This is a genomic window from Alteribacillus bidgolensis (assembly GCF_002886255.1).
Taxonomy (GTDB): Bacteria; Bacillota; Bacilli; order Bacillales; family Marinococcaceae; genus Alteribacillus; species Alteribacillus bidgolensis.
Genome location: NZ_KZ614149.1, coordinates 1 through 57,671 on the forward strand (window position 1 = coordinate 1; position 57,671 = coordinate 57,671).

At 37.7% G+C, this 57,671-nt stretch carries 56 protein-coding genes, 3 pseudogenes and 1 riboswitch (1 of these 60 running past the window's edge); of the genes and pseudogenes, 30 read left to right on the forward strand and 29 right to left on the reverse strand.

Translation table 11 applies throughout. The features are described 5' to 3' along the window. The 5 genes from CEF16_RS00005 to CEF16_RS00025 all read right to left on the reverse strand — a co-directional run. Positions 1-239, reverse strand: a 239-nt coding sequence (locus CEF16_RS00005) for a tripartite tricarboxylate transporter permease (protein WP_211295837.1), incomplete at its 3' end; no start/stop codon positions are given. A 15-nt stretch (positions 240-254) separates the two neighbouring features. Further along, entirely contained in the window at positions 255-713 is a 459-nt protein-coding gene (locus CEF16_RS00010; protein WP_091586015.1) for a tripartite tricarboxylate transporter TctB family protein, read from the reverse strand. A gap of 104 nt (positions 714-817) precedes the next feature. Further along, a complete protein-coding gene (locus CEF16_RS00015; RefSeq protein ID WP_091586017.1) occupies positions 818-1,837 on the reverse strand; it encodes a tripartite tricarboxylate transporter substrate binding protein in 1,020 nt (339 codons plus the stop codon). 238 nt (positions 1,838-2,075) lie between these two features. Then, positions 2,076-2,780 carry a response regulator gene (locus CEF16_RS00020; RefSeq protein WP_091586019.1) on the reverse strand — a complete coding sequence of 235 codons (705 nt, stop codon included), beginning with the start codon at positions 2,778-2,780 and terminating at the stop codon, positions 2,076-2,078. 17 nt (positions 2,781-2,797) lie between these two features. Then, positions 2,798-4,378: an ATP-binding protein gene (locus CEF16_RS00025; RefSeq protein ID WP_091586021.1), complete on the reverse strand. Its 1,581-nt coding sequence runs from the start codon at positions 4,376-4,378 to the stop codon at positions 2,798-2,800. A 196-nt stretch (positions 4,379-4,574) separates the two neighbouring features. Between CEF16_RS00025 and CEF16_RS00030 the strand changes: the two genes are divergently transcribed. The 4 genes from CEF16_RS00030 (at position 4,575) to CEF16_RS00045 (ending at position 11,534) form a co-directional block, all read left to right on the forward strand. Then, on the forward strand, positions 4,575-6,746 hold the full coding sequence (locus CEF16_RS00030) for a DNA topoisomerase III (protein ID WP_091586023.1): 2,172 nt from the start codon (positions 4,575-4,577) through the stop codon (positions 6,744-6,746). Between the two features lie 212 nt (positions 6,747-6,958). After that, a complete protein-coding gene (gene cshA / locus CEF16_RS00035) occupies positions 6,959-8,401 on the forward strand; it encodes a degradosome RNA helicase CshA (protein WP_425427929.1) in 1,443 nt (480 codons plus the stop codon). 256 nt (positions 8,402-8,657) lie between these two features. Further along, positions 8,658-10,550, forward strand: coding sequence for an ABC-F family ATP-binding cassette domain-containing protein (locus CEF16_RS00040; RefSeq protein ID WP_091586025.1), 1,893 nt, complete (start codon positions 8,658-8,660; stop codon positions 10,548-10,550). A gap of 198 nt (positions 10,551-10,748) precedes the next feature. Beyond that, on the forward strand, positions 10,749-11,534 hold the full coding sequence (locus CEF16_RS00045; protein WP_091586027.1) for a TerC family protein: 786 nt from the start codon (positions 10,749-10,751) through the stop codon (positions 11,532-11,534). A gap of 132 nt (positions 11,535-11,666) precedes the next feature. Here the strand turns inward: CEF16_RS00045 and CEF16_RS00050 are convergent, their stop codons facing one another. Next, on the reverse strand, positions 11,667-12,308 hold the full coding sequence (locus CEF16_RS00050; RefSeq protein WP_170031408.1) for a superoxide dismutase family protein: 642 nt from the start codon (positions 12,306-12,308) through the stop codon (positions 11,667-11,669). A gap of 147 nt (positions 12,309-12,455) precedes the next feature. On the opposite strand from CEF16_RS00050, the gene CEF16_RS00055 reads away from it, so the two are divergent. Next, positions 12,456-12,656: a hypothetical protein gene (locus tag CEF16_RS00055; protein WP_091586031.1), complete on the forward strand. Its 201-nt coding sequence runs from the start codon at positions 12,456-12,458 to the stop codon at positions 12,654-12,656. A gap of 133 nt (positions 12,657-12,789) precedes the next feature. On the opposite strand, the gene CEF16_RS25170 is transcribed toward CEF16_RS00055, so the two are convergent. Beyond that, complete coding sequence (locus CEF16_RS25170; protein ID WP_091586033.1) at positions 12,790-12,996, reverse strand: STAS domain-containing protein; 207 nt, start codon at positions 12,994-12,996, stop codon at positions 12,790-12,792. Further along, a complete protein-coding gene (locus CEF16_RS00065) occupies positions 12,950-13,537 on the reverse strand; it encodes an STAS domain-containing protein (protein ID WP_091586035.1) in 588 nt (195 codons plus the stop codon). The genes CEF16_RS25170 and CEF16_RS00065 overlap by 47 nt, the downstream gene beginning before the upstream one ends. A gap of 230 nt (positions 13,538-13,767) precedes the next feature. On the opposite strand from CEF16_RS00065, the gene CEF16_RS00070 reads away from it, so the two are divergent. Further along, entirely contained in the window at positions 13,768-14,103 is a 336-nt protein-coding gene (locus tag CEF16_RS00070; RefSeq protein ID WP_281259128.1) for a winged helix-turn-helix transcriptional regulator, read from the forward strand. A gap of 47 nt (positions 14,104-14,150) precedes the next feature. Here CEF16_RS00070 and CEF16_RS00075 read toward each other — a convergent pair whose 3' ends face one another. Then, positions 14,151-14,630, reverse strand: coding sequence for a hypothetical protein (locus tag CEF16_RS00075; protein ID WP_091586037.1), 480 nt, complete (start codon positions 14,628-14,630; stop codon positions 14,151-14,153). Positions 14,631-14,864: 234 nt separating this feature from the next. On the opposite strand from CEF16_RS00075, the gene CEF16_RS00080 reads away from it, so the two are divergent. From CEF16_RS00080 to CEF16_RS00100, 5 genes are all read left to right on the forward strand, one after another. Beyond that, positions 14,865-15,425: a 3-dehydroquinate synthase II domain-containing protein gene (locus CEF16_RS00080; RefSeq protein WP_091586039.1), complete on the forward strand. Its 561-nt coding sequence runs from the start codon at positions 14,865-14,867 to the stop codon at positions 15,423-15,425. Positions 15,426-15,881: 456 nt separating this feature from the next. Next, positions 15,882-17,765 carry a cation:proton antiporter gene (locus tag CEF16_RS00085; protein ID WP_091586040.1) on the forward strand — a complete coding sequence of 628 codons (1,884 nt, stop codon included), beginning with the start codon at positions 15,882-15,884 and terminating at the stop codon, positions 17,763-17,765. Between the two features lie 264 nt (positions 17,766-18,029). Continuing rightward, positions 18,030-18,920 (forward strand): diacylglycerol/lipid kinase family protein, encoded by an 891-nt coding sequence (locus CEF16_RS00090; RefSeq protein WP_091586042.1) that lies wholly within the window; start codon positions 18,030-18,032, stop codon positions 18,918-18,920. A gap of 129 nt (positions 18,921-19,049) precedes the next feature. Beyond that, a riboswitch (cyclic di-GMP riboswitch) is annotated at positions 19,050-19,140 on the forward strand. 32 nt (positions 19,141-19,172) lie between these two features. Next, on the forward strand, positions 19,173-19,304 hold the full coding sequence (locus CEF16_RS00095; RefSeq protein ID WP_425427930.1) for an anti-repressor SinI family protein: 132 nt from the start codon (positions 19,173-19,175) through the stop codon (positions 19,302-19,304). Between the two features lie 376 nt (positions 19,305-19,680). Continuing rightward, positions 19,681-20,007: a helix-turn-helix domain-containing protein gene (locus CEF16_RS00100; RefSeq protein WP_091586044.1), complete on the forward strand. Its 327-nt coding sequence runs from the start codon at positions 19,681-19,683 to the stop codon at positions 20,005-20,007. A gap of 166 nt (positions 20,008-20,173) precedes the next feature. Here the strand turns inward: CEF16_RS00100 and CEF16_RS23110 are convergent, their stop codons facing one another. After that, complete coding sequence (locus CEF16_RS23110) at positions 20,174-20,302, reverse strand: anti-repressor SinI family protein (RefSeq protein ID WP_245917727.1); 129 nt, start codon at positions 20,300-20,302, stop codon at positions 20,174-20,176. 17 nt (positions 20,303-20,319) lie between these two features. After that, positions 20,320-20,697 (reverse strand): helix-turn-helix domain-containing protein, encoded by a 378-nt coding sequence (locus tag CEF16_RS00105; RefSeq protein ID WP_091586045.1) that lies wholly within the window; start codon positions 20,695-20,697, stop codon positions 20,320-20,322. Between the two features lie 310 nt (positions 20,698-21,007). On the opposite strand from CEF16_RS00105, the gene CEF16_RS00110 reads away from it, so the two are divergent. The 7 genes from CEF16_RS00110 (at position 21,008) to CEF16_RS00145 (ending at position 25,775) form a co-directional block, all read left to right on the forward strand. Continuing rightward, complete coding sequence (locus CEF16_RS00110) at positions 21,008-21,559, forward strand: signal peptidase I (protein WP_170031427.1); 552 nt, start codon at positions 21,008-21,010, stop codon at positions 21,557-21,559. A gap of 153 nt (positions 21,560-21,712) precedes the next feature. Further along, the gene (locus CEF16_RS00115) at positions 21,713-22,354 is read left to right on the forward strand and encodes a TasA family protein (RefSeq protein ID WP_091586048.1); all 642 of its coding nucleotides are present in this window, start codon (positions 21,713-21,715) and stop codon (positions 22,352-22,354) included. 100 nt (positions 22,355-22,454) lie between these two features. Further along, entirely contained in the window at positions 22,455-23,324 is an 870-nt protein-coding gene (locus CEF16_RS00120; RefSeq protein ID WP_139185969.1) for a hypothetical protein, read from the forward strand. Continuing rightward, positions 23,321-23,854: a signal peptidase I gene (locus CEF16_RS00125; RefSeq protein WP_091586052.1), complete on the forward strand. Its 534-nt coding sequence runs from the start codon at positions 23,321-23,323 to the stop codon at positions 23,852-23,854. Before CEF16_RS00120 ends, CEF16_RS00125 begins: the two co-directional genes overlap by 4 nt. A gap of 45 nt (positions 23,855-23,899) precedes the next feature. Beyond that, the gene (locus tag CEF16_RS23115; RefSeq protein WP_091586054.1) at positions 23,900-24,823 is read left to right on the forward strand and encodes an LPXTG cell wall anchor domain-containing protein; all 924 of its coding nucleotides are present in this window, start codon (positions 23,900-23,902) and stop codon (positions 24,821-24,823) included. A 25-nt stretch (positions 24,824-24,848) separates the two neighbouring features. Beyond that, positions 24,849-25,511, forward strand: coding sequence for a class D sortase (locus tag CEF16_RS00140; protein WP_091586056.1), 663 nt, complete (start codon positions 24,849-24,851; stop codon positions 25,509-25,511). Between the two features lie 15 nt (positions 25,512-25,526). Beyond that, positions 25,527-25,775, forward strand: coding sequence for a hypothetical protein (locus tag CEF16_RS00145; RefSeq protein ID WP_091586058.1), 249 nt, complete (start codon positions 25,527-25,529; stop codon positions 25,773-25,775). 138 nt (positions 25,776-25,913) lie between these two features. Here the strand turns inward: CEF16_RS00145 and brnQ are convergent, their stop codons facing one another. Then, positions 25,914-27,221 carry a branched-chain amino acid transport system II carrier protein gene (brnQ, locus tag CEF16_RS00150; protein ID WP_091586060.1) on the reverse strand — a complete coding sequence of 436 codons (1,308 nt, stop codon included), beginning with the start codon at positions 27,219-27,221 and terminating at the stop codon, positions 25,914-25,916. 318 nt (positions 27,222-27,539) lie between these two features. Between brnQ and nhaC the strand changes: the two genes are divergently transcribed. Both nhaC and CEF16_RS00160 read left to right on the forward strand, forming a co-directional pair. Continuing rightward, positions 27,540-28,931, forward strand: a complete 1,392-nt coding sequence (gene nhaC, locus CEF16_RS00155) for a Na+/H+ antiporter NhaC (RefSeq protein ID WP_091586062.1) — start codon at positions 27,540-27,542, stop codon at positions 28,929-28,931. A gap of 145 nt (positions 28,932-29,076) precedes the next feature. Continuing rightward, complete coding sequence (locus tag CEF16_RS00160) at positions 29,077-29,490, forward strand: hypothetical protein (RefSeq protein WP_091586064.1); 414 nt, start codon at positions 29,077-29,079, stop codon at positions 29,488-29,490. Positions 29,491-29,546: 56 nt separating this feature from the next. On the opposite strand, the gene CEF16_RS00165 is transcribed toward CEF16_RS00160, so the two are convergent. Both CEF16_RS00165 and CEF16_RS23480 read right to left on the reverse strand, forming a co-directional pair. Further along, positions 29,547-30,272: a DMT family transporter gene (locus tag CEF16_RS00165; protein ID WP_091586066.1), complete on the reverse strand. Its 726-nt coding sequence runs from the start codon at positions 30,270-30,272 to the stop codon at positions 29,547-29,549. Between the two features lie 675 nt (positions 30,273-30,947). Continuing rightward, positions 30,948-31,121, reverse strand: a complete 174-nt coding sequence (locus CEF16_RS23480; RefSeq protein WP_170031430.1) for an SE1832 family protein — start codon at positions 31,119-31,121, stop codon at positions 30,948-30,950. 314 nt (positions 31,122-31,435) lie between these two features. On the opposite strand from CEF16_RS23480, the gene CEF16_RS00170 reads away from it, so the two are divergent. Together CEF16_RS00170 and CEF16_RS00175 are read left to right on the forward strand one after the other, a co-directional pair. Continuing rightward, on the forward strand, positions 31,436-32,275 hold the full coding sequence (locus CEF16_RS00170; RefSeq protein ID WP_091586068.1) for an ABC transporter ATP-binding protein: 840 nt from the start codon (positions 31,436-31,438) through the stop codon (positions 32,273-32,275). A gap of 2 nt (positions 32,276-32,277) precedes the next feature. Beyond that, positions 32,278-33,057, forward strand: coding sequence for a hypothetical protein (locus tag CEF16_RS00175; protein ID WP_091586070.1), 780 nt, complete (start codon positions 32,278-32,280; stop codon positions 33,055-33,057). Positions 33,058-33,282: 225 nt separating this feature from the next. On the opposite strand, the gene CEF16_RS00180 is transcribed toward CEF16_RS00175, so the two are convergent. Together CEF16_RS00180 and CEF16_RS00185 are read right to left on the reverse strand one after the other, a co-directional pair. Beyond that, the gene (locus CEF16_RS00180) at positions 33,283-35,319 is read right to left on the reverse strand and encodes an iron ABC transporter permease (protein WP_091586072.1); all 2,037 of its coding nucleotides are present in this window, start codon (positions 35,317-35,319) and stop codon (positions 33,283-33,285) included. Positions 35,320-35,326: 7 nt separating this feature from the next. After that, a complete protein-coding gene (locus CEF16_RS00185; RefSeq protein WP_091586074.1) occupies positions 35,327-36,325 on the reverse strand; it encodes an ABC transporter substrate-binding protein in 999 nt (332 codons plus the stop codon). A gap of 493 nt (positions 36,326-36,818) precedes the next feature. Between CEF16_RS00185 and CEF16_RS00190 the strand changes: the two genes are divergently transcribed. Further along, positions 36,819-37,502, forward strand: coding sequence for an MBL fold metallo-hydrolase (locus tag CEF16_RS00190; protein ID WP_245917954.1), 684 nt, complete (start codon positions 36,819-36,821; stop codon positions 37,500-37,502). Here CEF16_RS00190 and CEF16_RS00195 read toward each other — a convergent pair. Continuing rightward, positions 37,499-37,930, reverse strand: a complete 432-nt coding sequence (locus CEF16_RS00195; protein WP_091586078.1) for a hypothetical protein — start codon at positions 37,928-37,930, stop codon at positions 37,499-37,501. The genes CEF16_RS00190 and CEF16_RS00195 overlap by 4 nt on opposite strands. Positions 37,931-38,028: 98 nt before the next feature. On the opposite strand from CEF16_RS00195, the gene CEF16_RS00200 reads away from it, so the two are divergent. Next, positions 38,029-38,952 (forward strand): ketopantoate reductase family protein, encoded by a 924-nt coding sequence (locus CEF16_RS00200; protein WP_091586080.1) that lies wholly within the window; start codon positions 38,029-38,031, stop codon positions 38,950-38,952. Positions 38,953-39,053: 101 nt separating this feature from the next. Here the strand turns inward: CEF16_RS00200 and CEF16_RS00205 are convergent, their stop codons facing one another. After that, positions 39,054-39,989 (reverse strand): peptidoglycan-binding protein, encoded by a 936-nt coding sequence (locus CEF16_RS00205; protein WP_170031432.1) that lies wholly within the window; start codon positions 39,987-39,989, stop codon positions 39,054-39,056. Positions 39,990-40,663: 674 nt separating this feature from the next. Next, positions 40,664-40,891 (reverse strand): hypothetical protein, encoded by a 228-nt coding sequence (locus tag CEF16_RS00210; protein ID WP_091586082.1) that lies wholly within the window; start codon positions 40,889-40,891, stop codon positions 40,664-40,666. 537 nt (positions 40,892-41,428) lie between these two features. Here CEF16_RS00210 and CEF16_RS23120 point away from each other — a divergent pair. Next, the gene (locus tag CEF16_RS23120; protein WP_139185971.1) at positions 41,429-41,662 is read left to right on the forward strand and encodes a hypothetical protein; all 234 of its coding nucleotides are present in this window, start codon (positions 41,429-41,431) and stop codon (positions 41,660-41,662) included. Between the two features lie 189 nt (positions 41,663-41,851). Here CEF16_RS23120 and ytvI read toward each other — a convergent pair whose 3' ends face one another. After that, positions 41,852-42,970, reverse strand: coding sequence for a sporulation integral membrane protein YtvI (gene ytvI, locus CEF16_RS00215; RefSeq protein WP_091586084.1), 1,119 nt, complete (start codon positions 42,968-42,970; stop codon positions 41,852-41,854). Between the two features lie 253 nt (positions 42,971-43,223). Between ytvI and CEF16_RS00220 the strand changes: the two are divergent. Both CEF16_RS00220 and CEF16_RS00225 read left to right on the forward strand, forming a co-directional pair. Further along, a pseudogene (locus CEF16_RS00220) lies at positions 43,224-44,811 on the forward strand (long-chain fatty acid--CoA ligase). An 18-nt stretch (positions 44,812-44,829) separates the two neighbouring features. Continuing rightward, positions 44,830-46,395, forward strand: coding sequence for a fatty acid--CoA ligase (locus CEF16_RS00225; protein ID WP_091586086.1), 1,566 nt, complete (start codon positions 44,830-44,832; stop codon positions 46,393-46,395). Between the two features lie 190 nt (positions 46,396-46,585). Here CEF16_RS00225 and CEF16_RS00230 read toward each other — a convergent pair whose 3' ends face one another. The 6 genes from CEF16_RS00230 to CEF16_RS00255 all read right to left on the reverse strand — a co-directional run bounded on the left by CEF16_RS00230 (position 46,586) and on the right by CEF16_RS00255 (position 52,147). Continuing rightward, a complete protein-coding gene (locus CEF16_RS00230) occupies positions 46,586-47,023 on the reverse strand; it encodes a DUF6884 domain-containing protein (protein ID WP_091586088.1) in 438 nt (145 codons plus the stop codon). A gap of 107 nt (positions 47,024-47,130) precedes the next feature. Next, entirely contained in the window at positions 47,131-48,066 is a 936-nt protein-coding gene (locus CEF16_RS00235; RefSeq protein WP_091586090.1) for a PD-(D/E)XK nuclease family protein, read from the reverse strand. A gap of 198 nt (positions 48,067-48,264) precedes the next feature. Further along, positions 48,265-49,275, reverse strand: a complete 1,011-nt coding sequence (locus CEF16_RS00240; RefSeq protein ID WP_091586092.1) for an ABC transporter ATP-binding protein — start codon at positions 49,273-49,275, stop codon at positions 48,265-48,267. Further along, the gene (locus CEF16_RS00245; protein WP_091586094.1) at positions 49,247-50,281 is read right to left on the reverse strand and encodes an ABC transporter ATP-binding protein; all 1,035 of its coding nucleotides are present in this window, start codon (positions 50,279-50,281) and stop codon (positions 49,247-49,249) included. Before CEF16_RS00245 ends, CEF16_RS00240 begins: the two co-directional genes overlap by 29 nt. A 36-nt stretch (positions 50,282-50,317) precedes the next feature. Continuing rightward, a complete protein-coding gene (gene nikB / locus CEF16_RS00250; RefSeq protein ID WP_091586096.1) occupies positions 50,318-51,238 on the reverse strand; it encodes a nickel ABC transporter permease in 921 nt (306 codons plus the stop codon). A gap of 18 nt (positions 51,239-51,256) precedes the next feature. Then, the gene (locus CEF16_RS00255) at positions 51,257-52,147 is read right to left on the reverse strand and encodes an ABC transporter permease (RefSeq protein ID WP_091586098.1); all 891 of its coding nucleotides are present in this window, start codon (positions 52,145-52,147) and stop codon (positions 51,257-51,259) included. 276 nt (positions 52,148-52,423) lie between these two features. Between CEF16_RS00255 and CEF16_RS00260 the strand changes: the two genes are divergently transcribed. Next, positions 52,424-54,058 (forward strand): glutathione ABC transporter substrate-binding protein, encoded by a 1,635-nt coding sequence (locus CEF16_RS00260; RefSeq protein ID WP_091586099.1) that lies wholly within the window; start codon positions 52,424-52,426, stop codon positions 54,056-54,058. A 100-nt stretch (positions 54,059-54,158) separates the two neighbouring features. Here CEF16_RS00260 and treR read toward each other — a convergent pair whose 3' ends face one another. Both treR and CEF16_RS00270 read right to left on the reverse strand, forming a co-directional pair. Continuing rightward, on the reverse strand, positions 54,159-54,872 hold the full coding sequence (treR, locus tag CEF16_RS00265) for a trehalose operon repressor (RefSeq protein WP_091586100.1): 714 nt from the start codon (positions 54,870-54,872) through the stop codon (positions 54,159-54,161). 24 nt (positions 54,873-54,896) lie between these two features. Further along, positions 54,897-56,021: pseudogene (locus tag CEF16_RS00270) on the reverse strand (alpha-amylase family glycosyl hydrolase); the annotation flags it as partial. 526 nt (positions 56,022-56,547) lie between these two features. Between CEF16_RS00270 and CEF16_RS00275 the strand changes: the two are divergent. Then, positions 56,548-56,757, forward strand: a complete 210-nt coding sequence (locus CEF16_RS00275) for a hypothetical protein (RefSeq protein WP_091586104.1) — start codon at positions 56,548-56,550, stop codon at positions 56,755-56,757. Further along, positions 56,758-57,220, forward strand: a pseudogene (locus CEF16_RS00280) (BCCT family transporter); the annotation flags it as partial. Here the strand turns inward: CEF16_RS00280 and mreBH are convergent. Next, positions 57,217-57,671, reverse strand: partial view of a rod-share determining protein MreBH gene (gene mreBH, locus CEF16_RS00285; RefSeq protein ID WP_091586106.1) — the 3' portion only. The gene runs 553 nt beyond the window's last position; the window shows 455 of its 1,008 coding nt (coding positions 554-1,008); the start codon falls outside the window, past its right edge; the stop codon is at positions 57,217-57,219. The pseudogene CEF16_RS00280 and the gene mreBH overlap by 4 nt on opposite strands.

The following is a 57,671-nucleotide window of genomic DNA, read 5'->3' on the forward strand; positions in this document are numbered from 1 at the left end:
ATGGAAGAAGTTGATCCGCCAAATACAGCGCCGTAGTAGACTCCAGCCATTAAAACTAAAGCGACAGTTGGATCCATATTATAGGTTAATGGAATCATGATGGCAATGGCACTGATCGGGCCAAGGCCTGGCATCATTCCGATTAATGTACCAGCAAGAACGCCAAGAAAAACAAATAAAATCCCTTCTATACTAAAAGCTAGTTGAACTCCACTTAATATTCCCTCTATAGAACCCATACATATTCCTCCTTTCTAAAACGGAATAATTCCTGATGGTAAACTGATTCCAAGCAGCATCGTGAATACACTGTAAAGAAGAGCGGGAAATAGTATAGAAACAAGCAAATTTATACTGTGTTTGGTGTAGCCTAAAAAATATGAACAAAAAAAGATAAATAAAAAAGAAACGAGGATAAAACCTAATCGTTCTAAGAAGAATATATAAGCAAGAATCATTAAAACGACTCCAGCAATTTTTATCAAATCCGCTTTAGGAATATGGCGCTTCTTTTTATCCTCCTTTGTTTCCTGGTCAGGGATAAAGAACAAAAAAAGACTTAACGCAATGAGACCGAAACCCAAAATTTTAGGCATCGTTGAAGCATTTATGACGGAATTTGCAAAACTAGGAAGCTGATAGGCCAAATATAAATAAAAAATGGCAAGCGCGATCAGCAAGAGGCTGATTTTTCTGTTTACTGGCTTTAGCATTTGTCCAAACCTCCTTTACACCCGCATGATAAAGCAAGAGTATTTTTGTAAGAAAAAGTCGTGACCTAAAGAAGATCACGACTTCTGAAAGGTTATTTTCTGAATTACTCTTCTTCCATATTTACTTCATTAAGCAGTTCCTGCATGGATTCTTTTTCTTCTTCTAAAAATTCAGCGTATTCTTCGCTATCCATATACAATTCATTCCACGCATATTTATCACGCGTTTCATCCCACAGTTCAGAGTCGTTTAATTCTTTGAATTTCTCTTCATAATAAGTGATTTGCTCATCTGTCATGCCAGGAGGTCCAAAAAATCCTCTCCAGTTCACGAACGTTTCATCAATTCCTTGTTCTTTGGCTGTAGGAAAGTCTTCCACTACATCGCCCTCTAAACGCTCTTCAGCCGTGATGCCGAGCACTTTAATTTCGCCAGCCCGTACTTGTTCAACAGTTTCAGTTACACCAGTGGAATAAACATCTGCATTGCCGTTTAAAAGGTTAGTCATGGTACTTCCATCTTGAGCTGAAACATATTTTATGGATTGTGGGTCGACACCTGCTTCTTTTGCTATTTTTACAAATTGAATGTGGTCCATGCTTCCTGGGGAAGACTCACCAATAACAGTAATATCTTCTGGATTGTCTTTCATATCTTCAAACAAATCATTTAAATCCTCCCATGGAGCATCCTCACGAACAGCAAAAGCACCGTAATCAGAAATCATGTTTGCAATTGGTGTAAAATCTTCATGTCCGTATTCTGATTGACCATTTAAAGGAATTAATAGCAAAGGTGGTGATGCTACAAACAGGTGATGAGGGTTTTCAGCTTTGCCGGCAATGTAAGACCAGCCGACAGCCCCGCCGCCGCCTTCTTTATTAACAACACCGACTCCTTGATCCATAATCTCTTGTTCTTCAAAACCTTCTGCGGCCATTCGTGCTGTTGTATCCCAGCCGCCGCCTGCACCAGAAGGGGCAACGAATTCAAGCGATTGTTCTGGCTCCCAGCTTCCGTCTCCAGAGCTGCCCTCCGCATTTTCAGAATCTTCTCCGCCGCCGCAAGCGGCCAATGTGATACTAGTGAAAAGTGCCAGTGTTGGCAACCAAATATTTTTCATGTTGAGATCCCCCTTTTTTTGATTATTTTAAGTTTAAAAAAAATAATTAAATCTGTAACCGTTTTCAAAATAACCCGTATAAAAAAAATAAATATCTATTTTGTTCATTTTGTTCATCTATGGTAATAAATGTATATTTAAGAAATAAAAAATACCGTCCCATGATCAGGACGGATATATAATTAGGATTGTGTTTTCGTACAAAAACTCTAAGGCTTCATTAGGACTTGGCTGCAAACTAAGATTTTCTAATAAAATATCTTCTTTCTGGTCTGCCCACTATCCCATAAATTGGTTTAGCGTCTGCTTTGTTGGACGAAATCATATACTCAAGGTAGCGCCGTGCAGTCGTTCTAGATGCTCCAAGGTAATGCCCCATTTCTTCAGCTGTCATTCCTGCTGTTGCTTTTTCAAGTTCATTTGTTACCGTTTGCAATGTGAACGGATCTATTCCTTTAGGAAGGTCTTCTACTTTTTCTAATTCACTGCCAGCAGAAGGCTCTGGCTGGTGTCTGCGAATGGAGGTGAGCTGGTCGATATTTTCCTGAGTAACTTGTGTCGTTTCGTGTAACTGCTGATGAAATAATAAATAATCATGTAAGGTCTTTTCCAATCGTTCAAGAGAAACAGGCTTTATAATATAATCAAAAACACCGTATCGTAAGGAATGCTGCACGTGTTCTGTTTCTGTAGACGCAGAAATAATCAATACATCGACCTGGGGATGTTTTTCACGAATCGTTTTAAGTAATTGTGTCCCAAGTTCATCCGGCATATAAATATCAAGTAATAAAAGGTCGATAGAATGCTGTTCAAGCATGAGTAATGTATCTTTGGCATTTAATGCTTGATGGCTGCATTGAAAACCGTTTACGCGGTTAACGAGTTCTTGATGAATAGAAGCAATTCTAAAGTCATCTTCTGCTATAGCTGTTTGTATCAAAGAATCTCTCCTCCTTTTTATGAAGATGGCGTTTTAGGCAAGTATATAGAGAATATAGCACCACCTTCAGGCTGATTATCAAATTCAAGCATTCCCTCAAGGTCAGAAACAGTATCTCGAATAATTGCCAGTCCGTAGCCTCGTTTTATATTGCCTGGTTTGGTAGAATATCCCTTCTCCATTAAAGTTTCTACATCTGCAGACAGTCCTGGGCCATTATCGATGACCTCAAAAATAACATCATTTCCTATATCTGTGACGAAAAAGCTCACTTCAGGTTTTGGGCTATTCTTAGCTGCATCCAAAGCATTATCAATAACATTTCCTAATATAGAAATTATTTTCGTTTGTGATATATGTTCTGGTAATGGCTCCAATTGACTGTTGCTATCTACTTCAAACTTTATTTTCATCTCTGAAGCACGACCTGATTTGCCAGCAAGTACCGCTTGTACGGTAGTATCTTTAATTTGACTGAATAACACTGCTGTTTGTTTATCTTGATTCATCGTTTCTTCTTCTATTAATTGAATAGCTTCTTTTGTCTGTCCTAGATGAAGATATCCTGAAAGAGCATATAGTTTATTCGTATATTCGTGATTTTGAGAACGCAGGTCGTCTGAATATCTTTTAATATCAGAAAGTGTATTAGCCATTTCCATCATTTCTGTTTTATCCCGAAAAGTAGAAACAACGCCTGCTATTTCATTGTTATCATAAATGGGCTGTCGGTTAATAATAAATACTCTGCCCTTTAGTGACAGCTCTTGGTTGTATTCCGGCCGTCCGTGTTCTAATACCCGCTCCATAACAGAAGTAGGCAAGATTTCTTTTATAGCTCTGCCTTCAACTGGGTCGTGAAAATCAAGCATTTCTCTTGCGGAATGATTAATCATTGTTATATATCCGTCTTTATTAATGGCAATAATTCCTTCACGAATAGCAGAAAGAATTGCCTGGCGTTCTCGAAATAGACTAGCTATCTGATATGGTTCTAACCCGTACATATCTTTACGAATACTTTTTGAGAGCAATACAGCACCTAACGTACCTATTACAATGGCTGTTAAAGCTAAAAGTCCGAGTTTGAATAGACGCTCGAGGATGGTTGCTCGTAAATCTTCAATCAAAAAACCAACAGATACAACTCCTATGATGCTGCCATTTTCGTCTCGTATAGGAGTTTTTCCTCTTAGAGACGGGCCAAGTGTACCTTCTGCCCGTGAAACATAGGATTCTCCATTTAATAATGCGCGGTTATTATCCCCGCCGACCATTTCTTTCCCTATTTTCCAGTCATCAGGGTGAGCATAGCGGATACCGTTTTCATTTCCAATAACAACAAATTCGGCCCCGGATTGTTCTCGAATTCTTTCTGCATAAGGCTGTAAAATAGAAGGAGGGTTATCCGTTTGAAAAGCATCTCGAACAGTAGGTGCTCCTGCAACATAGGTAGCAGTGCTCAACGCTTTATCTCCTAAGGAGTCTTCTATATCCGTTGATTCCAAGTAGGCAAAGAAACCAGATAAAGTGATAGTAACAAAGATAATTAAGGCAAGAATGAGAAGAATAATCTTTGTCTGAATTGTAACATGCATTGCTTTGCTCCCCCTTTTTTCTAAGGTGTGAGAAATCGTCGGTTGATGAGACCTACGATAATGTTCTTTTCATAAATCGTCAAGTAGTGAAACCAGTGAAATAAAGGACAATAAAGATATGCTAAGATGTGAGAAGAGGAGAAATTAAATCATGCAAATCAACCTGTGATAACTAACAGAGAAAGGGTTTTTACATATGAGTAAATCAGTCATTCTTGCAGAAAAGCCTTCGGTTGGAAAAGATATAGCTAATGTACTGGGCTGCAGTAAACAGGGGAACGGATACATGGAAGGAAGCTCTTATATCGTCACATGGGCGTTTGGGCATCTTGTCACACTTGCTGAACCAGAAGCATATGACCAGCAGTACAAAACGTGGAAGTTAGACGATCTTCCGATGCTGCCTTCTAAGTTAAAACTTTCCGTTATTAAAAAATCAGGCAAGCAGTTTAACACTGTTAAATCCCAGCTTCATCGTAAAGATGTAAAAGATGTAATTATTGCAACTGATGCCGGCAGAGAAGGAGAGCTTGTGGCTCGGTGGATTATTGATAAAGCATCAGTTAAAAAGCCGATAAAACGTTTATGGATTTCATCTGTTACGGATCAGGCTATAAAAAAAGGTTTTAAGGAATTGAAGGATGGAAGAATGTTTAATAATTTATATCAAGCGGCTCAAGCTAGATCAGAAGCAGACTGGTATGTCGGCATGAATGCCACCAGGGCACTGACGACAAAGTTTAATGCATCCTTATCGTGCGGACGTGTGCAAACACCAACCTTGGCAATGGTACAGCAAAGAGAAAATGAAATAGCTCAGTTTAAGCCGATTTCGTTTCAACGGATATATGCTGTAACGGAAAATGGGGTAACATTTTGGTGGAAAAATCAAAAAAGTGAGGACACAAGAATTTTTTCTAATAAAAAAGCAGATAAGGTATTAAGAAATATTAAGAATGCTCCAATAACAATAAAATCAGTCCAGAAGAAGAAAAAAACGGATGCTCCTCTGCAGTTGTTTGATTTAACCGAACTGCAAAGAGAAGCGAATGGACGTTACGGTTTTTCAGCTAAAGAAACGCTTAATACGCTGCAGCGATTATATGAAACCCATAAAGTACTCACATATCCGCGGACAGACTCGCGTTATCTTTCTTCTGATATTAAGAGTACACTGGTGGAACGTTTAAAAGCTTGTGATGTGCAAGGGTATGCCAAACAGATTTTAAAAATTAAAAAACACGGCTGGTCGCTAAATAAATTAATGATCAATGATAAAAAAGTAACTGATCATCATGCGATTATTCCTACAGAAGACCCCCCTCGTTTTTCTAATATGTCTGATAAAGAAAAGAAGATTTATGATCTAGTTATTAAAAGGTTTTTGGCAGCTTTTTATCCACCTGCCCAATATGAACAAACCGAAATCGAAGGAGTCATAAACGAAGAAATTTTTATTACTAAGGGTAAAAGAGTGCTAAACGAAGGTTGGAAAGAAATTTACAAATCAGATGGAGCGGAAAAAGAAGAAAAACTGCCTCTTTTTAACGAAAAAGAAAAATATAAGCTTATAAAAACAGCTAGAGAGACAGGAGAAACGAAACCGCCTTCGCTTTTTAATGAAGCTTCCCTATTATCGGCAATGGAAAATCCATCTCGGTTCATGGCTAAAGAAGATAAAAAGCTGCTAAATACGATTAAAATGAAGGGCGGTATTGGAACGGTTGCGACAAGAGCGGATATCATTGAAAAATTGTTGAGCAGCTATTTGATTGAAAAAAGCGGAAAAAACCTTAAAATTACTTCTAAGGGGAGACAATTATTAGAGCTTGTCCCAGAGGAATTAAAATCTCCAACATTAACAGCGGAATGGGAGCAGCGTTTAGAAAACATAGAGAAGGGAAAGCTCACTAAACAATCGTTTATAGAAGAGATGAAAACCTATGCTAATGAAGTGGTTCAAAGTATAAAACAAAGTTCTAAATCTTTTAAACATGATAATATGACGGGAACTCCTTGTCCGCAGTGCGGAAAGCTTCTTCTTGAAATAAATGGAAAACGAGGGAAAATGAAAGTATGTAAAGACAGAGCATGCGGCTATAAGAAAAATATTTCGAAGATAACGAATGCACGGTGTCCTCAATGCAAAAAGAAAATGGAACTGCGTGGAGAAGGGGAAGGACAGATATTTGTCTGCCGCTGCAACTATAAAGAAAAAGTGTCTTCATTTAATAAAAGAAGAAAACAAGAAAAAAACAGTAAAGCAACGAAACAGGATGTAAAAAAGTATTTAAAACAACAAAACGACGAAGATTTGAAAAACCCTGCATTGGCTGAGGCTTTAAAGAAACTTCAAAAGAAGAAATAAAGTTTTTAGTAGCAAAAGTTGTTCTTTAAAACAATTTGTGGTAAAGTTAAAAAGTTGTGTTAAAGATTGATGGTAAGTACATGAAGTAAAATATATCCAAAATGGGCTGTATCCCGTTAAGGAATCGCGGGATGCAGTTTTTTTAATGCGTTTGTTGGGAATAAATAAACCAAATAGTGAAGAGTTTAATAATAAAAAGGAGTTATATTATATTGACATTGTTTACAGAATTACAGATGGATGAACAGATTTTGCAAGCCGTAAATAATATGGGATTTGAGGAAGCTACTCCAATTCAGGCAGAGGTTATTCCAAAGGTAAAAAAAGGGCTGGATATTATTGGGCAGGCCCAAACCGGAACCGGGAAAACAGCAGCTTTTGGAATTCCTTTGATTGAGCAGATGGACCAAGAAGCACATCCTCAAGGGCTGGTCCTTGCTCCGACACGCGAACTTGCGATTCAAGTGTCAGAAGAGTTAAATCGTCTTGGCCGTTTTAAAGGTGTGCAGGCGCTTGCTATTTATGGCGGCCAGGAAATAAGCCGGCAAATTAAAGCATTAAAACGCCACCCGCAAATTATTGTAGCGACACCTGGACGATTTATGGATCATATGAGAAGAAGAACCATTCGCCCAAAATATATGAAAATGGTAGTTCTTGATGAAGCAGATGAAATGCTTAGTATGGGCTTTGTGGAAGATATCGAAACGATTTTAAGTGAAATTCCTGAAGAAAGGCAGACATTATTATTTTCTGCTACCATGCCAAAACGGCTTCAATCTGTAACAACGAAGTTTATGGACAATCCTGAAGTAGTTAAAGTTAAAAGTAAAGGCCTGACCGTATCGAATATTGAGCAGCGGTTCATTGAAGTTCCCGAAAAACAAAAGTTTGATACGCTGTGCCATTTACTAGACATTACTCCGCCTGAGCTTGCCATCGTCTTTGGACGTACAAAGCGCCGGGTAGATGAACTATCTGAAGCCTTAACGCGCAGAGGATATGCAGCAGAAGGTATACATGGGGATCTTAAACAATCTCAGCGAGACAAAGTGCTTCGCAAGTTTAAACAAGGCACGATTGACATTTTAGTTGCAACTGATGTTGCCGCTCGGGGGCTTGATGTCAGCGGTGTTACCCATGTCTACAACTTTGACTTGCCGCAGGACCCTGAAAGTTATGTGCACCGAATTGGAAGAACCGGCCGGGCAGGTAAAGAAGGCATTGCCTATAGTTTTTCAACCCCTAAAGAAATCAGTCATTTAAAATTTATTGAAGAAACGACGAAAAAGAAAATGATCCGCCAGGACATTCCTACGTATGCTGAAGCAATGCATGGACGTTACCAGCAGGTTGTTAATAAACTGTTAGAAACAGTTAAAAATGAAGATACGGAAGACTTAGAGAGCACAGCAAAAACATTGCTAAGCGGCCATGATCCTGTCACACTGGTGGCCGCTGCTTTGAAAATGAACACGAACGAACCTGACAATGTAGAAATCAAATTGACAGAGGAAGCATCACTGCGGCCTAAGAAAGAACGAGGCAATCGAAAAAAAGGATTTAAGAAAAACCATCGTGGAAAGAAAAAGCCGTACAAACAATCACGTTCTCGCAACGACGGATCTTCAAGAAAAAGAAAGAAAACCGTTTAAATGAAGATATAAAAAACCGCCTGAAATAGGGCGGTTTTTTGTACTTAAGTAGTAAAGGTCGCACTTGTGACTGAGGGTGAATGGAGTATATTCCAATTTCGTTGCCCAAAACTGACTTGTAAGGTTAACAAACAAATAAAGATATTAGGAGCCTCTGCCAGAACGACTTGAAGACAAGCCAAGATCTTTAATGTTTACTCATGTTATGATAGAAGGTATGGAATTCCCTGATAAACGAAAAAAAGGGGGAAACAATGTGAGTTTATTGAGGGCAGAACAAATATATAAAACGTATGGAGATAAAGAATTATTTAATCATATATCTTTTGTCATTGAAGATCATGACAGGATTGGATTAATTGGTGTAAATGGGACAGGAAAATCGACACTATTAAAAATACTGGCTAATGAAGACAGTGCAGAAAGAGGAAAATTGTTTCACTCCAATGATATGCATATAGAATACCTTCCGCAAGCACCAGAGTTAGATGAAGATCTTACTGTCTTAGATCAAATTTATTATGGTGATTCAGCTATTATGAGAACGATGCGCAGCTATGAAAAAACACTCAGAGAACTCGAGCAAAACCCTGAGAACAGGAAACTTCAAGAAAAATTGCTTCAAGCACAACAGCAAATGGATGAAAATGAAGCATGGGCAGCTAATACATCTGCAAAACAAGTACTTACACGTCTTGGAATTACTGGTTTCTCTAAAAAAGTAAAGGAGCTTTCAGGAGGGCAAAAAAAGCGTACTGCTATAGCGAAAGCTCTTATTCAGCCAGCTGATTTGCTCATTCTTGATGAACCTACAAACCACCTTGATAATGAATCGATTGAATGGCTAGAAAGTTACTTATCCTCCTATCATGGAGCACTAATGGTTGTCACTCATGATAGGTATTTTTTAAACAGAGTGACCAATCGTATTTATGAATTAGATCAAGGTCATTTATACACGTATGAAGGAAATTATGAACTGTTTTTAGAAAAGAAAGCGGAGCGGGAAGCAATAGAAGAACAAAATGAAACAAAAAGAAAAAATATTTTACGCTCAGAACTTGAGTGGCTTAGAAGGGGGCCAAAAGCAAGAGGGACAAAACAAAAAGCTCGGGTGCAGCGCGTAGAGAATTTAAAAGAACAAAAAGGTCCTGCCAAAAAACACGATGTTGATTTTGCTATCGGTTCTGCACGGTTGGGGAAAAAGGTATTAGAAGCAGAGAATCTGTCTAAATCCTGTGACGGCAAGAACCTTTTTTCTTCTTTTTCCTATTTGGTTACTCCAAGGGAAAGACTAGGTATTATAGGTCCTAATGGAAGCGGTAAAACCACTTTATTAAATATATTGGCGGGTAAAACGGAAGCAGATAAGGGGCATATTGAAATTGGCTCTACTGTGCGTATTGGTTATTATTCTCAAGAACATGAGGATTTAAATGAAAATAAGCGAGTTATAGAATATATTAGAGATATAGCAGAAGTGGTTCAAACAGTAAATGGTCAAGAAATAACGGCAGAACAGATGTTAGAACGTTTTTTGTTTGCTCGTCCTATGCAATGGAATTACATTCACCGTTTATCAGGGGGAGAACGACGCAGGTTGTATTTACTTGGTGTGCTTATGAAAGAACCTAATGTGTTATTTTTAGATGAGCCAACAAATGATCTTGATACTCAAACGTTAAGTGTTTTAGAAAATTATCTAGAACATTTTCCTGGAGTTGTGATTACGGTTTCCCACGACCGTTACTTTTTGGATCGTGTCGTTGAGTCCCTGCTGGTATTTACTTCAAACGATAAGGTAGAGCGTTTTCAAGGGAATTATTCTCAGTATTTAGAAACAATAAAACAAAAGCAACCCCCAAAGGCGAAAACAGAAAATCAAACAACAAAACAGAAACCGCAGCGTTCGCGCAAGAAGCTCTCCTACAAAGAACAACAGGAATGGAATGGTTTGGAAGACCGAATTGCTGAATTAGAAGAGAAGAAAGCAGAAACAGAAACTCAAATTGCACAAGCTGGAAGTGATTTTGAGAAAGTTCAGGAGTTAATGGAAGAACAAAATTTAGTAGAAGAACAGTTAGACGAAGCTATGGAAAGATGGACAGAATTATCTTTGCTAATTGAAGAAATACATGCTGAGAATTAGAGTACATGTAAAAGCTATGCCTAATACGGAAATTAACAGGAAAGATATTGGGGCTGCTATTAAAAATTCCTCTCGTTTGCTTTATAGCGATGTTTTAGCAAACAATAGCAAGAAGGGAATAGAATAATTGGGTCAAGGAGTATAACAATAAAGGCGATATGGGTAAAATAAGCGAACTAAAAAATGAGGGAGATTAATATGGACGTTAGTTTGCTTCTGGAATATGGATGGGTTTTATTCGTTCTTATTTTACTCGAAGGTATTCTTGCAGCCGATAACGCTTTAGTTTTGGCAATTATGGTGAAAAATCTGCCTGAAAAGCAGAGAAAGAAAGCATTATTTTACGGGCTGGCTGGAGCTTTTGTGTTTCGCTTTGCATCATTATTTGCTATTTCTTTTTTGATTGATGTTTGGCAGGTACAGGCTATAGGTGCCCTTTATTTACTCTTTATGTCCGGAAATCATATCGTTCGTAAAGTTTGGCTGAAGAAAGAAGAAACACCTGATGAAAAAGCAAAGAAAAAGAAGATAACTACGGGAAGCTTTTGGGGAACTGTTTTAAAAGTTGAAGTGGCTGATATAGCTTTTGCCGTAGATTCGATTTTAGCAGCTGTTGCTCTTGCAGTAACACTGCCTAACACACCTCTTCCGACAATTGGGGGACTTGATGGCGGGAAATTTATTGTTATATTGTCAGGAGGACTAATTGGAGTAATCATCATGCGTTTTGCAGCCACTTTTTTCGTGAAACTGCTGAAAAAACGCCCTGGTCTTGAAATTGCAGCTTTTATTATAGTTGGATGGGTTGGAATAAAACTTTCCATTTATACATTGTCACATCCTGCATTAGGTGTACTGCCAGAAGAGTTTGCGGAATCAACCCCCTGGAAAATAACCTTTTATGTAGTTTTGGTTCTTATTGCCTTAGGAGGCTGGTTCCTATCTAAAGAAAAATCCGTAGAAGAAAATGAAAATCCTATATAAAAAGAAGCCGAAACAAGTAAACACAAACGTGCTTATTGTTTCGGCTTCTTTAATACAAGCGTATTGTAAACAATAGTCTAGTCCAGCAAAAACAGAATGCGGATGTTAACATGTGTAGAGGGCTCACTTTGTCTAATTAGAAATTTTTGTAACGCCGCAAGCTATTCTATCTCCAGAATCCCCAGTTTTTAATGTCTCCTCATCAGGACCGCTTTTGTTGCTTAATTCTGAGGTGTAGCGATCAGGAATGTTTGCAAAATTATTTGCGTCGGAATGTACAATAACAGCTCGGCTTTCATTAGCTAACTGTTGAGGGCTGAAACGATCCAATGCAGTCAATAAATAGGCAGAACCGTCTTCTAAACCATATAAGCTCGGCATGTCGCCAGCGTGACTTCCATGGACGGAGTTATCGGGATTATAGTGCTCGCCAGCCGTAGTGAAAGGTCCGTCAGCTGCTTGAGGGTCACATAGCCCCGTTTCATGGATGTGAAAACCATGAAATCCGTGTGGAATTCCATTCTCAAAAAAAGCTTCAACTAACACAGCTTTATCTTTTTCGTAAAAACGAACGGTGCCGATTGATTCTCCTTCTGTATTTTGCATGTTTGCTTCTGCTATACTCTTCTCTGATGAATGAACCACATCTGCAAGTACTTCTTCAGCAGGTATAGATTGATTATTTACCGAATCATCTTCTCTAGGAGATGACTGGTTGTTACACCCGCTTATAAATAATGCAGTCACCCCAATCAACATAAAGATTTTTTTCATGCAACTACCTCCTTTCTTCCTACTTTCTCCAAACCAAAAAATTTTCATAATAAAAAGTTGGTGTTTTTTACAAAAAAAAGCTGAAGAAAAGAAGAGCATCCGTTATAATCAAAGGTAAGAACCTTAAAAAATGCAAGGTGATATAATTTGGCAAATATATTGAAAGTTCTAACGGGAATCTGGTTTATTATATTGATGGTACAAGTCCTATCTGCATACGGAAGGTACATAGCTGAAGTACCTGACTATTTATTAATCATTTTCCTCATTTTATTTTCTGGAGTTATTATTCGTGAGTTTAAAAAAGGAATAGTACGGGAACTGGAACAAAATTCATCAGGTCAATAGAAAAGCAGAGCTTCTAGAAGAAAGAAGCTCTGCTTTTATTAATGCTTTGTTTCAATTGTTTTTAATCCGGCTGATTCTAACGCTTGCTGTAAGTTACTTTATATCGAAAGTGAGGTTAGGTCAATTCCCAGATTTACGATTGAAATAGCTGTTGCCGGGTTAAACCAGTTATAATGACTTTTACCCCCATCATTTTTAATGAGTTAATAATTTTAATTAAATAACTGGTTACGTAGGTGTCAATATAATGAACACCGGAAAGATCAAAGATAAGATAGCGGAACTGTTTATTTTTACTTTCGAAGAGTCTTTTCCATGATTTCATGAGCTTGATTGTCATCAATAAAGCCAATAAGAGGACACTTACCAACTTTATCAATTAGTTTAATGACAGGAACAGATATCTCATTTATTTTGTCTTTTAAACTGTCTGCTCTTTGCCGTATCGTATAAAAGAAAAGAGACATATATTTTTGAGCGATGCGGTGAATATACGGTTCTATGATGGCATGCATTTCTCTTAAATCAAAAATGGTTAGTCCCTTATTTTCGCTGTCTTCCATAATATATTGCCATAACGCTGAACTCAAATAGGGAATGGCAGAGAGGATAACAGTATGAAATTCTTCTGCATCCGCCTCGGGGATTTTTTCAGCAGTTTCTAGCTGCAAGTTTTCCGAGTGAAATTCTTGTTGGTTATTCAAAAGATGGGTACTGACTAATTGAACAAATTCTGAAAACAGCTCCTTAGCTCTTGTATTATAATGATTTAAAACCGTTGAATCACTTTCTTGAGAGTGTAATGCTTTAATAGCAATTATCTCTTTGTTATCTGCTATTTCTTTTGCCACACTCAGAATAATAGGCAACATGTTCTTCATAGGTTTATCCTCCTAAAAAACGGCTATTTAAATACTAACTGTGATTATCACACTTGATGAAAAGCCGTGTAGTAGTATATTTTTTTTATACTTTAGGAACGTTTTGTTAAAGGATCAAAGTATGAGCAAAACTGCGACATCCGCCAATTGGACTTTGCTGTAAGCCGAGTTTTTCTTATACTTTTGGGAAGTGAGGAGGGGACGCATTAAAAGAACAAACATGGAAGCATGTGAAACTGACATTAGATGTGGTATGTGGAAAGTGGAAGGCTATTATTTTAATGGAGCTGTTTGGGAGGACTCTTCGCTTTGGGGAGATTAAGAAAAGAATACCTGATATTAATCATCAGACATTAATAAAGCAGTTAAAAGAACTAGAAAACGATGAATTGATCACTAGGAAGTCTTATCCTGTTGTTCCTCCAAAGGTGGAATATTCATTAACTGAGTATGGAAAATCTATTGATGAACTATTATACTTAATGGAAGAATGGGGAAGACAACATTTCTCTAGAATGCAAAATAGAATAGAGACGAACGAAGAAAAACCGAAAGAAAAAGCGTAATTATTACATGGGAAAAAGGGTCTCTTTTAAGGAATGAATACCTTTCCTTAAGAGGACTCTTCTTCTTTCAAATAAACATATATTTGTTTTAATTTTTTTTCTAATTCATTTGCAGATTCGCTAGAGAACGCTTTACCAATCATATCACCAGTTTGTCTTCGTTCTTTATCATCCATTTGTTTGATAGAATAAGGCTGGTCTGAAAAGATATAACTTTCCCATTGTTTTATTTCGTTGTGTATAATTTTTGCTTTCACCGATGCATCAGATGTATTTTCTGACAGAGTAAGCATGTTATCAAGCAATTGTTGGGCTTTCATTAAATGGAAGTCAGCCGAAAAATCTTCTTCCTTTTCAAAGGTGCTGAATTTTATGGCAGCAGCCAGGTCATATCCCATTTGAATAAGGGCTCTATCAATTTTTTCAGTCCCCACACTTTGGCTGGACTGATAGTAAATATTAACTCCCATTACTATATTGGCAATAAGAGATAGGGAAAGTAAAATATGTATGATACTGTGTCTCATGGCTGCCTCCTTTTGCTGGGTAATACAAAATGTTAAGCCTGCAGGTGTTTTTTTCCTTTTTATAGTTAAGACCAACATGCATCTAAAGCTGGACTAACGGAAAAATGAATATGATTTAAGCTCCAAACTCTTATTATGACTGGAAGGACTTTGCGGGAAGTCAAGTTTTTCTATTAGTATGACGTATGAGTAGATAGAAAAGTTTCATAATAATTTGAAGAGGAGGCAGAAAAAATGGCAGCAGATAATAGGAAAGACGTATCCTTAACTCATGGAGTTGTTACAAAAATCAAACCAGCTGGACTAGGTACAAGAGTCTGCATCGATTGTGCAGATCTTTTAACCCCGACAGAAGGAGTATTGGTTGGAAACACTGGTTATGGTTATATGCTTGTGTTATCTGAAAATCGTTCTACCGATACATATCCGCCAAGACCGTTTCGGATTAATGCCGGAGGACTTCACCAATATTTGTTTCAAGATGATCAAACTGTTTATTTGTCTGAGCTAAGAGGCGGGAATTCTTTATATATATATAATGGTTCAGAACAAAAGGAAGTACCAGTAGGCAGAGTAAAAATGGAAAAAAGAGAATTAGTTCGGGTGGAATTAGAGACAGAAGGCACGCATATTTCTGCTACTTTGCAATACGCTGATAGTGTATCTCTCTTAAATAAAAATCATGAAGTTGTTTCCGTCAAAGATCTAAAGGAAGGTGACAAGATATTTTGCTGTATAGATGAACCAGGGAGGCACTTAGGGAAAAAAATCAATGAAGAAATAAATGAATACTAATGCCAACTGACAGAGGGGTGTATTTTGTTAACTGGCAGACAGAAAAGGGATTCTGTTTGCCAGCTTTTATATGTTAATATTAAAAAGCGTTTATAGATTGCTCGTTGATTGCTAGAAAAATATTATTTATAGAAGTGTGGTGTTCTGGGTAAGCATCAAGATGATCCATAGGACATCTCCATTGCATTGACTTCACTATGATCCCCCTTTTTCTGAAAAATTAATTATATTATAAAATGACCAAGAATAGAGTCCAATTTATTGCAAAGTGAAGGTGAAATATTGTATTGTTTTGTTTCGGGAACAGTGAGACATTATCTTTATTCCTTTATATGCAAAAAAATACATACGGCCGCGGAAGCTTATATGTAAGTGGAGAGAAGAAGGACGGTAACAGTTATTACGGGAAAGAAATAAGAGGCTTCCGTTAAAAAGAAAAAAAGAAAGGAACCTGATATGTTTCATTCAATATTATCTCATCTCATGCTTATTGGCGTTATAGGTATCGGTTCACAATGGTTTGCTTGGCGCTTTCGTATGCCGGCTATTGTCGTAATGTCTGTTGCTGGTTTGTTAATTGGTCCCGTATTTGGAATTATGAATCCAAAAGAAGATTTCGGGTCATTATTTAATCCCATTATTTCCATGGCTGTAGCCATTATATTATTTGAAGGCAGCTTAAATCTCGACTTTCGAGAAATTAGAGGATTGGGGAAGTCAGTATTTCGAATTATTACGTTGGGTGCGTTTCTTGCATGGATTCTAGGTTCATTAACAGCTTTTTTTGTAGCTGGTTTATCTTGGGCCATTTCCTTTGTTATTGGAGGGCTATTTATTGTAACCGGTCCGACGGTGATTCTTCCGTTGTTGCGGCAGGCTAAGCTAAAGCCTAGGCCTGCAGCGATATTAAAATGGGAAGGAATTGTCGTAGACCCGTTTGGAGCTTTACTCGCCGTATTTGCTTTTGAAATTATTCAATTTTTAACAAATGAATCGGTTACTGTGGAAGCTTTAATATTATTCTTTTTAGCCTCTCTTTTTGCTATAGCAGTAGGCTGGGGATGCGGTAAAGGAATCGGTACTATGTTTGAGCGCGGCTATGTACCTGAGTTTTTAAAATCCCCTATCGTATTTGCTGTGGTCATTGCTTGTTTTACTCTCGCGGATGAAGTGATGCATGAAACAGGACTGCTTGCTGTCACAGCAATGGGGATGACGCTTGCTAATATGCATATTGCTTCGTTAAGTGATATGCGCCATTTTAAAGAAAATATATCTGTGCTGCTTATTTCAGGCATTTTTATTATGTTAACTGCTTCTTTAGAGCGGGAAACACTTATGCAGATATTTGACCCTAATATTATTGCTTATGTGATTCTCATGTTAATTGTCGTAAGGCCGCTCTCTATTTGGCTGTCTACCATGAATACAGAACTCTCCTTCAAAGAGAAAGCGCTGGTGGGGTGGATTGCTCCGCGTGGTATTGTAGCTTTAACCGTAGCTGGTTATTTTGCCAATGTTTTAACAGAAGCAGGGTATCCAGGGGCATCTATTGTAACACCGCTGACGTTTGCACTTGTGTTTGCTACCGTTTGTGCTCACGGTTTTACACTTGGACCGTTGGCAAATAAACTAGGCTTATCACTAGAAGGAAAACCTGGTGTGGTTATTGTGGGAGGCAGTGCGTTCAGCACGGCTTTAGCTCGTGTGCTCAAAGAGTCAGGTATACCGGTTTTGGTTGCGGATACATCCTTTGAATATCTTTTTAATTCTAGAAAAGCAGGGGTCCCGTATTATCGTGGAGAAATTCTTTCAGAACAGACAGAGTATTATTTGGATATGACCCCGTATGAAAAACTTATCGCTGCTACTGATAGAGACTCTTACAATTCTCTTGTATGTACGACATTTGTGCCTGAAATCGGCCGTAACGATTTATATCAATTAAGCTGGCATGATGACGACCGCGAGCATCCGAATGATCTGGTACAGCGAATAGGAGGAAGGGTTTTATTTAGAAAAGGAGCTACGTATGAAGAGCTTAATCAAAAGGTGAAAAATGGGTATATATTCCGTAAAACCAAATTAACGAAACAATATAGTTTTGGGAAATATAAGGACGAAAGAGAGCCAGATACCCTTCTTCTCTTTATCCTCAAGCATACAGGAAAAGTTGAATTTTTTACCACGGAAGTCAATAACTTTAAACCAGAGCCTGGCGATACTATCATCAGCCTGAGTCCACCAGTCAAAGAACAGCAAAAAATAGATGCAAAATTAGATTCTCAACGTCAGAATGGAAAAAATAATAATGGATCAAAAAACGGACAGTCTTCTTAAAACTGTCCTTTTTCTATGCTTCTAGAACATAAATATTGACGTTGTTCGCTAACATACCGGGTGTATATTTGGGTCAGACGAAGCCAGCTTTCGTTGCGTAATGATGTATTCAGCCGTTAAACTGAAATATAATCACTGGTGTTGAACATCTCGAATTGAATGCTTTTATACTAAATGAATAAGAAGTAGATATGCTTAAAAAGTTGTTCCATTCTTATTCATTAATAAGATATAACGAAAATAAACCAAAAGGATGACATGGAAATGTTTAAAAGTGCGCTTTTGTTAATAAATGGGAATTATGCTCAAGATGATATTCAAAAAAACATTGAGCCGACAGCTGGAATATTAGCTTCACACATAGAAGAAGTAGTCATCCGTCAAACGCAGTATAAAGGTCATACAGAGAAAATTTGTAAAGAGGCAGGAAATCAGTATGAGGCTATCTTTATTATCGGCGGAGACGGTACTCTTCATGAATGTGTGAATGGTTTAGCTGATTTGGATAACCCACCTGTCACTGGGATATTGCCAGGAGGCACCTGTAATGATTTTTCAAGGTCTCTTCAGATTCCTCAGCCATTAAAAAGAGCGGCGGAAACATTAATAAAAGGCCAGGTGCGATACTTAGATATAGGAAAAATGAATGACCGGTATTTTTTAAATTTTTATGGTATAGGCTTAATTGCGGAAACATCCGAAAATATTAATGAAAATTTAAAAGGAGTATTTGGAAAAGTAAGTTATTTTATCAGTGCGTTACAAATGGTTAATAATACAAGGCCTTTTTCATTTACTCTAGAAACAAAAGAACAAACAGTAGAAGGAGAAGCAGTTATGGTGCTTATTTCTAATGGGAATGTTATAGGGACGAATAAACTTCCATTTCAAAATAACGTAATGGACGATGGAGAATTTGATATATTTATCATAAGCGAAGGAGGGGCAGCTTTATTACGGGAGTATTTTAATGCCAAAAATCCATTTGCTTGGGAGGCAGATCAAAGCGATATACAACATTACCGCAGCAGTTATGTTCGTTTAGAAACCCCACAGCCAATGAAAGCCGACACAGACGGGGAGTTATATATGAAAACACCCGTTACTATTAACAATCTGCATCAAAAACTTCCTTTTCTAATCCCGAATGAATAAAATTTTGACAATCTTTTTTATGGTTTAGAGCATATTTTGACATTCTTTTTGCAGTTATAAAGGTATAATAGTAGTAGGACGAATTAAACATAAGTAAACAAGGGGCTAACGTGATTTATGCAGCGACCTCCAGTAAAAGAGCAGCTCTGTTGAAAAACAGATACGCTAAGTCACAGGTCAAGGTTTTAAAAGAATAAACTAAGATGGCTGGACTGCATGGAGAATCATGTGTAAAAGGCGGTGGGAGGTTGAATGAAAGTAATGGTGCCAGCAAAGTTGGATCGAGAATGGGTGAAATTGATAAAAGAAGCGAAAGGGGCTGGACTAACCGTAGAGGAAGTGAAGGAGTTTTTATATCAAGAATATAAAAGTAAAACTAAATAGTCTTGATACAAGCCAAAGCCATTCGATTTGGCTTTTTTTATACTTTAAGACCAACAGTATGTAACGATACACCATCGAAAGAATGAAAATAAATTAATTTTCAGGGGAAAAAGGTTAACTTTTGGAAAGTATAAGTGAATACCAAGGCTTCCAACGTCCAGGACGTGTGCATTTTTAGTAGAAGAAGTTCCATTATCTAGGTAGTTACCTTTTTAATGGCGGCAAGCCAAAGTTTTTCTAATATACTATGAAAGGTTTATTAAAAGTCATTTTTCCCCTTTAAAAATCATTTAAAAACTCGTTCACTATATCATACTTTCATTCGTTATATGTTATAATATATGAATACATATGGATAAGTAAAGGAGTTTAAAAGATGATTGGGGACCGGGTGAAGAAATATCGCAAAGAGAAAAACTTGTCATTAACGGAGTTGGCTGAAAAAGCTGGGGTAGCGAAATCTTATTTAAGTGCGATAGAAAGAAATATTCAAACGAACCCTTCCATTCAATTTTTAGAGAAGATTTCAAAAGTATTAAATGTATCTGTCGATGCTTTAATAAAAGAAGAATTAAATATTGACGAAAAAGATCTTGATGATGAGTGGCTGGCAATAGTCCAAGAAGCAATGGATTCAGGGGTTTCAAAAGAACAGTTCAAAGAATTCCTGGAATTTAATAAATGGCGCACTCATAAACAATAAATCTAATAAAATAAGATTGGAAAAACACTTTATCTCAGCGATCAAGGGATAAAGTGTTTTTGCCGTTTTTTATGGATATTTAGAAAGCATCATGGTAAGAAGGAGAGAGATAAAAACGTCCTCTCAAAGTTCATTATCTTTTTATAAAGACATGGAACATAATAAATTATTTCTTATTTTGTTCTAACCTTAAAATAGATTTCACATCATATGGCGTTAATCCTATGTTTTTTGCTTCATGTATCAGCACGATCCACTCCTCATCAAGCTTCATATCGTGATTATTACCACTCATGCAAGACTTCCTCCCGTTCAATTTATATTTTTGATTCCATCTTTTTTTTTCTTTTTATGGTGTCTGCTCCATTTTTCATACTTAATGTATTCTTGAAAGTCTTTAAACTGCTCTTTACTTATCCCTGCATCAATGGCTTCTTGAATTAAGTTCAACCATTCTTCATCGAGGTAATGCTCTTCTTTATATATTGAAGGAAGAGAATCTTCTATTAGTTCTTCTACAGTAATATCCATGACTGCGGCAATTTTTTTTAAGACTTCGATCGAAGGATTTTGTTTTACGTCTCTTTCAATATAGCTTAAATATGATTTAGATATGTTTGCTTTTCTAGAAAGCTCTGTAAGAGACATTCCTTTCGTTCGGCGGTAAAGTCTTATTTTCTTTCCTATCATATTCCCCCTCCCATTAATAATGTTCAAAAGATTAGGACAATAGCTAATTTTTTTTGCGAGAGTTCGCTATTACCAGTATTTAAATAAATCTAAATGAACTTTGTGCTGCGCTCTTCTGTTCATTATAAAAAACAAAAATGATTTTTAAAAAAATGAAATAGTGAGAAAAAAGGAGTAAATACGTTATAAAGAACAAATAATGTGCTATATAAAGAAATTACAGACTTTTTTCACGTTTTTCAATGAAAATCATTCGTTATATAATGTGTTTGTATTCTATAAAACGAACGAAACAACAGGAGGTGACAAGATGGCCAAACGCCTTGTCCGCTTTTCATTCAATAGGTTACTAGTTGTTCTCTTTGTTCTCTTTTTAGCAGCTGTATTTCTTATAGTGCAAGGGAGAATGAATCCAGATCAAGTACCATCGTTATTTGGCTACCATCCATTAACTGTCTTGTCAAATAGTATGGAGCCGGAGTTCTCGGCAGGGGATATGGTCATAGCTAAACAAGTGAACCCCGAAACAATTGAAACTGGAGATGTTATAACCTATTACGATGAGGAAAGTCAGATAATCACACACAGGGTGATAGAAACGACCACCGAAAGCGGAGAGGCCGTCTTTCAAACCCAGGGTGATAACAATAACGTAGAAGATGATTACGTTGTAGCTGCAGATCAAGTAATAGGAACGGTCAATTTCTCGCTTCCATATGGAGGTTATGTAGCTGAGTTCTTAAGAAGTCCACTTGGCATGGTTTTATTTATTATAATTCCAGTCTGTACTTTCGTAGGAATAACCATTTATGAACGTTTGGGAAAAGACGAAGAAAGTGAACAATCAGAGCAAACAATCTAGGGGAAGTCAACTTTATCTTACATAGGAGGTGAAATAGTTCTTATCGAAAGACGGTCCCTGGATTTATACATCAATGTTTAAAGCTTAGTCTTTAAAATGTCATCATCATCATGAACTATAAACTTTTATTTAAAACAATGAGGAGGAATTATAATGAAAAAGACAAAAAAAGCGTTGATCGCAACAACAATGGCTGGGGTTATGGCAGTAGGGGCAGGATTTGGAACATATTCTTGGTTTACCGATACTCAGTCTACTGATGGGGAAATTGAAGCAGGTACTCTCACGTTAAATGATCTCTCCGGATACACTGTTTTCGAAGATGATAACATTCAACCAATCGATCCTAATGTAACTCCGGATCTGATCACTGAAGGAGAAACTATCAAAGTAGAAAATACAGGGTCCCTTGAAATGGTACCTCGTTTACAACTTGACGTTGACATTAAAGACGCTGATGGAAATGATGCTAATAGTACATTAAGCGATGAATATATGATTACAATGAATTTTGAAAGAAATGACATGAATTGGTCGGAAACAATTTCTGCAGATCAAGTCATTAATAACAGAGGATTTGTAGATCCTGACTGGTTTCCATCCGATGCTGGATTCAAGTATCCGTTAGGATCTGGAGATTCTTTTGATGTGAGTTTTGATGTGTACCTAAATAAAGATGCAGAAAATGAATATCAAGGATCTTCTCTTACTGGTACGCTTACTGTAGAAGGCGGACAAAGTGTTGATGGTGCTGAATTCGAAGATGGTACTGAAACTGATGGTTCTGGAAACTAATAATAAATCAATATAAGTTTAAAAGACAAAGTAGCTGGCCTTCAGCTGCTTTGTTCCATATCACAGCACAGATTCACTTAAAGATTGGAGGTGCTGGGTGTTGAAAGGCTGGTTATCCCTTTTTATAACAGGAATATTCATGATTGCATTTGTTATCAATGGATTCGGAGCGTTCTCTTATTTTATGGCTGATACAAAAAGCTCTCCTGGAACGGTAAAAGCGTTTATCCCAAAAGACGGTATTAATATTGATAAAGAAGTAGATGGCTGCGCAGTTACCTTAAATCTGACCAATAAAACACATGTAGATGTTAATGATGTTCATATTGAAGCCGGTCAAAAATCTCATCCTAAAAACAACTATGTAGAAGAAATTAAAAATCTTTCTATAGGTGCCCATGATTCTGTATCAACTACCTTTTTTACAGATCATCGAGAAGGGGTGCACTGTAACATTCAATGGGTGTCTTTTGATGTAACGGCTTTTGATGAAAAGTTTCAAGATCAATTCCGTGTCAAAGTTCATAATCCGCCGCCAAAAGAAAAGAAAGAAGATGTGGAAGAGGAAAGTAAAAGTGAAAAATTAAATGAAGAAGAAAAAGAAGATGAAACAAATGATGAAATAAAGGAAGAAGAAACGGATACTGACGAAGAAAAAGAAATTAACAAAGAAGAGAAAAATAAAAAGGAAAAAGATAAAGAGAAAAAACAAAAGAACAATAGTGAAGAAGACAATAATAAAGATAAAGCCTCTAAGGAAGATAACAAAAATAAAAAAGAAGTAATAGATGAAAAGAAAGATAAAGATACAGAAACAGATACAGATAGAGATAATGAAAAAGGTAAGAAAGAAAACAATGAAAGCAACTTACAAGAGAAAAAAGATACCGCGGATAATGAGGTGAAAAGCTCCGAGTCAAAGAGGGAAGACGACGAAGATAATAATGGCGAAGATGAGGATGACCAATGAAGCTGATAAAAAAGCTGCTGGTGATCCTCAGCCTTTGCACCTTTTTATATGCAGCTTACCTATTCATATATAACAGTCAAAACCCGGACGAAATTCCAAAACTATTCGGATATCAGACAGTAAAGGTACTTTCAGGAAGCATGGAACCGACTTTTTCTGCAGGAGATTTATTATTCCTGAAAGAAACAGAAGAAATCAAAGTAGGTTCGGTCATACTCTTTGAACAAAAAGGTGTGCTTGTTACGCATCGTGTAGTAGATGTGGATACAAGTGGCTTTCGTACTAAAGGAGATGCGAATACTGTTTTGGATGCTAACATCGTTTCTCCGCATGAAGTCAGAGGCATATATGCTTTTCATATTCCTTTGTTTGGGTATGTTATCGAAAGTATTGCCAGTATATACAGTATTATGATAGGTGTTTTCTTGATTTCATTTACCTGGATATTCAGCAATTATCATCGAATTTTAAAAGTTTTAGGGCTGAGAAAAAAATATGTTCGCTACAAACCACAAGACTTAGATGTGTAAACAAGGATAAAAAGTAATTTATACAAATGAAAAGAGGGAGTGAATGTGAAAAAAACAAACATAAATAAAATGTATAAAGCATCCATATGCGTGTTAATTGTTTATTTCCTTTCTATTAATTACGTTTATGCTGCTAAAAAATTAGTCGAGATTGATGATGATAATTTTATGCAGATTAGCAATTTTGCTCCGGGCGGTTCATATGAGACCGGAATAGATGTGAAAAATGTGAGCGAAAATCCAATAAAATATTCTATCTCTGTAGAACGAACAGGCGGCTCCAAAAAATTCTTTAGAAATTTACAGGTAGTTATCAAAACAAACGACGTTACACGTTATGAAGGAAGTTTTGCTAAGGCAGAAAAAATTGCGATGGGAACATTGAATAGTAACAAGAACATACCTGTCACGTTTTATGTACACTTCCCTGAAGAAAGCGGGAACAAATATCAGGGTCTTTCTGCTAATCTTTCTGTAAGGGTAGATGCTAAACAAACGAATAGCGAGCCTGACCCAGATCTTCCAGAAGATGACCCGGAAGACGAACCTGAAAACCCAGATCCAAAAGAACCATATGAACCAGAGCAGCCAGAACATCCCTCTAATCCAAATAATCCAGAAGATTCAGGGGACCCAAAAAATCCGGGTAGTCCTGAAAATCCAGAAAACCCAGAAGATTCAACTCCAGAAAATCTCGATCAGCCAGATGAGCCTGGATTGCCTGATGATCCAGAAAACCCAAATGATAATCTTGAAAGACCGGAGGATCCTGAAACAGAGGACCCGGAAGATGATCGATCTATTGTTCCCGGAGGGAATGATGGGCCAGAACCGGGACCTTTACCGCAAACTGGAGAAACAGGGAACATGCTATTTTATTTAATAGGAATTTTAGGAATGACTATAGGAGTCTGCTTATACCAAACCGCGTTACAATCACCTTCTTTACGTTTAATGAGAAAAGTGTAATTTGCGGACAAAGGCGGTGGTAAAAGTGAAAACAGCAGCAGTTATAATATTTTTGGCAGGAGTCTTTGTGTTTTTGTATCCCGAAATTGAGGAATACACGACTGACTCAGAACAGAAGCAGCTAATGGATGATTGGGATAAAGAACAAATAGCACCCTCAGAAATAGATGTTAATAATGATGTGAAGGAAAGGTATATGGAGTTAAATAATATTTTTGATCGTGATGAGGAAAATCCAGCAGTAGAAGACGAGTCGGATGAATCCTCGGATCAAAAAAACCATTCACGCCCATCAACGATTGGTGTATTACGTATTCCTGCCATAGATGCAGAACTTCCAGTTGTAGAAGGGGCAACGGAAGAAAATTTACGTACAGCGGCTGGACATTTGGAAGGCACTGCCTTATTAGGAAAAAAAGGAAATAGTGCTATTGCGGCGCATCGAAGCCATACACACGGTCGAATGTTTAACAGGCTTGATGAAGTAGAGGATGGAGATGACATTGTAATAGAAGATGAGACAGGAGAAAAAACGTATTCCGTTTTTAATAAAACAGTCGTTTCTCCTAATGACACATCTGTTTTAACGCAAGATACAGATGGGGAAGCGATTGTGACACTTATTACGTGCACGCCGATGAAAAATCCAACTCACCGTTTAATCGTTCAAGGCAAATATAAGGAATAAGGAAGGTAGATAGATATGGTAAGGCTGCAAGGAGGGATTTATTACAGTGTTCTTCATGGACATACTATTAAACTAGTGTACCTAAAGAATAATGTTTGTGAGCTTCACATTGACGAGAAATATTTAGGGCTTTGTTCGTTTCAATATATTAAACGGCAAATAAATAACATAGAAAAACGTACGAATAAAAGAAAAATTATTTATCAGGGTACTAACTTATGGGAAGAAGCTAAATCGGGAACGGTGGTTAACATTACTATTTAAATAGAAAAATGCCCCTTACAGAGAAAATCTGTCAGGGCATTTTTAATAGGTTACAGTAAATGTTTTAAAAGTTGTCATTGGGAAGTCTTAACATGGTTTTTTAATTTCAGCTATTAATTCAGCAGAAAGACATTTCGATCAGTTTACTCGTGCTTTTCTTATAAAGCGGCTGATTATTATGCCCGCTGCTGCCGGCCATATCCAGCCTAATCCTAGTTCAAATAAAGGCAAAAAGCTATAGAGATGATTTAACAAGGATAATTCTATTCCTAATTCCCGCAGACCATCATAAACGCTGATAAGAGCAGTTCCTATAACAGCACCTCTAAAATAGGCTTTGCTAAGTGATGCTTTGTATTCTATTAATGACAGTAGAATAAGAACGATTGCTATCGGGTAAATAGCTACAAGTACAGGAATAGAAATAGATATGATAGTATTTAGCCCCAAGTTGGCAGCGGCAAGGCTAATAATAGTAATGATTAATGTTAAAATATGATAACGCACCTTTGGAAAAACGCCGTGAAAATACTGACCGCAGGCAGTCACAAGTCCTACGCAAGTGGTTAAACAAGCAAGTGTAACGATAATTCCAAGTATTAGTGTACCTGTTATTCCAAACGTTTGGTTCGCAGCATATGAAAGAATTTGGCTTCCATTCTCAAAGGTTTGCTGCGGGGCACTTTGCACCCCTAACCATCCAATAGCAGTATACACAACAACCAGTCCGATTCCGGCAATTATTCCCGCGATAGATGCTGTTTTAAGAATCGATTGTTTATTATTTATACCATGTTCTTTAATGGAAGAGACAATCACAAGACCAAATGCTAATGCAGCTATTGCATCCATCGTAAGGTAACCCTCTAATATTCCACTTGTTAAAGGATTAGTGGAATAACCTTCTCCTGGAGCTTGTCCTCCTGTAACAAATCCACTCAACGCACTTCCAGCTACTAATAATATAATAGCAGCTAGCAAAATCGGTGTAATAATATTACCGATCCGCTTAACCATTTTTGATGGATTTAGACTAAGCCAGTAAACCACAATAAAAAACAAAATCGAATAAATAAATAAAGCCGCATCATATACATGATCAGAAAGAAAAGGCATAGCACCCATTTCAAATGACACATTCATAGCTCGAGGAATACCAAAAAATGGACCTATTGCAAGGTACAAAATAAAAGTGAAAATAATTGCAAAACGAATACTGACTCTTTTGGTAATCGTCTCAATGCTGCTGCCGTTAATGGCAATTGCTATAACTCCAAGGACAGGAAGGCCTACACCTGTAATGACAAATCCCAATATGGCGATCCAGTAATTCGTCCCGGCTTCTTGACCGAGAAAAGGAGGAAAAATTAAATTTCCGGCTCCGAAAAATAACGCAAAAAGCATTAATCCTATAAATAAAGTATCTTTTCTATTTAGTTGTTCCAACTTGAAAACCTCCAGCCGTTCTAAGATGATTCATTATTCCAAAAGACCATACTATCCTAACGCCGTACAAATCTTTTGTAAAGAAAATGTTTTCGGAAAAATATATGTTAGAAAAAATTGGTTTTGATTGAGTTTATATGAAAAATGGGCAGTTTGTGTTTAATGGTGTTTATTGTGAATATAAGAATGCTTTCTTTCATATTGACAAAATGGTAAATTATCATTACTTTAAATAAGGTGTTTATTTTACTTTAATACTAAAAAGTAAGTACGTAAGCGGTTAAATTAATATACATATTTTATCTAGGAGGAGCCATTATGGAGGACAAGCCTATAAAACCTCGTGTTAGAAAAATAGAAGCTTTCACTATATTATTAAGTATTTTGCTTATTATTGGAGTAAGTTTAATTCGTTTTGGAGCACCTCCACACATTCCGATCTTTGTATCGATTGTATTACTCGTTTGTTATTCATTTTTTAAAAAAGTCAGTTGGAAAATCACAGAAAAAGGAATTGTTGATGGGGTAACTTCAGGAATCCTCCCTATTCTCATATTTATTTTAATTGGAGTTCTTATTAGCATATGGATCAGTGCTGGTACTATTCCGACCATGATTTATTACAGTTTTCTCATCATTTCGACTGATTTTTTCCTGCCAAGTGTTTTTGTCGCAACAGCGATTATCGGTGTTTGCATTGGAAGTTCCTTTACTACTGCATCCACGATTGGAGTGTCTTTTATGGCACTCGGAGGACTTCTCGGTATGAATCCTGCAATGACTGCTGGAGCAGTAGTATCTGGTGCTCTTGTAGGAGATAAAATGTCTCCTTTGTCTGATACAACGAATCTGGCATCGTCTGTTTCAAAAGTTGATCTGTTTGAGCATATTCGTCATATGTTATGGACGACCGTCCCGTTATTCATCATCACGTTAGTAGTATATTTTGCCATAGGCAGCACTTCAGCTGAGGCGGATATACAAACTATAGATGCACTAATGAACGAATTATACGGGTACTATCCTATTCATCCGCTTACGTTGTTACCAGCAGCGGTGATTGTGTTTTTAGCTGTCCGTAAAACATCTGCCATTCCTTCCATGATTGCAGGTATTATATCTGGAATAGCAGTAGCTATTTTCATCCAGCCTGGATATGGTGTCGGGGATTATATGATATTTATGCAAGATGGATTTACATCTGAGTCGGGAAATGAACAATTAGACGAAATGCTAAGCCGTGGCGGGATTCAAGAAATGATGTGGCCGGTGTCCTTATTAATTCTTACCCTGAGCATGGGGGGGCTGCTTTCGACGCTTGGCATTATTAAAAAAGTGTTAGAAGCCATTTCATCTTTAGTGAAAACAACTGGCAGACTTGTTCTTTCTACTGCTTTAACAGGAATAGGAATTAATATATCACTCGGCGAACAATACATGTCTGTTATTTTAACAGGGGAAGCATTTGAACCGAAATACAAGCAGATGGGCTTAGCAAGAAAAAATTTATCAAGAGTACTAGAGAATGCAGGAACGCTCATAAATCCATTAATTCCTTATGGAGTAAGCGGAGTTTTTATGGCAAGCGTTCTTGAAGTTGATGTATTGCAATACCTGCCATATGCATTTTTCTGTCTATTAGGGCCTGTTATTGTAGCAGTATACGGTTTCACCGGTTTTAGTATGGTGAAAACGAACGTTAATAAATAAAATATTACGTTACTTAAACGAATTTAGTGATAAACGCCATTTCTCTGACTATAATAGTAAAGAGTAAATTTTGTCTATAATCAGAGTTTGTGGTATAGGTCTTTTAACAGCGTGTGATGCTTCTCAGAGAAAAAGGAGGAGGCCTATGTTGATCACCATGGAAGACGAGTTGATTTATTTTTATTTTCAAGCTAAATCCTCTGCATCTTTACCGGTCGGCACGTATCCGGATGTTAATGGATATTTGCTGTATGACCAAAAAGGACGCTGGCTTGGCTATCGAATGTTTCGCACAGTACAAGGTAAAAAGCAGGTTCCTGTAGCTATTCCGAAAATTCGGAAAATAGACTATCCGATTTTTAACGCAAGTATCGAAGATGGAAAAGAGTATATAGAAATTAAATTTGATAAAGATACTCCTGTGTATCAAATGAGAGAACAAGAATGTATGCTTGATTTCAACGAACATGGATTATTCGGAATTGAAGTAATAAGAAAACCGGAAAACCCAGCCGGAAACGACAGTTTAGTCCAAAAATTTCTAGAACCAGAAATATAGCAAATAAATGCACATATACAAGTATCACAACCAAACTTGATATGTGCATTTGTACTTTAAAGCCCTTGTTCTTTTATCTTTCGTGTAAAACGAAATCTTTGTAAACCTGCTTGGCTGATGAAGATACCGGTAAAAATGAAAAAAGCACCCATTAACATAGAAAGGGTGAGTACTTCACTTAGCAGTAAATGTCCAAACATTACACCAAACACTGGGACAAGCAATGTGGAGATTGCTGCGGTTACTGTATTAATGACAGTAAGAAGGTAGTACCAAATCGAGAAACATAACGCAGAAGCTATGACTCCTGTGAAAAGAAGCGAAAAAATACTTTCTTTGTTCCATTGTATAACCTGTTCGCGCTCAAATAAAAACGCTAGTATCGCTAACCCCAAAGACCCAATCAGTATTTGAAAGGCAGTAACGGATAATTGGTTTGAGCCAGCAAGCTTTAATCGAAAGTAAACATTTGAGACTGCCCAGCATAAAGAAGCAATCAGAACGAGGATAATTCCCAATATATTCTGCCACGTTGCTTGCTGGAAAATGTCAGCTCCTATTATAAGAGAAAATCCTGTAACACCAAGCAGCAGGCCAATAATATTTTTTCTTGTTATCGTTTCGTTTAAAAAGAGAGCAGCCAAAATGCTTGACCAAATGGGCATAGTATATAAAATGATAGAAGTTTTGCCTGCATTCACAAATAACATAGCATATGTTATTAAACCAAAGACAGCAAACGTTTGAAGCAGGCCAAGTATTATTATATGTTTCCATTTCAAAGATTGTAATTCTTTCCATATTGCATTTTGATAAACTATAAATTAGGAATAAGAGCAGAAATAAACCTCCGATAGCAAAGCGCAGAAAAGAAAAAGTAAACGGACCAATGTATTACAAACCTATTTTCATCAGAGGCCAGGAGTAACCCCGCGCCCCTGCTAAAAATAGAATGCTAATTAATATGATTTGTTTTGTTTATTCGCCTTGTATTCATTTTAAGTCACCCTATTCTTGATATCTTTGACAAATAATAGAAAAATGATTGACAGAAGCTGCGTTGATATAGAGAATAACAAAAGAGAGTTTTTTTATACTTTAGCAATGTTTAACTTTGTTAAAGGATCAAAGTATAAGTAAAACTACGACTTAAGGATTCGGCGGCAAGTCGAGTTATTCTAATTAGGTTTGAATTTGGCGGCAAGCCAAGTTGGTACATACGAAAAATGAGGAGAGAATGATATTGTTTCAAAGATTATTAGTTGCATGTTTAATAATGATTGCTGCCATTTTTGTAGTGATATACCTTAATGAAAATTCAACTACATATTCGCTCGGTTTTATCCTCTCACAGTAAATACCATGTGCCAAACGACGCACATGGTATTTTTCTAATCTTAAAACTATAAGTATATGATTCATACTTAATAAACTGCAAAATAACTGATCTTTAACTTTTAAACTGCTAGTTTCAGATTAATGGCTTGAATTTCTTTTTCAATCGTTTCAAGCTCTTTGGCAGCCGGTTCTGCGTTGCCGCCAACAGATTCTAGCTTTTCTAAATCGCCTTGTACTCGAATGTAGTCTGCTTTTAACATTTGTAATTTACTTTCTAATTCGTCGCGGTTCATTATCACACCTCTTTTTGATTATTCAATAAGGGAACAATATCATAACTGTTTTACTTTCTCAAACGTTATAGACTGTAAAAAAATAGACAGGGATGAAATTTTCAAAAAACTTGTTGTGTGATATTGATATTTATTCTCAAACCCTTTATAATTTTAAATGAAAATGATTATCAGTTTTATTACTTGTACTTTAGGAAAGTTTGAATTAGCTAAAGGATCAAAGTATAAGTAAAACTACGTCTTCCTCCATAAGGACTTGGCGGTAAGCCGAGTTTTTCTAATGAGCACAGGAGAGAGTGAAAGGGGTTTGAGACGTGTCGAAACTTACCGCACAACACATTGCAGTCTCATATAATGAAAATACTATTTTAAAAAATATGAACTTAGAAGTACCTGAAGGAATGATTACATCGATCATTGGACCTAACGGCTGCGGAAAGTCTACTGTACTTAAAACAATGTCCAGGATTCTTAAACCGGATCAAGGTGCCATTTATTTAAATGGCAGAAGCATTCATGAAATGAAAACAAAAGAAGTAGCTAAAGAAATGGCTATTCTTGCCCAAACCCCTGATATCCCGCAAACGTTGACTGTTTCTCAACTTGCAGCATTTGGACGTTACCCACATCGCCGCGGGACCGGCCGCTTAACAATAAGAGATAAAGAAGCTGTAGCGCAAGCGTTGGATGATACTGGGATGAGTGAATATAAAGATCGCCCGCTTGAAGCTTTATCGGGCGGACAAAGACAAAGAGCATGGATATCGATGGCATTAGCTCAGGAAACAGATGTACTGCTTTTAGATGAACCCACCACTTATTTGGATATGGCGCATCAATTAGAAATATTAGAGCTTCTGCAAGATTTGAATGAAAAAGAAAAGCGGACAATCGTAATGGTTATTCATGATTTAAATCACGCTGCACGTTTTTCTGATCATTTGATTGCTATGAAAGCAGGAAAAGTGCAGGATATTGGTTCCCCATCTGAAGTGATCAGTAAACCAGTTCTTCGCCGTGTATTTGGGATCGATGCATATGTAGTACCTGATCCTCGAACCGGAAAACCTATTTGTATGACTTATGATCTAGTAGACCGACATTTAGAATCTGTACCTAATCCAGAAATTCAAACTCAAATAGCGAGGGTTTAGATATGGCAATGGTCTTTACGAGAGAATCTAAATCAAAAATATATGAGACGTTTGCTGTACGGCAGCACGAGCCAGTTTCTTATGAAATAGTTTATAAACCATCTGAGTGGCTTCATAAAGATTCTTTAACGGATTTTATGGAAAATTACGGAACGTTTATTAATGCACCAAGTAGTGACATGACGGCAACATTTTGGGCGAACCGCTATAGTCGTTATATTGCTTTTTTTCATTGGGCTGTTGCAAAAGGCTGGGATGCAGATACGTCATTAGAGATGATGAAAGTGTACTTATGTGCGCGTCCTGATAAGAAAGAGCCTGCTTTTGAATTTTATTCATCATTTGAAGAAGGGGCTCATTTTACCGACAAACATAGCAGGCAAGAAAGGCTTTCCGCTTTTTATCGTAATCATGCTTCGCCTTTAATGCATGCATTTGCGTCTGCAGCCGGTGTGCGCACCCGTGAATTATGGGGGCAGCTATATCATACTGTGCCTTATTTCATTCATTTGGCTAAAGTGACTGAATCACATAATTTACAAAATCGTTTAATGGATGATTGGCATTTTATTACAAAAGAAGCGGCGCCATCAATTTTTAGGGAGAACAACTTTTCATTTCAATTTAAAGTAATCCCTATTCCTAACCCAGCTGATGATAAACCAATGTATACAAAGCCGACGTGCTGTCTGGCGTTTAAAGCCTCTGACTGCTATTGTTACCGGTGCCCGCGAATGAAACCAAAACAAAGGCAGAAATTATATGAACAAAAGAAAAAATAAGAGCGGACGAAAGGGAAAATACCTTTGAGTCCGCTTTTTTGTTTTTTTAGGAAATTATATTTTTACGAAATGGATAACTATCTCTATCTTATTTGATCTGTGTCTAGCTTTAGCTCCCAGTCTCTCGGAAGCACAAGACGGTTTAAGGTACTTTTGGAAGAATCGCGAACATCGTGTTCGCAGTGATAAGCCTAATTATTCTAAAAGTATTTCCTTAAATGGTTTTTATGAATTTTTTGATGTTTTATTCATAAGCCATAGAAAAAATGGGGCGCCTATAACAGCTGCTACAAGACCGGAGGGGATTTCTTTTGGCGCTAACACCATTCGCCCTGCAGTGTCAGCTATAACAAGCAGCGCTGCCCCCAACATCAAAGAGACAGGCAGTATTTTACGATGATCATGTCCGATTAGTAAACGTGCTAAATGAGGAGCGACAAGCCCGATAAAACCTATTGTACCAACGGCCGCAACAGCCATAGAGGCAGAAAACGTTGCCAGAAGTGCCGCAATCCACCGCACTGTAATGGTTTGCACACCGAGTCCAATAGCCGTTTGATCTCCAAGAGAAAGTATATTTAATTTATGCATTAATACAGCACTTAAAGGAATCAGTATGAAAACCGGCCAAATAAGAAATTGCTGTAATTCTGAAAAACCTGAGGCATATGTACTTCCAGATAACCAAGTAAGAGCAGAGGCAGCATTCATATTGGAACGTGTAATTAAAATTTGTGTAACAGCACCGCCGACTGCCGAAACGCCAATTCCCATAAGAGCAAGGACAGCAGGCTGGAATTGAGTTTTCCAAGAAAAAAATAATACAATCCCGACTGTTATAAAAGAACCAGCAATTGCTCCTGCTGGAATCCATGCCGCAGAAAAACCTGAGAGTAAAAACATGACAGTAAGTGCGCCAACACCGGCACCATGAGTAACGCCGATAATAGAAGGATCAGCAAGTGGATTGCGCAAAATTCCTTGGAAAAGCAATCCGCTTAAAGCAAGTAGTATGCCAGCAAACATGGCGGCCAGTACTCTTCCTAATCTAAGGTCAAAAATAATAAACTTCTGTCCGGATGATTCATCTGTAAAAAGAGCATTCCAAGTAGAGATGAATTCAAATCCATTTCCCCCGCCAGCAAGGCCGCAAAAAAACGCAATACTAAGGAGCAGAAAAGAACCGATTACGACCCAGGAATAAGGCAGTTTGAACGACAAGCTGCCAGGTGATAATGATTCTTTGTTTCCTGATCCGATAATGCGATTTCGGTTCTTTAGGATCAGCCAAATCAGCCACGGGGCACCGATAAGGGCGGTTATTGATCCCACCGGAAGTTCAGTGAGAGATGGATCAAGATAACGGCCAAGTACATCGGCTCCTATTAAAATATTAGCTCCCCAAAGCATAGACGCAGGAATCAACATACCATGAAGCTGATAACCTGCCAGTTTTATTAAATGCGGTGCAATAAGTCCAATGAAAGCAATTGGGCCCACTACACTGACGACAAGAGCTGTGAGGCCAACTGCAGAAAAAAACATTAATACTTGAACAATTCTTACTTTCTCCCCTAAAGTTTTAGCCTGGTCTTCGCCTAGAAGTAAAAGGTCCATTTTTTTTCCAATCCAGAGAACAACTATTAATAAGAATGCAACCCATGGAAGGGAGAAAGTGACTCCATTCCAGTCCTGCTGTACTAACGTGCCATTTCCCCAAAGAAAAAGTCCTGCTGTTTCATATTCAAAAAATATTTGCAAGGTAGAAGTGAAGGAAGTAAACATCAACGTAAGCACCATACCAGCCAGAGCCATTCGAACCGGAGTCGCAGTATGACCACCAGCTAGCAGAAAAACGAGCATTGCCGCAAACGTCCCACCTGCTAATGCTAATAAAAAGCCGTTGCCCCCGAGCCAGGACGGCCCAAAAATGGTTCCGGCAACGAGAAAAAAGTAAGCACCAGAATGTACTCCTAACGTGCTAGGGGAGGCAAGCGGGTTTTTTGTTAAGGTTTGGAATATAACACCTGCAGCAGCTAGAGCAGCACCTGCTATGATTCCAATAACAATTCGTGGCAGGTATATCGATTGGACAATGTTATGCTGCAGGGAGTCTCCCTTATTCCAAACTGCTTCCCATACAATGTGAAAAGGCATTTCCCTTGAACTTTGCAATAAATGAAAAGTAATAAGAAATAGCAAGAGGGCTGTCCCTCCACCAAAAATAAGGACAGCCTTCTGTTTGTATGATAAAGATTTCATAAATTAGTTACTCTCCTATAAGAGCCTCTGCAGCCTGTTCAGCAAAAACTTCAGCGGCTAGAGGACCGCCAAAAGTCCAAGTATCGCCTGGCAATGCATGAGTACGGTCTTCCTCTACAAAGTTTAAATTTTCCCATACTGGGTTGCCGCTTAGCTGGTTTTCAAATACATTATCGTCTTCTTGCACAATATACATAAACTCAGCATCTTGATAAGGCTCGAGACTTTCTACACTGGTTTCTGTATAGCCGTATACTTCAAATTCTTCACCATCATAGGCGTTTTCTAAGCCAATGTTATTTAATATTTTCATGGCCATTGAGTTGTCTGTAAATAGACGAAGAGAAGCATTTTCATTGGCACTGAATGCTTGAGTTAAGACAAGTTCTGTACCCTTTAAGCCTTCTTCACTTAACTGGGATGAAATTTCTTCATAAGATTCATCTAGATCACCAAGCACTTTTTCGGCTTCTTCTTCTTTATCTACAGCTTTTGCAATTTCTTTAAACGTAGTCTCCATTTCTTCATACTGGTCACCTTCTCCTTCTTCAGGATAAGGTTCAAACATAAGAGTAGGGGCAATTTCATTAAGTTCATCACTAATGGCTTCATGTCTATACTGTGCGGTAATAATAAGATCTGGTTCTAATTGGGCAATTTCCTCAAGGCTAGGTTCTTGCCGGGTACCAACATCGGTTACGTCTTCAGAAAGTTCAGGCTCAATGTTAACCCACTGATTGTATCCCTCTATGTCAGCAACACCGGTCGGCTCCATTCCTAAAGCAAGCAGATCTTCTGCATAAACCCATTCTAGCACAACTATGTTTTCCGGTGTTCCCTCAATTTCCTGCTCTCCCCGTGCATCTTTCACCGTAGTAGTGCCATTTTCTGAGACGTCTTGTTCTTCATTGTTATTCTCTGCTGAATCTTCTGATTCCCCTTCGCTGCATCCGACGATCACAAGCATAAGAAATAAACTTAAAACAAATATGTAACATTTTTTCATAGCTATCACCCTTTATTGAAAAAGATTCTCATTTTCAATAAAAATATTACTATGGAATTAGTAAACAGTCAATATAATTTTGTTAAACATTTATTGACTAACTAATCTGAATTTTTTTATAATTATAGTATAATTTTAGTTTGAATAGCAGCATAGAAGGGAACATATATAACAAACATCTAAGGATCACAACCTGACAAACTAAGAGCAGGAGGGATCAAGATGGTCGTAGAGCTGGTAGCTATAATTGGATTGGCATTTGGCTTAATTTTCTCAAGTGTTGCTATGGCTATTGCACTTTTAAAGCAAGCATCAACAAAAGATAGATAATCGTTTTACAATTGGGTTTGGAAACGTATGACGTCTCCAAACCCTCTTTTTATTTCTGTTATTAACAAAATATCTGCCATCCAAAAACCAAAAAAAGGAAAAGTGAACGGAAAACACGAATGCTAATATAAAAGCAAAAACAAAAGGGGCGATTGAGTTGAAAGTGAGGCAAATTTCAGAACATATATATAAAGCCGAAGTCTGGTTTGGATTAAAAATAAGTGCATGGGTAGTAAAAACTGAAAGAGGATCCATATTGGTCGACACGGGGATGAATTTTATGTCATCTGTACTCCTGAAATTGGCTCGAGAGCATGGACCTTTGCAAATGATCTTGTTAACTCATGGACATATGGATCATACAAATGGTTTACCTTCTATTTTAAAAAAAGAAAAAGTGTCGGTTTACGCACATGAACAAGAGATTCCTTATATGGAAGGAGATCTTATATATCCCCGTAGAAAGAAACCAGAATACTTAATAAAGAAGGGGATAGCAAAAAAAATTCCTGCTGATGAGGCAGGTGTATTACATACAATGATGGGGTTAACGCCTTATTTTACTCCAGGACACTCACCCGGTCACACAGTTTTTTATCATAGTCAGGATGACGTGCTGTTGTGCGGGGATTTATTTACTTCCAAAAAAAGAGAACTTTCTCCTCCAATTAAAGCTTTCACTGCTAACATGGAACAAGCGATAGAAAGTGGAAAAATTGTAGAAAGCCTGGATCCGAGTTTGGCTTCCATTTGTCACGGAAACGATGTGACAGATCCAGGTTCGAAGTATAAAATATACGAACAAAAGTATGGCGCAAAAAATAAAGGTAAAACTAATATTTCTTAAAGCAATAAGCGAAAGTATATTAAAATAAAAAGATAGAAAGCTAGCAGCAATATAGAAAAAATCATAATTCCCCACATGTAAGGTAGTTTCACATATTTAGATTGCTTTTTAATCGTGATGGCTGAAAGAGTAAAAGAGATAAACAAGGCACCTAAAAGGAAAAAAACAAACCATTCTGCTATTTGTTCCCATGGAAGAAAATAAACGAACGGCATGAGGGCTAATACTGCACATATAATTGCAAAAGCAATTAATGAAGCTCGAAATAGACTATTATCCGTTTTGGATTCTTTTAGTTGTCTTCTTCGTTCCATCCGGCTAAGGGCATCCATTGGGTCAGCTTTAGCTGCTGCAAGCGACCAGCGTTTGGACAATTTTTGAAACAATGATTTTGGATGAAGGGAACGGAAATCAAACTTCATATTCATATATTTCTCTCCTAAACAAGGCCAGTATATTAGAAAATAGGATTATTGCATTTCTTATGATAACATACGATACAAATAGATAAAGAGGAGGTTAACAAATGCATATCGCAGTGTATGGAGCAGGAGCATTAGGCATTTATTTTGGCGGACGATTTCTTGAAGCAGGGAACGATGTTTCGTTTTTTGTGAGAGAAAAACGAGCAGTACAACTTCGCTGTGAAGGTTTGAAAATTAATAGTATACAGGGTGATTTTGAAAAACAAGACATTACAATACATACAGATCCGAAAACGGTAGAAAAAGCAGATATAATAATTCTTGCTATAAAAGGATACCATCTTGAGCAAGCACTGCCCCAAATTAAAGAGATTTCAGAAAGAACGAATGCATTTATATTGCCGCTTTTAAATGGGGTGGAGCATATACATATATTACAAGAAGCATTAGGGAAAGAAAAAGTAATCGGAGGTATTGCTTTTATTATTGCTACGTTAGATGCCAAAGGCCACTTCGAACATACTAGCAAACAACATGACATTCTTTTCGGACCGCTTCATGAAAAGCAGCAAGACATATGTGAAAAATTAGAAATAGAAAGTGAAAAAATAAATGCCAATAGTTATAAGAAAAAAGATATTCTAACACATATTTGGAAAAAATATATGTTTATTACTGCTTTTTCTGGCATTACATCAGCAGCTCAACGTACGATAGGAGATATTATAGAGACAAGGGCATCTTTTAAGACTGCTGAAAATGTCCTAAAGGAAATGAAGACGTTAGCGAATCGAGAAGGAATAAGCTTAACAGATAATGACATTGTTCAAGCAGCAAATCAATTACAAAGCTTTCCGGAACAAGCTACTTCTTCTATGCATCAAGATTTGAGAAAAGGCCTGCCGCTAGAAGTAGAACATTTGCATGGCGGTGCTCTTCGGATAGCTGCAAAGCATAATGAAATAGTACCAGTCATTGCAACTCTTTATGGGATTATAAAAACACATGAAAATGGCATACCTTAATGTATTAATAAAAGCTGAACCGAGATCTTCATTCATTTTCTCGAAGAACCAAAGAAAAAGACACCCTCAGATTGAGCTGTAAGGGTGTCTCTAATATGTTTTTATTCTAATACTGTTACTTCTAAACTTTGACGGCCAAAGCTTGTAGCTCCACTTTTGTTTGGCATAAATATATCAATCTTGTTGCCGTTGATTGCTCCACCAGTGTCAGCAGCTGTGAAAGTTCCGTGGCCCTCTACTTTTACTTTAGAGCCAAGTGGAATGACATCAGGGTCTACTGCGATAACATTAGCGTCAGGGTTTGCGTTCAAATCTACTCCAGTAGCTGTTACACCGGAGCAGCCAGAGCAATTAGCAGTATAAGCTGTCGCTTCTACTTGTAATGTACGACCTTCTGCTTCAGAACTTTGTTCAGATGCCACATCTTCTTGCTGTTCTTCCGAATGTTCCTCATTACTGCTTTTAGAAACATCTGCTTCTTCTTTTTCTTTTGAGTTTTCTTCTTTACTAGATTCAGAGTTGTTTATCGCTTTTACCAAAGCCCCAAAAGTTTGAGGTCCTGCTAGTCCATCTATAAGAATGTCCTCAGATTTTTGGAAGTCAATAACGGCATCGTGAGTGTTTGGACCAAATTTTCCGTCAACTTTCTGATCATAAAAACCGAGACTATTTAGTTTAACTTGCAATACTTTAACTGGCTCTCCGTCATCTCCCTTTCCTAGAATTTCAAGAGCGCCAATTGTATGCGGCCCAGCAATACCATCTATACGCAGTTCATGCTCGTCTTGATAGTCTTTAACAGCATCAGCCGTTTCTTCATCGAATGTGCCATTAATGTTTTCTTCTTCAAGAAGACCCTCTTCTTCTAAGAGTTCTTGCAACTCTTCAACTTGAGAGCTTTCTGCTCCGATTGATAATTCTTTATCTCCTAATTCGTTAGCGTCCGTGCCAACAGGGCTCGCAAAAAAAGCGAAACCGGCTGCTAACGCAGGTATACCTAATGTTTTCCAAGTAATAACAGTTGGTTTTAGTTTCAAGGTACAAAACCTCCCACTTCTAAATTGAATGTTGTCGCATTAATGATTCACATCGTATCAATTGTTTAGACGGGAAATCAATGGAAATGGAAGCTTTTAAACAAAATGAAAAGTCATCGTAATCAGTGAAATCTTCCTATAATAATCTGCATTATTTTGAGATGAATTTAGTAATATTGTCACGGGAGAAATAACGGATAGAGGATTCGTAAATAGAGGAATGGTAACTGGTCCAGGATGTAGAAGATTTTTTAAAACTAAAGAGCTCCTTTTCATTTCGGTGAAAACTTCTCTTTTTTTACAGTAACAGACAAATTCTACACCAAAATGATTGTCATTTAACATGCCTTGCAAATGAATTCTATTTTAAAACAATCTATGTAAGAGGTGGAGGAGTGGGAGAAGGAGTTTTGAAGTATGCTGGGTTATTTTAACAATAAATAAATGATATATATTGTAGACGGGAGTATTAGGATTATTTTTATTAAATGTTTTTATAAAAAGCGAGACTTTAGGTTACATAACTGGACTCTTAGCCATACCAAGGTTGTTATTTCTTTTTTTAGGGGCAGCACGTCTGTTTCGAATATTAGGCTGCTTGTTTATGGGGACGGGAGTCATTTTATTTATAATTAGAGGTATGTCTATCCATGTTATTCCTTTCTGGTTAACGTCTAACATGCAGCTGCTGGCTTTTTTAACTGTTCTTCCATGGATAAATAGTAGGAAACGCATGTGTATAGGACGACTCGCCCGTTTCCGGCCGGTTCATAAGGATGATCTGCAAAATAATTTTTCCTGCACCAAACGTCAATAATAGAAACTAACAAAGAACACAACAACAGCCAAGGTAAATAAGCTAAATAGCCAACTCCCGTTGCGTCGATTGTAATCGCTGCCATGATCTCCATGCAAGTGCAACAGAAAATGCTCTCAGTGTCGTTCTGCTGATAAAAGAATCCTTCCATTTCTTTTTTACTTTTGATAGATTTTCCTACAATACATGATGTGACAATGGGATTGCTGATAGATTAATAAAAGATACAAGAATATACGTTGTAAGGAAGCTTCTCGGATATAGTTTTCCTAAATCAGACACATTTACCCGCAGCATTTGATTAATACGGCGATCAAACCTCCCTGCCCTTACCAAGTGGTTCAATTATATATTGCTCTTGCTATTTTTTAGTTGTCGTTTGTACTGCTTGGAAATTGGACAGGCTTAAACTTTATTCTAACTGTGACGTTTGTCATTATACCGTTTTCCTTTATATGGGCTATGGTGATAGGGCGTTATAGAAGTTTTCGTAAGATAGGATGGCCGATATGGAAATTCAGAACAAATGGAATGCAGAATTTTGCAGTGTTGTTTTTGTCTTTAGGCTTTTTTTCTAGCAGTTTAAATCATACACCGCTGTTATATTTTATCCAAGCCATTTATGGCAGCTGCAAATTTTCGGGTCGTTATATTGCTTCTTATTCAATTCTCATACTTATTAATGTCTATATTTGGTGTTCATCCAATCGCTACCATTGGCGTATTAATGGAAGCACTTCCGCCGTTATATGAAATAATAAATCCTATCAGTATTGGTATGGTGTTAATAACGGGTGCTTTAGCAACAGCTGCTGTCGGCACTTATGGGGTGACGGTATACAGCTCAAAATACTAAGCAAAATCCGTATTATATAACGCTGCATAAATATGCCTTTTGCTGTCCTTTATAGAGGAATTGGAACGCTTATCGGCTGGCTGCTTCTGTAAACACTAAAAACAGCTGGATTGAGCCAGAAGAAAACGTAAGATCAAACTGATACTGCACATTTTCTCTAATAAAGAGTGCAGCATCATAGACTGTGAGCTAAGAGCTGAAACCATCTCTTATAAAACGCTTTATGTCTTCTGCCACTCCGATGTCTACTAATATAACAATTATCACGAGTAAAACAGGTCCAAAAAGCAGCCCGACTGCGCCAAAAAGCTGCAGCCCAGCAAACAAGGAAACGAGAACAGCAATAGGATTTAAATTCATGCTTGAAGAAAGTACTTTAGGTTCTATCGTTTGCCGCACAATCATGGTAACTCCATACAAGACAGCTAAACTGATACTTAAGCCGATACTTCCAGTAACAAGCAGATATAAAGACCATGGCAGCAAAATAGTTCCTGTGCCGAGATAAGGAAGAAATTCAGCAATACCAACCACGATAGCGAGAGTGACTGCTCCATCTATTCTTAATAAAGATAGACCGATAAATACAATGATCCCGGTTACTGTCATCAGTATAAACTGGGCTTTTAAATAACCGAACACTCTTATCCACATGGCCTGATGAAAAGCATGTGTCTTTTTATACAAAACTAATGGTGTAGATTTTCGAAGAGCATTAATAATTCTTTCCCAATCTTTTCCTAAAAAATAAATGGCTAACAAAATGAAAAGAAAAGCAACAAGAAATGTAGGGACACTTAAAACAATTTGAGTAAGTCCGTCAGCTATTTTTTGAGCGAACTGACCAAGTGCAGTTCCTATCTGTGTGCCGATTTCTGAAATACCATCGTTAAATGAAAAGCCCTCTCGTTTACTGAAGTCTTCGGCTGCGCCGCTTACTTCCCGCCAAGCAGGTAATATCGTTTGATTAATAAATTGCTGTATGTTATGAAAAGCATCTTCCATCCAGGTTGGTGCTCTATCGGCAAATCGCTGAATTCCGTCAATTATTAAGAACGTTAAGCCTGTGATAATGCCTCCAAAAATGGAAAGGCCGATTAATAAAGAGGTTAAGGCAGCGAGCCCCGGAGGGAATTTAAATTGTCGCTGCAACAAACGTGAGAGCGGCTTTAGCATCCACGCGAACAATGCGGCTATCCAAAAAGGATAGGTGAGCTTAAATAAAGTTACTATTGCCCAAACGATGATAACAATGGCTGCTGTCACCATAAAAAATCTTGCTATCATCCAACTTGTTTCTTTTTTCACTTGTATCTCCCTCATTTCCACCTGCACGAACTATTTTTTTGCCGTATTGACTACCCTTCATTTATTTTTATCAAACGAAAAAGCAATATATTAATTATATTTTACCCATCTTATGGGGGGAATTACCAGAGCAATCAATAATACTGAAGAATATTTAATGAATTTTTATAAAAAGCAGGAAAAATGACTGTTTATATAAAATATTGAAAATATTCTAGTTTTTTCGAAGAAGATTTTTAAAGGGGGAAAAGTTATGATGAATACGCAATTATTGATTCCGTCTATGATTGAGCGAGCATTCCCGTACTTCAAAGGGGATCCACCGCTATACCTATGAAGAAATAGGAGAAAGAACAAGGCGTCTTGCCGATGCCTTGGAGGGTTTGGGCGTAACAAAAGGGGATCGTGTGGCAACATTTGCTTGGAATCATCACCGCCACTTGGAAGCGTATTTTGCAATACCGGGAATGGGTGCAGTTCTTCATACGATTAATATCAGGCTGGCTGAAGAGCATATTTCCTATATCGTCAATCATGCAGCAGATAAAGTCATTTTAGTGGATGCCGAACTGCTTCCACTTTTAGAAAATGTTAAAGAAACGTTACACACGGTAGAGGCATTCATCGTTTTTGGTGATGGTGAAGATGTTCCTGAAACTTCTCTTTCTAACGTGTATGCCTACGAGAAGCTTCTTGCAAAAAGCAATCCTAAGTATGAATTTGTTAAAGATTTAGATGAAAATGCTAATGCTGGAATTTGTTATACTTCAGCCACCACTGGCAATCCAAAGGGTGTCATGTACAGTCACCGCGGCATTATTTTACACAGTATGGCTTTAGGTCTTGCTGACAGTGCAGCGTTATCGGAAAAAGATACAATTTTGCCGGTCGTGCCAATGTTTCATGTAAACGCATGGGGACTGCCTTTTGCAGCAGTGTGGTTTGGTTCTACTCAAGTGATGCCTGGTCCTCAATTCACACCAGGCATTTTAGCAAAACTAATTGAAGATTACCAAGTTACGTTAAGTGCCGGTGTTCCTACCATATGGCTGGGACTATTAAAAGAGTTAGAGAGCGGAAGCTATGTTACAGAAAGTTTACGAGCGGTATTATGTGGTGGATCCGCAGCACCTGCTGCAATGATTAAAGCGTTTGAGTCGAAGTATAATATACCTTTCCTGCATGCATACGGTATGACCGAGACCAGCCCTCTTGTAAGTGTGTCCACTCTTAAGAGCTATCATGAAAATATAGAAGAGGATAAAAAACTAGCCATTCGTGCTACGCAAGGGCTTGTAATACCAGGTCTAGAAGTGAAAGTTACAGGAAGTGACGGTGAATTAGAAAGAAATGGCGAGGATATAGGTGAATTAATGATAAAAGGTTCATGGATAGCAAGTGAATATTATAAGGATGAACGGACTAAAGATGCCTTTCGAGATGGATGGCTTCACACAGGAGATGTCGCAACGATGGATGAAGAAGGTTATATAAAACTTGTCGACCGAACGAAGGATTTAGTGAAAAGTGGAGGAGAATGGATATCATCGGTCGATCTTGAAAACGCTATCATGGATCATGAAGGTGTGTTTGAAGCTGCAGTGATTGCAGTGCCTCATCCCGAGTGGTAGGAAAGGCCGCTAGCTTGTGTGGTTCTTAAAGAATCGGAAAAGCAATCTGTAACAAAAGAAGAGATCATTGATTTTATTCGTCCGCAATTTGCAAAATGGTGGCTTCCTGATGATGTTGTCTTTATGAGAGAATTACCGAAAACTTCTGTTGGAAAGTTCTTAAAAAGAGCGTTAAGAGAACAATTAGAGTCTTTTTATGCCAAATCATAATTGAAATGGAGGTAAGCGATGACTACAATACGCGATGTGTTTGAACAATCCGTTAAACATTATGCGGAAGAAGAAGCCTTAGTAGATGTGCGTTTATCAAGAAGATGGACTTTTTCTGAATGGGATAAAGAGGTAAATCAATTGGCACAAGCCTTTATAAGAGCAGGGGTGAAAAAGGGTGACAGAGTATCAACAGTTTTGTTTAATACAAGCGAATTTGCGATGACCTTTTTAGCTTGTGCTAAACTTGGAGCTGTATTTAATCCAATAAATTTTAGACTGGCTGATAAAGAAATAGAATTTATTATAAACGATGCTGAGCCGCGTATTGTACTATTTGAAAAAGCAGTGGAAAATCAGATTCGTCCATTGGCAGATCGGATTCCAAACGTTCAATTTTGGTACATCGATGAAGACCCTCCAAGTTACGCTGACTCTTATTATGAAAGGCTTTCTAAAGAAGAGGCGGTACGCCCTGATGTTTCCTTAACAGAAGATGATATATATGCCATTATGTATACGAGCGGTACGACCGGCAAACCTAAAGGAGTAGTACACAAGCACCGAGATATGGTTGATCAAAGTGTCCTTATTATTGCTTCTCAAAGAATTTCAACAAAAGATATAGGTCTTTCTATTGCTCCTTTATTTCATTGTGCAGAGCTTCATTGTGCTTTCATTCCACGTCTTCAAATGGGTGCAAAAAATGTATTGCTTCATCACTTTGACCCAGAAGCTGTGTTGAACACTGTGCAAAAAGAAAACATCAGTATATTTTTTGCAGCACCAACAATGTGGAGTAAGCTTATCCAAGAGAAAAAAGAATCAATAAAATTAGATTCTTTAAAAAAAGCGTTATATGGAGGAGCTCCTATGGCTCCGGCCCTTGTAAAAGAAGTACACGGTACGTTTGACGTTCAACTAGTTCAAGCATACGGGATGACTGAAATGGGACCTGCAATAACGATATTACCGGATGAGGCACAATTAACCAAAGCTGGTTCTGCTGGAAAGCCTTTAATAAACCATGAGATACGGGTGGTCAGAGCAGGAAACGACGGACAATTAGATCCAAATGACGAAGTGGCAGCCGGGGAGCAGGGAGAAATAATCGTACGCGGACCAAGTATGATGAGTGAGTATTATAAACGGCCGGAGGCAACAGCTGAAGTACTTTGCGATGGATGGTACTTCTCTGGTGATGTGGGTTACTTTGATAGTGACGGGTATTTATGGGTAAACGATAGAATAAAAGATATGATTGTAAGCGGTGGAGAAAATATTTATTCCCGTGAAGTCGAAGATGCTTTATTTGATCATCCAGGTGTTCTTGATGCTGCTGTTGTCGGGGAGCCAGACGAAAAATGGGGAGAGAGGGTTATGGCCTTTGTTGTAAAAAAGGAAGAATCAGTGACAGCTGAAGAGCTTGAAAAATTTTGTATAGAAAGTGACAGACTTGCTAATTATAAACGTCCGCGCAGATATGAGTTTGTTGATGAGTTACCAAGAAATGCGAGCGGTAAACTACAGAAGTTTAAATTAAGAGAACGAGTAAAAAAACAAGAAGGTTCTTCTAGAGTGTGAGTAAAAACTTGGCTTTGCACAACTTCAAACGGTGGAAGCCCTTAGTAAACCCTGAAAATTAAGTTATTTTCATTCTATCGATGGTCTACCGTTAACATGGTGGTCTTAACGCATAAATATAGGAGCTGTCCGGCAAGTCGACAGCTCTCTTTATATTGGGGGAATACAACGCCATGGAAGAGCAGGAAGTTCATGGTATTGTCAGTTTTTGCAGCATTTCTCCAATGCCTCGCGCCCCTTTTAACGGCTGTTTCCATTGATGAGCATCCTCATCTTCTACTATTCGTTTCATGACTCGTTCGTGTTTTTTCCCCGTCAATAAAATTATACGATCCGCTTTATATAAATTTTTTTCGAACCACTGGCGACGCAAAGATTCATCGCTGATCACTTTATGTTTTGGAAAGTGAAAACCTTTATCATAATTTTCTGGGACAATGTCATAAGGAAGTAAAAATCCGTGCTTGGCTGAAAGGGTCACCCAAGGCCATAGATGGTAATCTGCATATTGCTGGCATTTTTTGTGCAGTGTGCCTTGATAAGCATTTTTTGCATATACTGGACCACTTTCTGGATCGATGTCCCAAATTTTCTTTTTGCCGCAAGGGATAATACAGATGGTATTCATTCGTTTCACCTGGCCTATATCTTAAATCCAGTGCGTTATGAATGAAAAGGCCATATCTATTGCCTTTATGTTTTTTGGGAGATAGTTCATTCATATGCCACTTCTTGTCACGAAAAACATAGTTCGTAAAAATTGCAATATCGGCATGCTCTTTGATCAGAGGTTTTCGGGAAATTTTCTATAGAAAGCGGTTTGTTTTCAGAAGGTTCTTCTAAATAACCTGTCATCCATTCTACGCTTGTGCCTATTAATTCTTGTACTTTTTCAAGAGTTACTTGGTCAAGCTGATGTTCTACCGAATTTCCTTCTAATAAATACTCATTTCGGATAACGATATTATTTAAGTCTGGTATAGAATATGATTGCAATAAATAAAGAACATATAGTGCAAGCTGATACGGATCTTCCTCTGATTGTTTTCCCGTTTTCCAGTCTACGATAACCCATTTATTACGTTCTAAGTCTTTATATAATAAATCCAAGACGACAAAAACTTTTAATTTACCTACTTCTAAAATGCGGAATTTTTCTGCTTCTAAAAACTCAATTTGTTCATTATACGCTAGTTCTTGCATGGTTTTACTTGATAAAAAGTGTTTCATTGCTACGTTTAATCGGTGTGTGATTTTTTCTACTTTCTCTTTTGGAAGCTTTTTGGTTTGCCCGTAATATAGCTCATGGAACATGGTAGTCTTTTTCGGACGTTCTATCCAATTTTTATAATGGCGCGTGGAATCAATAAATCCTTTATTTAAAAGCATTCTAACGTTTTCGGTCAACCCGGTTTCCTCTGGGAGAATACCGGTATTCAAATAATCTTCGATGACCTGTTCAATGATGTCATGCACAACAGACCCGAAGTACATTTCAAGATTCGTAAGGTTTTTTAAGCGATACGCTTGTTTATTCCATTCTGGAGCATTTCGAAGCCATCCATTATGCGAGGAATAGTATTGATGGGCATATTGACGTGCGCAGTGCATTAATGTTTTATGACGGGAAAGCGACCAAGAAAACTCAGGGTATGTTTTTATCTCAAACAAAGCACCCATCCTTTCTAATATTCATCTTTTCATAGAATTAAGTTTATAAAAAGGATACTCTTGAACGAATAAATGTAGTTATGTAGTAATCCGGATTATACCACGGGAACAAAATTCCCAAATTTATTGTACCAAAAACAAAAATAAAAAACTGTTTATATCCATAATCAATATAAACAGTAATAGTATTCTATTTATTTAGTAAAAAGGTTGTCTTTGACCGGATTCTATTTCTTCGATAAAATGACAGGCTGCCGTATGAGTGCCCTCCATAGAATTTGTTTGGCGAAGTTTAGGTGTTTCTGTTTTACAAATGTCGGATGCAAATGGACAGCGTGTATGAAACCGGCATCCAGAAGGAGGATCAATAGGTGAAGGCACATCTCCTTTTAAAACGATTCTCTCTTTTTGTTTGCGGGGATTAGGAACAGGGATAGCCGATAGCAATGATTTAGTATAAGGGTGTTTGGGATTATCAAAAATAGCCTCTTTTTCTCCAATTTCCACAACTTTACCTAAATACATTACAGCCACACGGTTGGATATATGCCGAACAACTCCCAGGTCATGAGAAATAAATAAATACGTAAGATTTAAATCTCTCTGCAATTGTTTCAATAAATTTAACACTTGTGCTTGGATAGAAACATCCAAAGCAGAGACCGATTCATCGCAAATAATAAATTTTGGATTTACCGCAAGAGCTCTAGCTATACCTATTCTCTGCCTTTGTCCGCCACTGAATTCATGCGGAAAACGATCAAGCTGATGAGATCCTAATCCCACTGTTTGAAGCAGCTCCATCATACGGTCTAACCGCTTTGGTTTTGGAACGACATTTTGTATTCCCATCGCTTCATCCAGGATTTGTCGAACAGTTTGCCTAGGGTTAATAGAAGCATAAGGGTCCTGAAAAATAATTTGCAAGTCTTTTCGTTTTTTTCGCAATTTCCGTTGGTTTATAGAAAGCAAGTCTTCTCCTTGGAAAATGACTTCACCAGAGGTAGGTTTATCAAGGCGCAGAATGGCACGCCCAGTAGTTGATTTCCCGCACCCTGATTCACCAACGATACTTAACGTTTCTCCTTCGTTTACATAAAAACTAATATTATCTACGGCTTTCACATGGTTTATCGTACGCCCCAATATTCCGCCTTTGATAGGAAAATATTGCTTTAAATTATTCACTTCGAGCAGTTTGGTAGTCATTGTTTACATTCACCCCCGGTTCGCCATCCCATTCATCGGAATAAATCCAGCATCTTACGTCATTTCCCGAATCCGTTTTTTCTAAAGAAGGCAAACGTTCTTTACATATATCACTTACAAAAGGACAACGAGGAGCAAACCGGCATCCTTCGGGCATGTCATCAGGCTTGGGCACATTTCCTTCTATAACACTTAACTCTTTTTGTTCAATGTCATGGCGTGGAATTGATTGAAGAAGGCCGACAGTATAAGGATGTTTTGGAGCTTCAAACAGAGAGTGTACGTCAGCATGTTCTACAACTTTTCCAGCATACATTACCGCAACTTCATCACAAATTTCCGCTACAACTCCAAGATCGTGAGTAATCATAATAATGGACATATGCAGATCTTCCTGAAGCTTTTTCATTAATTCTAAAATTTGGGCTTGAATTGTCACATCCAGAGCTGTCGTTGGTTCGTCTGCAATGAGCAGCTCTGGATTACAAGCTAATGCCATTGCAATCATTACTCTCTGCCGCATTCCTCCCGATAATTCATGAGGATACTGTTTCACTCTTTCTTTTGGAGAAGGAATTCCTACCAGTTCAAGCATCTCTACAGCTTTTATTAATGCTTGCTTTTTTTTCATCCCTTGATGAATTTTATATACTTCTGCAATTTGGTCGCCAATCGAATAAACAGGATTAAGAGATGTCATAGGCTCCTGAAAAATCATAGAGATTTGGTTACCCCGAATTTTTCTCATTTCAGCAGAAGTTTTACGAAGCAAATCTTCTCCGTTCCATTCTATCGTCCCGCCTACCACTTCTCCAGGTTTTTGAATAAGCCCCATAATAGACAGGGAAGCGATGCTTTTACCTGAGCCGGATTCACCTACAATACCAAGTGTTTTTCCTTGCGGGACAATTAAGGAAACACCATCAACTGCTTTTATTTCTTGTCCTTCTACAAAAAAGGATGTACGTAAGTTGGAAATATGAAGAATATCATCAGTTTGACTCATTTCTAACTCCCGCCTTTCTAAACGTTTCTAACGAATTTAATTCAAGTCAATTCGTTTGTTTAAGAAACGATATGAAATATCTACTAGCAGATTGACAATGACAAATACAAGTGAAATGACTAAAACGGAACCTTGAACGACCGGGAAATCTCTAGCACCGATAGATTCAACTATATAGCGCCCAAGCCCATTGATAGAAAAGACTGTTTCTGTAAGGACAGCTCCTCCAAGAAGAGTTCCAAACTCTAATCCGATCACGGTTACGACAGGGATCATCGCATTTTTTAATGCATGCTTATAAATGACATATTTCTCTTTAACACCTTTAGCGCGTGCCGTTCGAATGTAATCCTGGTTTATTACTTCAAGCATACTTGAGCGGGTCATACGCGCAATAATCGCAGCTCCTGCTGTTCCTAAAGCAATAACCGGCAAAATAATTCTGTCTGGGGTACCCCAGCCCGATACAGGGAGCCAGCCAAGGTTTAAAGAAAAATACTGCATGAGCATTAACCCCAGCCAAAAATTAGGCATAGACAAACCGAAAAGGGCGACAATCATAATACCTACATCTGAAAATGTATATTGACGTACAGCAGATATAATCCCTGCTATTAAACCTATGAAAATACTAAGAAGAGTACTGTAAAAAGCCAGTTCAAACGTAACCAAAAATCTGCTTGAAACTTCCGCAGTAACCTCTCGGCCGCTGCGAATGGAATCACCGAGATCACCTTGAAGGGCGTTCATTAAGTACGTTCCATATTGAACATATAAAGGATCATTTAAGCCCAGTCGTTCTCTCATTTGTTCAACTTGTTCTTCATTGGCTGCTTCACCTGCTATTACTTGAGCCGGGTCGCCGGGAATAAGGTGCATCATAAAAAATACTAGAATTGTTACCCCAAACAATACTGGTACCGTTTGCAGGATTCGTCTAATAATAAATTGAAACAATTAGATCACTCCTTTCTTTTATGATTTCATTTTCGGATCGAGCGCGTCGCGCAATCCATCCCCAAAAATATTAAACGCTAATACAACAACCACAATAGCTATTCCGGGAAAAAATGCAACATGGCCGGCATCCCACATATAGTTTCGGCCATCGCTGAGCATGGCTCCCCATTCAGGAGTTGGCGGTTGGGCTCCAAGACCAAGAAAGGAAAGACCGCTTGCTGTAAGTACAGCAGTAGCCATTCTTAAAGTTGCTTGCACTATAATTGGTGACATAACATTAGGCAGAACATGTCGAAAGATAATTCTAAAGTGACTTGCACCTAATGCGCGCACTGCATCAATATACTCGAGCTTTCTAACGGATAGTGTAGATCCCCTGACGATTCTTGCAAAAGCAGGCACAGAAAAAATACCGACAGAAATGATCACGTTATTCAAACTTCCTCCGAGAACGCTCACAATGCCCAATGCAAGTAAAATACCAGGAAACGCAAGCAGTACATCCATAATTCTCATAATGATAGCATCCATTTTTCCTCCAAAATAACCGGATACTATTCCAAATAAAACACCAATTACTGCTCCAATTAATACAGAGAAAAAACCAATATACAATGTAATAGACATTCCATGGATAATACGACTGAATATATCACGTCCATGGTGATCCGTTCCAAACCAGTGTTCTGCAGATGGTCCAGCTAATTTATTGACATGGTTTTGTTCCGAGGGATCAAAGGGTGTAAAAAAAGGACCAATAATAGACACTACGACAAAGAAAAGGATTAAAAACCCTCCGACCACAGCTGCTTTATTCTTTTTAAGTCGTTTCAGAACATTTTTAAAACTTTCTACACGTGGGTTAGGAGGTGTTGTGACTGGATAATTCACTGTTGTTTCCGGCATGTTTATTTTCACCCTTTCGAATTTTCTGAATTTTAGTTATGTTACAAATTTGAATTATATCATGTTAAAACGAGATTACAATAATTATATCAGAAAAACAGGTGATGTAGTGAATAGATATTCATTTTTTAGGTAAAAAGGCTTTTGATGCCGCTTTAAAGTAAAAAAGTATGAAATTATTATTACAAAAATTTCAAAAAATGGGTTGATTGAAATAATTCTATAAGTTATATTAATAATGATTTTATTCAAAATTATCATAGGGGGGTTGAAGGGATGAAAATATTACCGTCTAATATTTTCAGAAAATTTTTTATGATCAGTTTATTCACTGTTCTATTAGCAGCTTGTGCAAGCGAGCCAAATGAAGGCGGAGGAGAAGATGCTGGAGGAGATGGAAACGAAACGGCAGAGGAAGATGGAAGTGGGGAAGCATCTGATGGAGGCGATCTCGTCATCGCCACTTTGTCAGATATAACTGGAATGGATCCACATGATTCTAACGATGTCCCATCAAGTAATGTCCAGCATAATGTTTTCGAAACACTTGTTATACAGGATGAAAATATGGAGTTGCAGCCCAAACTTGCAGAAGATTGGGAACAAACAGGAGATACGACATGGGAATTTTATCTTAGGGATGATGTTACCTTCCATGATGGAGCAGAGTTTAACGCAGAAGCTGTAAAAGCAAACATTGACCGTATTCAAGATGAAGAGGTAGCTTCTCCGCGTGCTTTTTTATATGAAATGGTGGAAGAAGTAAATGTGATAGATGAATTTACAGTAGAATTTGTTACAGAATTTCCATTTGCACCACTTCCAGCACATTTAGCACATAGCGGCGGTGGAATAATTAGTCCCGACGCAATTGAAGAAGATTATGCTGCGATGGAGAATGGTGAACAGCCAGGGGATTATATTAATGATAACCCTCATGGTACAGGTATGTTTAAATTTCAAGAATGGGACAGTGGTAATGAAGCTGTGCTTGAAAAGAACAAAGATTATTGGGGCGATGTTCCAAATGTCGATACGGTAACCTTTAAAGTAACGCCTGAAGATTTAACAAGAGTTGGAGAATTAGAGAAGGGACAAGCAGATATCATTTACCCAGTGAGTCCAAGTGACATGTCAAGAATTGAAAATACGGACGGGGTGGATATGTATGTCCAAGACAGTTTAAGTCTTGAATATATTGGTTTTAATATCCAAAAAGAACCGTTTGATGACAAAAAAGTGCGCCAAGCGATATCAATGGCCGTAGATAAAGAGGCAATTGTTGAAGGGGTAATGGATGGGGCTGCTACGGAAGCGGTTGGTCCTATTGGAGAAAATGTATTTGGTTTTAGTGACGAAGTAGATGGACTGGAATACGACCCGAAACAAGCCAAAGATTTGTTAGCAGAAGCTGGATATGAAGATGGATTTTCTACTACCCTGTGGACAAATGATGATCGTGAACGACAAGATATAGCAGAAGTAGTTCAGCAGCAGCTTAAGGAAATTGGTATAGAAGTTGAAATAGAAGTGTTAGAATGGGGAGCATACCTAGACAGTACGGCAGAAGGCGAGCATGACATGTTCATTCTAGGCTGGAGCACAGTGACCGGTGACGCAGACTATGGTATGTATCCACTGTTTCACTCTGATAACCATGGGGATCCTGGAAACCGCTCCTTCTTAGAAAACGAAGAAATTGATGAAGTGCTTGAAGAAGCAAGAAGAGCAGAAGATGAAGAAGAAAGAAAAGACTTGTATAAAGAAGCAATGGAACTTCTGGTAGAGGAAGCACCGATGATTTATTCTCACCACGATGATTATCTTGTTGGGATAAGAGATGAAGTCAAAGGGTTTTGGAAACATCCAAATGGCATTTATCAATTACTAGATGTATCGATTGAAGAGTAAATAAAAGAGCCCTATCTGTTGATAATGAGATAGGGCTCCTTTTGGCTTTCACTTACCTCTGTCTGGCCTTTAAACCTTATTAATTCGACGATAGGTTACTTTAATGGTTACGGCGGGCAAAATCAACAAACTTAAATTTATCTGGCCGGTGACGCGATTCGGTGTATTGAAAAAGGGTAGTATCATCAAGGTATACATGGTTTTTGACCACCACAATACTTGAAAACTCGTTCAGGTCTAACAGCTCTTTATCCTCACTACTTGGCTTTTCAATCGTAATTTCTTTTTTAGCAAAGCTAATAATTAAACCTAAAACTGATTCTACATAGTGATAGATTGAATCAGCACAAATTTCTTTTGTTAAAGCAGGAACAATGTCTTTTAATAAGTAGTCTTTATCATAAATAATTTTTTCTCCATCAATTTTCCGTACCCTGCCAACTTTCCAAACCATTTCTTCAGCAGTTATAGAAAGCTGACTTTTAACCTCCTCGTCTGGAGTTATTTCTTGAAACGTTGTGACGTCAGTCGATACCCTTCCTTCCATTTTTTGAGCTAATTCTTTAAAGCTGACCAAACCGGAAACTGGAAAAGTGACTTTATTAATATCTAATACTACAGAGCCCTTTCCTTGAATTTTTTGAATGTACCCATGCTCAGATAACAATTTTAATGCTTTCCGAATGGTTTCTCGAGACGTAGAATACTCTTTTACTAACTGGTTTTCAGAAGGAAGGAGCTCTCCTGGCTGATAAAGACCATTCTTTACTTTTTCTGCAATGCTATCGTAAATATAAATATATTTTTTTTTCACGGCAATCACCAAATATACGTTTATTTAGGTTAACAAGTAAACCACCGATTCATATGGACGAAGAACTACGTTATCTATTTTGTTTATGGAATCATCATAATTGGACAATAAAACGCTGCTATCTTTTTGTAACAAATGGTTTTGGTTTTCTGGAAGATGAAATACCGTTTCTTTTTGATAAAAGTTGTTCAATACTAATAACGCTTGATCTTCTGTTTTACGGACATAAGAAAAGATCTTCGGGTGATCAGCAAGCAGTAACTGGTAATCTCCTTTCGTGATTATGTCATATTGTTTTCGAAACTGAATTAGTTGCAGGTAGTGATAATAAATAGAATTTTCATCCTCGAGAGCTTTTTCAGCATTTATTTCTTTATAGTTTGGTGCCGCTGAAATCCATGGTGTTCCAGAAGTAAAGCCTGCATGAGGCGTCTGATTCCATTGTACTGGAGTCCGGGAATTATCTCTGGATTTCGCTTTAATAATGTCCATAATTTCTTCCTCAGGGACGTTTTTGTCTTTTAATATTTTATAATAATTGAGTGTCTCTACATCCCTGTATTCTTCAATGGTATCAAACTTTGGATTTGTCATTCCAAATTCTTCTCCCTGGTATATATAAGGGGTGCCCTGCATCAGATGAATTGTCGTAGCAAGCATTTTAGCCGATTCATTATGATACATTTCATCATCACCGAAACGTGTCACGACACGCGGTTGATCATGGTTGCACCAAAATAAGGCATTCCAGCCGCCTCCTTTATGCATTTCAGTCTGCCAGGTTGATAAAATATTTTTTAGCTGGACAAAATCAAACTCAGCTAATGCCCATTTTTCTCCGTTAGGATAATCTACTTTAAGGTGATGAAAATTAAATGTCATATTAAGTTCATTACGATCGGGACGAGTATATTTTATACAGTCATCAATAGTAGTAGACGACATTTCTCCTACAGTCATGACGTCATATTTAGCAAAAACATTTTTATTCATTTCGTTCATAAATTCGTGAATTCGTGGACCATCGGTATAGAATTTACGTCCATCTCCCGGCGCTTTGCTTCCATCATCATTTGGAAAATCCTGGTCTTTGGATATTAAATTAATAACATCCAATCGAAAGCCATCTACGCCTTTTTCAAACAGAAACTTCCTAAAATGAAGCGACTATATTAGAAGGGATGTTGTTCTTTTCCCTTATATTAAAATTATAAATCCGCTTACATTTAATCTTGTATATACAAATTTTTAAGTCAATATGTAGTGTAACTTGTATATACAAATAGGTCAAGAAATAAATTTTAAGTAGGAAGTGTTCGGAGTGATCTTAAAAAAATAGTGACATACGAAATAGAGTGGCGGCATGTATTGGAGCAATAGAAAATATGTATAACGTTTTTACGTACTCGTCTGCTTGGTTAGAAGGACCAGCAGAATTCCTTTTACTCATAAAGAAGTCGTCCAAATTTTTAAATTCTTGGACGAGGAGGAGTATGGAGATGTGCTGGCACTTGGGAATACACTGACTGGACTGAAAGTAATTAAAATGTTTATCGGCTATAAAGCAGGGACAATTGCTGCAACTTAACTTTCGACTATTGTGTAAATGATTGTATTGCTTACTGCTTAATGTCATTAGAAGATCAGTCATGGGTTCTGGAGATGACAAAATGGGGTGATTCTAGTAGTCGGTGTCATGATGGCCGTATTAACTTGGCCGTTTTTTTTGAAAGGAAAAGAGACTTCTTGTTGGCGAGCCGTTGTTATTCTAAGTATAGTTAGTACCGTTTCCATCATTGTATTTTCTATTCATCCGAAAACAGTCATTACTTTCTGTAAAAAAGGAACGAATAATATTTTTACAGGTAAACAAAGTGTACTGTAGTTGGAGGGGATAGGCATTTATCTTGAAATAGAAAATCCGGGTTCGGTTTCTGATGCTTTAATGGGTGCTGGCATGCATGCAGCCATGATTTCTATTACAGAACAATTACCATTTTTATTTATTGTCACTCCGCTATTTTTATTATTAACCGTGCTTTTTGTGATAACAACGACCGATTCGATGGCTTTCACCATTTCTATGGGAGTAACGAGGGAAGGAAACCCGAAACGCGGTAATATTTTGGGCAGTGTTAATGGGAATGATTGCTGTTATTCTCCTATACATTGGAGAAGGAAGTGTAGAAGCTTTACAGAACTTTATCGTAGTAACAGCAGTACCAGTTTCCATTTTGCTTTTGCCAATGATTTGGCCTGCACCGAAAGCAGCTAAAAAAAGGCTACCAAAGAATAAAAATATAAAAAACTGTTCGGAAAGATACAAACCGAACAGTTTTTTGCTTTAGACCGAAGCTTTTTGTAATTTGTCGATCATTTTTAGAGATCGTCCTGTTCCAATAGCAACGGCTTCTAATGGCTGAGGGGCTAAATGAACAGGGACTATAATTTTATCACTAAGCCATTCTTCCATACCGCTCAGCAAGGATCCGCCACCAGAAAGAATGATCCCCTGGTCAACAATATCTCCGCTAAGTTCAGGAGGACAATTTTCCAACGTTCCGCGAATAGCTTCGAGTATGTGCTCAAGTGATTCTGCGATAGCTCCATGGATTTCACTAGAATGTAAAACAACAGATTTAGGAAGACCAGTCACAAGGTCACGGCCGCGAATTTCAAGTGACTGTTCTTGATGGTCTGGTAAAGCGTTGCCGATATTTATTTTAATATCTTCTGCAGTTCTTTCCCCAATAAGCAGATTATATGTTTTTCGCACATAATGGACGATATCTTCATCTA

Excerpts from the sequence above, each read along its gene's own strand:
- CEF16_RS00010 (WP_091586015.1), bottom strand. The coding sequence starts at position 713 with ATGCTAAAGCCAGTAAACAGAAAAATCAGCCTCTTGCTGATCGCGCTT.
- CEF16_RS00015 (WP_091586017.1), bottom strand. The coding sequence starts at position 1,837 with ATGAAAAATATTTGGTTGCCAACACTGGCACTTTTCACTAGTATCACA.
- CEF16_RS00025 (WP_091586021.1), bottom strand. The coding sequence starts at position 4,378 with ATGCATGTTACAATTCAGACAAAGATTATTCTTCTCATTCTTGCCTTA.
- CEF16_RS00030 (WP_091586023.1), top strand. The coding sequence starts at position 4,575 with ATGAGTAAATCAGTCATTCTTGCAGAAAAGCCTTCGGTTGGAAAAGAT.
- CEF16_RS00045 (WP_091586027.1), top strand. The coding sequence starts at position 10,749 with ATGGACGTTAGTTTGCTTCTGGAATATGGATGGGTTTTATTCGTTCTT.
- CEF16_RS00050 (WP_170031408.1), bottom strand. The coding sequence starts at position 12,308 with ATGAAAAAAATCTTTATGTTGATTGGGGTGACTGCATTATTTATAAGC.
- CEF16_RS25170 (WP_091586033.1), bottom strand. The coding sequence starts at position 12,996 with ATGACAATCAAGCTCATGAAATCATGGAAAAGACTCTTCGAAAGTAAA.
- CEF16_RS00065 (WP_091586035.1), bottom strand. The coding sequence starts at position 13,537 with ATGAAGAACATGTTGCCTATTATTCTGAGTGTGGCAAAAGAAATAGCA.
- CEF16_RS00075 (WP_091586037.1), bottom strand. The coding sequence starts at position 14,630 with ATGAGACACAGTATCATACATATTTTACTTTCCCTATCTCTTATTGCC.
- CEF16_RS00080 (WP_091586039.1), top strand. The coding sequence starts at position 14,865 with ATGGCAGCAGATAATAGGAAAGACGTATCCTTAACTCATGGAGTTGTT.
- CEF16_RS00085 (WP_091586040.1), top strand. The coding sequence starts at position 15,882 with ATGTTTCATTCAATATTATCTCATCTCATGCTTATTGGCGTTATAGGT.
- CEF16_RS00090 (WP_091586042.1), top strand. The coding sequence starts at position 18,030 with ATGTTTAAAAGTGCGCTTTTGTTAATAAATGGGAATTATGCTCAAGAT.
- CEF16_RS00095 (WP_425427930.1), top strand. The coding sequence starts at position 19,173 with ATGAAAGTAATGGTGCCAGCAAAGTTGGATCGAGAATGGGTGAAATTG.
- CEF16_RS00100 (WP_091586044.1), top strand. The coding sequence starts at position 19,681 with ATGATTGGGGACCGGGTGAAGAAATATCGCAAAGAGAAAAACTTGTCA.
- CEF16_RS23110 (WP_245917727.1), bottom strand. The coding sequence starts at position 20,302 with ATGAGTGGTAATAATCACGATATGAAGCTTGATGAGGAGTGGATCGTG.
- CEF16_RS00105 (WP_091586045.1), bottom strand. The coding sequence starts at position 20,697 with ATGATAGGAAAGAAAATAAGACTTTACCGCCGAACGAAAGGAATGTCT.
- CEF16_RS00110 (WP_170031427.1), top strand. The coding sequence starts at position 21,008 with ATGGCCAAACGCCTTGTCCGCTTTTCATTCAATAGGTTACTAGTTGTT.
- CEF16_RS00115 (WP_091586048.1), top strand. The coding sequence starts at position 21,713 with ATGAAAAAGACAAAAAAAGCGTTGATCGCAACAACAATGGCTGGGGTT.
- CEF16_RS00125 (WP_091586052.1), top strand. The coding sequence starts at position 23,321 with ATGAAGCTGATAAAAAAGCTGCTGGTGATCCTCAGCCTTTGCACCTTT.
- CEF16_RS00145 (WP_091586058.1), top strand. The coding sequence starts at position 25,527 with ATGGTAAGGCTGCAAGGAGGGATTTATTACAGTGTTCTTCATGGACAT.
- nhaC (WP_091586062.1), top strand. The coding sequence starts at position 27,540 with ATGGAGGACAAGCCTATAAAACCTCGTGTTAGAAAAATAGAAGCTTTC.
- CEF16_RS00160 (WP_091586064.1), top strand. The coding sequence starts at position 29,077 with ATGTTGATCACCATGGAAGACGAGTTGATTTATTTTTATTTTCAAGCT.
- CEF16_RS23480 (WP_170031430.1), bottom strand. The coding sequence starts at position 31,121 with ATGAACCGCGACGAATTAGAAAGTAAATTACAAATGTTAAAAGCAGAC.
- CEF16_RS00175 (WP_091586070.1), top strand. The coding sequence starts at position 32,278 with ATGGCAATGGTCTTTACGAGAGAATCTAAATCAAAAATATATGAGACG.
- CEF16_RS00180 (WP_091586072.1), bottom strand. The coding sequence starts at position 35,319 with ATGAAATCTTTATCATACAAACAGAAGGCTGTCCTTATTTTTGGTGGA.
- CEF16_RS00185 (WP_091586074.1), bottom strand. The coding sequence starts at position 36,325 with ATGAAAAAATGTTACATATTTGTTTTAAGTTTATTTCTTATGCTTGTG.
- CEF16_RS00195 (WP_091586078.1), bottom strand. The coding sequence starts at position 37,930 with ATGAATATGAAGTTTGATTTCCGTTCCCTTCATCCAAAATCATTGTTT.
- CEF16_RS00200 (WP_091586080.1), top strand. The coding sequence starts at position 38,029 with ATGCATATCGCAGTGTATGGAGCAGGAGCATTAGGCATTTATTTTGGC.
- CEF16_RS00210 (WP_091586082.1), bottom strand. The coding sequence starts at position 40,891 with ATGGCAGCGATTACAATCGACGCAACGGGAGTTGGCTATTTAGCTTAT.
- CEF16_RS23120 (WP_139185971.1), top strand. The coding sequence starts at position 41,429 with ATGGCAGCTGCAAATTTTCGGGTCGTTATATTGCTTCTTATTCAATTC.
- CEF16_RS00225 (WP_091586086.1), top strand. The coding sequence starts at position 44,830 with ATGACTACAATACGCGATGTGTTTGAACAATCCGTTAAACATTATGCG.
- CEF16_RS00230 (WP_091586088.1), bottom strand. The coding sequence starts at position 47,023 with ATGAATACCATCTGTATTATCCCTTGCGGCAAAAAGAAAATTTGGGAC.
- CEF16_RS00240 (WP_091586092.1), bottom strand. The coding sequence starts at position 49,275 with ATGACTACCAAACTGCTCGAAGTGAATAATTTAAAGCAATATTTTCCT.
- CEF16_RS00245 (WP_091586094.1), bottom strand. The coding sequence starts at position 50,281 with ATGAGTCAAACTGATGATATTCTTCATATTTCCAACTTACGTACATCC.
- CEF16_RS00255 (WP_091586098.1), bottom strand. The coding sequence starts at position 52,147 with ATGCCGGAAACAACAGTGAATTATCCAGTCACAACACCTCCTAACCCA.
- CEF16_RS00260 (WP_091586099.1), top strand. The coding sequence starts at position 52,424 with ATGAAAATATTACCGTCTAATATTTTCAGAAAATTTTTTATGATCAGT.